This window comes from Corynebacterium tapiri (genome assembly GCF_006334925.1).
GTDB lineage: Bacteria > Actinomycetota > Actinomycetes > Mycobacteriales > Mycobacteriaceae > Corynebacterium > Corynebacterium tapiri.
In genome coordinates, this window is the sequence record NZ_VDHJ01000003.1 from 229,407 (window position 1) to 286,577 (window position 57,171).

The window sequence follows — 57,171 nt, forward strand, 5'->3', positions numbered from 1 at the left end:
CGACGTCACCACGATGATCTACAACCCCAAGGTGACTATTGCGGGGATCCCGGAGGAAGCGGACCGCTACATGCTGGGGTCGCGCTCGGCACTGGCGTGGATCATCGACCGCTATCAGGTGAAGACAGATAAGAAATCGGGCATCGTCAACGATCCGAACGACTGGGCCGACGAGGTGGGCAATCCGCGCTACATCGTGGATCTAATCGGCAAGGTGACGCGAGTGGCGGTGGAGACCGTCAAAATTATTGACGATCTGGGGTAGGTCCCCTTCGCCCATTAAATGGTGCAGCGATGACAGTCCAGTAACTTCGGACACAACACGACCGGTTCCACTGCCTCACCACAGCGAGGCGCTAGGGCCGGTCTTTAATAAATTCACCTTGGCTTATACCGTTGCCGCCAAAAGACGAACGAGGGCGGCCGAGTGTTCACTTCAGTTTCGCTTCGCTCCAGTAGCCAAATCGTCAATTTTTCCGACGAGGACGTGAAGGCCTCGACACCATCGCTCCCACTGCATCGGCTGACGATCGCTTGCGGGGCGTGACACAGCAACGCTTGCCCCTGATATCGGTGACACATCAGGTCTAAGTGGAGGATCGTCGAAAAATTCGACGAAAAAGGATTGCATGCTCCTCTTTGCTGACTTGAAGGGCGAGCGCAGTGAAAACTGGACCACCTTCTCCATCGCCGCCTCCGGGTCCGCTTTTGAGGCTGACACCTTGCCAGATCAAGTACAGAACACCATTCTGTACTGCAGCGAGACCGAAGGCGAAACTCCCACCGGGCTGATCGTCGACAAGCCCAATGCCGAGCCCGAGCAGCCGACCACCCCGGCACAGCCCACCGAGCCAGCACCGCAGCAGCCAACTCAACCCAAGCCAGCCAACACTACCGCGCCGTCGCTGTCTTCCCAGCTGAGCTCCGTATTGAGCGTCTCCTCGCGCAGTTAATAGATTCCGTCTGAAGTTACGCCTCGTGCCTGTGTGCACGGGGTGTTACTCGTCTCAGGGGTAAACATGTGCCCACCACCCCGTGCCCTAAAGTGGCCCCCATGCCGTTTGTCCTCGCCGCCTACCTCATGTGGGGCTTCTTCCCCGCGTTCTTCCCGCTGCTTAAGCCTGCCGGTCCGGGTGAGATCCTGGCGCACCGCATTGTGTGGTGCGCCGTGTTCATGGTCATAGCACTCCTGGTCACCCGCGGTTTTGCGGAGCTGCGCAGGGCAACCGCAAAGCAATGGCTGTGGGTAGCAGCGGCCGGTGTATTGGTCTCGGGTAACTGGGGCATCTACGTGCTAGCGGTCAACACCGGGCACGTGGCCGAGGCCGCCCTGGGGTACTTCATCAATCCGTTGGTCTCCATCGCGTTGGGCATGCTCTTCCTCGGTGAGCGCCTTCGTATCCTGCAAAAACTCGCCGTGGTCATCGCCATTGTGGGCGTGCTCTGGTTGACGTTCCTCACCGGGCAGCCGCCGTTCCTGGCCGTGGGGCTGGCGCTGACGTTTGGGTTTTATGGCTTGATCAAAAAGCGCATCCACCTTTCTGCCGCCGGATCACTCACGGCAGAAACTCTGGTGGTGGCCCCGATTGCACTGATCTACCTTCTGGTCAACGGATCGCAGGGTAACTCAACGCTCCTAAGCGAGGGCCCCTCGCACACGCTTCTGCTGATCATCTCCGGCATCGTCACCGCCGCTCCCCTGTTCTTCTTCGGAGCCGGTGCCAAGCGTCTGCCGCTGTCTGCCATCGGCATGCTGCAGTACATCACCCCGACGATGCAGATGCTCTGGGCCGTGTTTGTGGTCCATGAGACGCAGACTCCGGCGCGCTGGATCGGCTTCGTCATCATCTGGGTCGCGGTGGCGGTCTACTTGGGGGATTTGCTGACTGCGCGCCGTCGCGTCAAGCCCTAGGCGGGCGTACCCCGAACGCTCCCCACACGGCATCTGGCGGCAGAACTTCCACGGCCAGCACGCGGGGATCATCAAGAAGCGGCTTCAAAGCCTCAGGCGTGTCATACGCAATTACCGCGTCCAGGCCGTCGGTGTACTGCTGGAATACCTCGGCACGCGTGGCGCCTTCGACCGGCTCGGGGATCGGGCGCGGGGCGTTGGCCTGACTGACCACAGCGTTCACGCGACGCAGCTCAGAGGTGATCTCTCCGACCTCCTGGGGAGTCAGCGTAGAGCTGAACGTGACCATGGAGTAGGCCGGCTGATCCTGCGGGGCCTCTGCAAGGGTCTGATTGGCCTCGTCGCGGTAAGCGCTCAAGGTTTGCCCACCCTCGGGTCCCAGGACGTCGCCGTTGGAGCCCACTTGCGCCGGCGGTTCGGAGTTGAGGCTGGCAAAGACCAACAGACCTACCAAGCCCACGGCGGACGCAGTAGCCAGGCCTACGCGGGTGCGATCCACCCCGTCCAAGCTCACTGGCGCACCTTGTCCAAAGCACCTGCCAGGTCATCCGGGTAGGGCGCGGTGATCTCCATCCACGAGCCACTCGAAGGATGGTGGAAGCCCAGGCGCACCGCGTGCAGCCATTGGCGGATCAGGCCCAAGCGCTTGGCCAGGTTGGGGTCGCAGCCGTACATCGGGTCACCGGCACACGGATGCCCGATGGAGGACATGTGCACGCGGATCTGGTGGGTGCGCCCGGTCTCCAGCTTGATGTCCAAAAGGCTGACCTCGCGGAAGGCCTCGATGACCTCGTAGTGCGTGATCGCGTGCTTGCCGCCCTCGGTCACGGCGAAGCGCCACCCGGCCGAGGGGTGCCGGCCAATGGGGGCATCCACGGTGCCCTTGATCGGATCGGGCAGGCCTTGGACCAGGGCGTGGTAGTTCTTGCTCACGGTGCGATCGCGAAATGCCTGCTTCAGCGAGCTGTACCCGCGCTCCGAGGCGGCCACCACCATCACGCCGGAGGTGCCCACGTCCAGGCGCTGCACGATGCCCTTGCGCTCCGGAGGGCCGGAAGTGGAGATGCGAAAGCCCGCGGCGGTTAGGCCACCAACCACGGTCGGCCCATCCCAGCCGATGGTGGGGTGCGCGGCCACGCCTACCGGTTTGTTCACGGCGATGAGGTCGTCGTCGCTGTAGAGGATGTCCATGCCCTCGACCAGCTCCTCCTTGGGCGTCAGAGGTTCCTCGGGCGCGGGCAGGGTGACCTCCAGCCAGGAGCCCGCGCTCAGGCGGTCGGATTTGGAGGTGGTGGCGGCGTCGATAAGCACATCCCCCGCGGCCACGAGATCAGCCGCGACGGCACGAGAGAGGCCGAAGAGACGGCTCACCGCGGCGTCGACACGCATTCCCTCGAGTCCCTCGGGGACGGGCAGTTGGCGAGTCTCACGCGCCATGGCGACGCTCCTCTGTGACGATGGCGATGATGAACAGCACCACGCCTACGTTAATGGCGGCGTCGGCGAGGTTGAAGATGGCGAAGTTGCCCACAGAGATGAAGTCAACGACGTGACCGAACCAGAACCCGGGCTCGCGGAAGAGGCGGTCGATCAGGTTGCCCAGCGCGCCCCCGCCGATAAACGCCAGGCCAACCCCGGAGAAGCGGTCGCGCATGAACCAGGACGCGATGCAGGCGGCGATGACAAACCCCAGCTGGATCGTGGTAAACAGCCACGTGTTGTTCTGCCCCAAACCGAAGGCGGCACCGGGATTGAAGATCAACAGGAAGCGGAACCAGTCCCCGATCACAGGGCGCGCCACGCCTTCCACCAGTGTGGAGAGCATGTACTGCTTGGTGGCCTGATCGATGGCGGCAACCGCGAGCATGATGCCCAACATCAGGCCCATGTTGCGGCCTCGTGCTGGCGGACGGTCTGCGGTGCTAGGTGTTACGGCTGAAGACACGCCCACCATTGTCACCCATGACTGCTGAAGTCCGCGAACCTGGCACGCGGTAGCGTGGGACCGTGAAGTTTTCTCGCCTTTCTGTCGCCACCGTCGCCGCGCTCGCCTCACTAAGCCTGGCGGCCTGCACGTCCGAGGCTCCCGCCGGCCGCACCCCTACTGAGCAAGGCATCGGCGCCCCCGTGGATGCCCCGCGCATCACCCTGGTCACCCAAGGCGGAGAAGAGCGCACGCAGCTGCGCTACTCCGATGTGGACGCTGCCGAGCAGCAGGTCACGCTCGATGTCAGCGAGGGATTTGAGCAGCGCGTGGAGCATGCTGCCTCCGTTGATCCGGTACCGCCGGAGAACTTCGTGGGATCGGGCGAGCACATCACCCTGCCACTAACTGGCTCTACGGACGCTGCCTCCGAGGCTTCCGAGGGCCAGCAGGAGGCCACGCGTGCTCCGGAGTTTAGGGTTGGCGATCTCGAGCGCACCTCGCTGAAGAGCGCATCGGGCTTTCGCATGGGTTGGCGTGGCGACGATCAAGGCCGCGTATCCACCGTGATGTTCTCCGCCCCTCCGGAGGCCACCGATCAAGCTCGCGCAAGCGTGGAAAAGGCTCTGCTGTCCACCATGGGCGTACTCCCCGTCTTCCCCGAAGAAGAGGTGGGCGTTGGTGCCACCTGGGGCGTGGACGTGCGCGTCCCGGGAGACGCCAACCTGCTGCAGAGCAGCACCTACGTGATGCGGGAACTTAACGGCAATCGCGCCGTACTCGACGTGTCCATCGAGCGGCGCCCGTCGTTGGGCGCACTCAATGTCACCGGTGTCGAGGGTGAGGCAGGCGAAGAGCTCAAGGTCGCCTCGACGCAGAGCTGGAGCAAGGGAACGATCGTCGTGGATTTGTCCCAGGCTCTCCCGGTGAACGCAGACATAAAGACCACCACACGGGTGGTCTATGCAGGTTCTCAGCCGCAGCAAGTAGTGCAGGACTCCTCGCTGGCGGTCAAGCTTAATTAAGCAGCCGGCGCCGGAGCTGCCGGTGCAGCGGGGTCTGCCGGAGCAGGAGCCGGGGCAGGCGCTGCGGGATCAGCAGGCGCACCCGGAGCAGCCGGTGCGGGAGCAGCAGGAGCAGCCGGCGCAACCCCGCCACCGATGGCCGCGGAGTCCTGGCACATCTGCGGAACCTGCTCCGGAGCCACCGTGCTGGTGATCAGGGTGCAAGCCCAGGACTGGGACAACTTCCACTGGCCGTTCTCGTGAATGAACTCCACGTTCTCGGCGGTGTTGGGAGCACGATCCGGCAGCGTGAAGGTCACGGTAGCCAGCGCGGAATTCGGTGCGTAGCCGGGCAGGACGGGGTCGACCACCTGGAAGCTGGCACCGGACTGCGCCTGAGCAGCAGCCAAGGTGTCAAAGAGCTCCGGCGGGACGGTCTCGCCGCCCTGCACGGTGGCCACGCGCTGCTCCATCGGAGCACCAGAGTTGGTGGCCACGCCCATCACCTGGTTCAGCTCGGCGGCAGTGGGCAGGCTCGGAGCGGCCTCAGACGCAGAGCTCGGCGCGGTGGCCTGGGCCCCGGAGGAAGACTCGGCGGCCTTGTCGTCGGAACCGCAGGCGGCCAGGCTCAGGCTCAAACCCGCTGCGAGTACGGCACTCATCGTGCGAAACTTCACTCTCACATCTCCTTGCTAATCCCGCCGTGACATCGGCGTGGGCAACATAGTGCGCCAGCACTCCACGCGGGGCTGAACAGGTGGTCTTTTCGCCATATCGTACCGCCTGGGCTGTCTATTACCTGTAGTACAGGCGGGCGTGTGGCACGCTGGGATGCCATGTTGTCAATTCTCACTACCGGTGGCACCATCGCCTGCACCCAGGATGAGGCCGGTGCCCTCGTGCCCACGATCACCGGCGCCGAGCTCGCCAGGGCCGCCGGGCTTTCCGACGTCGACGTCAACGACGTGGTGCGCCTAGACTCCTCCTCCATCACCCTTGCCGAGCTCGACGATGTCATCGCGCGCGTCCACAACGAGCTGGAACGCACCGACGTGGAGGCGGTAGTGCTGACGCATGGCACCGACTCCATGGAAGAGACCGCGCTCGCCTTGGACCTCATGCACACCTGGGACAAGCCCGTGGTGATCACCGGCGCCCAGCGCTCCTTCGACCACCCCGAAACCGACGGGCCGAAGAACTTAGCCGGTGCTGCCGCGGCCGGCCGCACTCTAACCCCGGGCGTGTATGTCCACTTCGGATCGCGCACCCTGCCCGCTCGCGGACTGCGCAAGGCCCACACCCATGATTTGGATGCCTTTGTTTCAGAGCCGCATGGCGCACGCCCGGCCCCGTGTGAGCGTGTGCTTCTCGACGGGTTCCACGTACCCATCGTGGCAATGTATCCAGGAGCCCCCGCAAGCGTAGTGGCGGCTGTAGCCGCCACCGGGGTGGACGGACTGGTGGTTGCCGCCATGGGTTCAGGCAACGTTTCCGAGCAGGCCGGCCAGGAGATCGGGAAGCTGCTGGAGCAAGACATTCCCGTGGTGATAGCCACCCGTGTGGGCCGGGGCCCAACCGAGTTGGCCTACGGCGGACCAGGCGGTGGCTCCACCCTGGCAGACCAGGGCGCTCTCGCCTCCGGCCCGCTCTCGGCAGCGCAGGCGCGCATCGCGCTCATCGTGGCGCTGGCCGCCGGCCGAGATCCGCGCGAACTACTGCTCTAAGTTCTCGGCGATCCACTCATCCCACGCCAACGAGGTCACGGGGTCGCCGGGGTGCAGCTGCGGATCGTCCACCGACAGGGTCTTGCTGAACCCGGGTCCAGTGGCGCGCGTCTCAAAGCGCACCGACACCACCCCGTGCCCGGTCCCCTGTACCCAACCGTGCCCGAACTCCTCGTGCTCCACATCCTGGGTGGCGCGGAAGCGCACCTGCGTTTCGGCTGGTTGAGGTGCAGCGACAGAGACCGTGACCCCATCGGATACCCCGACCTCGTAATCCGTCTCGCGCGGCGGAACTACCAGTTGGTCCAGCTCCGGAAACAGGATGTCCTGCCGCGTTGCTTCCAGCCCCGAGTAGCTCACGCCCACCAGCCGGATCGGTCCCACCTCATCTGGGTACCGAGTCACCCGCTTGGCCACGGCCGTCAACGTTTCCAGGTCATCGGTGGCATAGGCCAGAGTCGCCGAGCGCGACTCGATGTGAAAGTCCGCCATGCGCAGCTTCACCGTCACGGTCCGAGCGCCACGCCCATCGCGTACCAGGCGCCGATGAGCATCCTTCGCCGAGCGCACCACGGCCGCATCAACCTCCTGCGAGGTGGTTAGGTCTTGGGGATACGTGTGTTCAGCCGAGGTCTGTTTTGCTTCGGCCCGGGGAGCGACCGGTCGCTCGTCCACGCCCTTGGCCAGCGCCCACAGGGCCCGACCCACCGTGTTGCCCAGGGTGATGTCGACCTCCCGGAGCGTCAGCCCGGCCAGGTCGCCGATGGTGTGCACGCCCACGTCCTGCAGCTTCTTCTCGGTCACGGGCCCCACGCCCCACAGCTTGCCGACCTTCATCGGGTGCAGCACCTCCAGCTGCCGCTCCGCCGGCAGGATGAACACCCCGTCTGGTTTGGCCTCTCCAGAGCCGATCTTGGCGTACTGCTTGCCCGATCCCGCCCCGATCGAGGCCGGCAAGCCGGTCTCTTTTCGCAGCTCCGCGCGCAGGTTGTTCGCCCACTGCCTGACCTCCTCGGCGCTCGCTCCCTGCAGCTCGGAGGGTTCCATGAAGGCTTCGTCGATAGAGAGTTGTTCGAAGACGTCGACACGCGAGGCGATGAGGTCGAATACGCGTCGCGACGCGACGGAGTACACCTCCTTGCGCGGGCTCACCAGCACCACCTTCGGCCCCACCAAACGCGCGGCCCGCGCCGTGGGCATGGCCGACCGCGCGCCATAAGCTCGAGCCTCATAGGACGCGCCCGCCACGACTCCCCTGCCGCTGACCCCAGCAACCAGGACAGGACGCCCCGCCAGCGTGGGACGGGTCAGCTGCTCGACGGACGCGAAGAACGCATCCATGTCGATGTGGAGAACCCAGCGTCGCATAAGTCTTTAGGGCCTGCGCATCCCGATGGCCAGCACCACCAGCGCAATACCGATGACCTCTGCGGCGGACAGCATCTGACGTAGGGCAACCGCCCCGATGATCGCTGCCACGATCGGCAAGATCGCCTGCAGCAGCGCAAAATACGCCGCCCCGGCCTTGCGGAGGACGATCTGGTCCAGGGAGTACGGGATGGCGGCAGACAGCAGGCCCAACCCCAGCACGATCGTGGTGGTCACTAATAAGTTGGAGTCCTGGTGGGGATCGCGCAGCAAGAGTGCCACCGGCAAGGTGAGCACGGCTGCCCACGCGAAGCCCACAGCCACGCTGGTCTGCGAGTTACCCTGGAGCGCGATTCGAGAACCAAGCATGATGTAGGCCGCCCACATCAGCCCCGCGAGCAGCGCGAAGAGCAGCCCACTCAGCGAATCACTGATCACCGCACCCGACATCAGCAGCACCCCCGCCCCAGCACAGACCAGTGCGGCCACATCACGCGCCCCGCGCGAGCCCAAGGCTGCAACGGCTACCGGGCCAGCAAACTCGATGGCCACCGCGGTGCCCATGGGAATACGCGCAATCGCCTCGTAGAACGTCGTGTTCATCGCCAAGGTGACCAGTCCGTACAGCGCTGCGAAGCCCCCGGCGCGCCCCCAGAAGCTGCGTAATGACGGGCGGGTCAGACCCACCAGGATCACTGCCGCACCGGCGATGCGAAACCATGCCACCAGCGACGGCGGGAAGGATGCGAAGAGTATAACGGCCAGCGCGGCTCCTGCGTACAAGCTCACCCCGGATCCGATCATGATCGCCGGAGCTGCATAGCGCGAGGAACCCATGGCTTGAAAGTGTAGTGATTAGGGTGGGTGCCATGAGTTACGACCTCATCGTCTACGACCCGTCCCTCATTCCCGCTGACGCCGCAGAAAGGCGCACCTGGGCGCAGGGTGTGTTTACGCGTGACGACGACCCCGCGTACTCTCCCGGTGAGCAATCCAGCGCCGTCACCGAGTGCGCGTCCTCCCTGCAGACCGTCTTCCCCGCGGACGACGCTGCTGAGTCCGAAATCGAGGACGCCCAGGAGCGCGGCGTACACCCGGCCAAGTACTTCGTGGACTGGGATCACCTGGAGATCACCCTGGCAGACGAGGACGTCCAGGCCGCCCACCAGTGGCTGCAGGACTACTGCGCACGCAACGGTCTGGGAATCCTGGACATCGCCGGCACCGGTGAGTTCACAGAGCCCGAGGCTGACACCCAGCCGCCGGAGAGCCGAGGGATCTCCGCCACATCAACCCCATAAGGGTGAGCGCATTCATAAGGCTAGTAGCCTTTTTGAGGATAAATGTTCGCTACAGAAATGACCTGTCATGGAACAGTCCTCGAACGAAACGGCCGAGCACCTCGAGGGTGAGCAGCCAGAAGGAACCTCTTCTTCCATCTGGACGTGGGTGCTCACCCTCTTTGGCACCGCGGTGGGTGCCGGTCTCCTCTTCCTCCCCATCTCCGCCGGCAGCTTTGGATTCTGGCCGCTGGCGATCATGACCATTCTGATCGGCCCGATCGTGTTCATTTCACACCGCACGTACTCGCGCATCATCACGGTCTCGGGCACGACGGGGATGGACATCCTCGAAGTGGTCACCTACCTCACCGGGCGCAAGCGCGGTCTGGTCGTTGCCCTGCTGTACTGGTTGGCCAACTACCCCACCCTGGTCATCTACTGCATCTCGGTGACCAACACGGTGGACAGCTTTATCACTAACCAGCTGCACGGACCGGATCTGTCCCGCCCGGTCGTCGCTGTGTTGTGCGTAGGCACGGTGACCGCGGCCGCCGCCTTTGGCCTGAAACCGATGCTGGCGTTTGCCAACATGCTGGTCTACCCGCTGATCGTCTCCCTGCTGGCCTTTTCGCTATTTCTCATTCCGAAATGGGATCCGGGTAGCTTCACCAGCTACCCCGCCGAGCACTCGCTGCCCGTGGCGTTGATCTTGATGCTGCCCGTGCTCGTGTTTTCCTTCAGCCACATGGGTGCAATCTCGCAGCTAGCTATCGACGTGCAGCGCTCCCACCCCGAAAACATGGAGAAGCGCGTCAGCCGCACTGATGCCATCGCCGTCACGCTGTTGGTCGCGTTCACCATGTTCTTTGTCTGGTCGTGTGCCCTGGCTATGGGTGCCGACGGCCTGACGCAGGCCAAGAACGAGAACCTTCCGGTCCTGAGCTACTTTGCCAACACCACCGGCTCCGGATTCCTGACATACCTGGCCCCGCTGGTGACGATGTGCGCGATCGCTACCTCATTCTTTGGCATCATGCTGGGTACCGAGGAAGCCACGACTTACCCGTTTAGGGTCGTATTCCCCGAGACCATGGAGAAGATCAATCCGCGCGTGATCAGCTTGAGCTTTGCTGCCTTCGTGTTTGTCACGGGAACGCTGATTACCATCATGAACCCGCCAATTATGGGCCTGATCAGCTTCATCGGAGGCGTCATCTTCGCTCTCTTGGTCAACATGCTGCCCCTGGCGCTGTTTATGAAGGTCAAGCGCCTGCGACCATACGCCAAGCGGCCGGAAACCATCGTGGCCTTCATCATCGGTGTGATTCTGGTGGCCACGACGGTTACCACTACCCTGCTGGGAATTAGCGCTTAGCCACCTGGACCTTCACACCCGCGACCACGTCGTGGGCAGTACCGGTCAGCTCGTCAGTGGTGACCTGGAAGTCGGTGGCCAGCGTCTCCGCCGCGATGTGATCGGCGTGGCGCTGAGCCCACTCCAGCTTGTCGGCCGGAACCGACAGCACCGCACTGATGCGGTCAGACACCTCGAAGTCAGAGGCCTTGCGGGCGTCCTGGATGCCGCGGATGACATCGGCGGCCCAACCTTCTGCCTCGAGCTCCTCCGTGACGGTCATGTCCAGAACGACCAGGCCGTCCAGGCCGTCGATACGCGCCGTGGAGGCCGGATCCGCAGCCACGAGACGCTCGGTGAACTCACCCTCGCGCAGCTCGATGCCGTCGGCTACCACGGTGTCGCCCACACGCTCGTAAGCACCGGACTTCACCGCCTTGATCACGCGCTGGACGTCCTTGCCCAGGCGCGGGCCGGCGACCTTAGCGTTAACGACGACCTCGAAGGTGCCCACGGAGTCCACGTCATCGGTGAGCTTGAGCTCCTTGACGTTGACCTCGTCGCGAATGATCTCGGCGAACTCGGAGAGTCGGTCCGACTGCTCCAGCGCCACCGTCAGCGACGGCAGCGGCAGACGGTTACGCAGCTTGTGGGACTTGCGTACCGACGACGCCGCCGAGCACACTCCGCGCACCGCATCCATGGCCTCGACCAAGGCGGCATCCGCCGGGATCTCCTGCGGGTTCGGGAAGTCAGTCAGGTGAACCGAACGGCCACCGGTCAAACCACGCCAGATCACCTCGGAGACGTACGGCAGCAGCGGAGCCACGGTGCGAGTAAGCACCTCGAGGACGGTGTACAGCGTGTTGAAGGCCTCGGGGTGTGCCTCCTGGCCCTCCCAGAAGCGATCGCGAGAACGACGCACGTACCAGTTGGTCAGAGCATCGGCGAACAGACGCACGCGCTCAGTGGCCACGGCGATGTCCGTGTTGTCCAGCGCCTCCTGCACGTCGCTGACCAGCTCCTGCAGCTTGGCCAGGATGTAGCGATCCAGCACGTGGGTGCTGTCGAAGGAGAACTCGGCCTCCTTGTGCGAGTACAGCTGCAGGAAGGTGTAAGCATTCCAGATCGGCAGGATAGCCTGGCGAACACCCTCGCGGATGCCCTGCTCGGTGACGATGAGATTGCCACCGCGCAGGATGGGCGAGGACATCAGGAACCAGCGCATGGCGTCCGAACCGTCGCGGTCAAAGACCTCGTTGACGTTCGGGTAGTTGCCCTTGGACTTGGACATCTTCTGCCCATCATCACCCAGGACGATGCCATGAGCGACCACCTTGGAGAATGCCGGGCGGTCGAACAGTGCCACGCTGAGCACGTGCAGCAGGTAGAACCAACCACGGGTCTGGCCGATGTACTCCACGATGAAGTCGGCCGGGGCGTGGGACTCGAACCAGTCCTTGTTCTCAAACGGGTAGTGGAACTGCGCGAACGGCATGGAACCGGAGTCGAACCACACATCGAGCACGTCCGGGACACGGCGCATGGTGGACTTGCCGGTCGGATCATCCGGGTTGGGGCGGGTCAGCTCGTCGATATGCGGGCGGTGCAGCGACTCCGGCCGCACACCAAAGTCGGCCTCGAGCTCGTCCAGGGAGCCGTAGACGTCGACACGCGGGTACTCGTCGTTGTCAGAGACCCAGACCGGGATCGGCGAGCCCCAGTAACGGGTACGCGAGATATTCCAGTCGCGAGCGCCCTCGAGCCAGCGGCCGAACTGACCGTCGCGCACGTGCTCGGGCATCCACTCGATCTGCTCGTGGTTGAGCTCGACCATGCGATCGCGGATGGCGGTGACGTCAACGAACCAGCTGGGCAGCGCCATGTAGATCAGTGGCTCCCCCGAACGCCAGGAGTGCGGGTAGGAGTGCTCGATCGTCTGGTGGCGCAGCACGCGCCCGGTTTCCTTGAGGTCGCGGATGATGTCCTTGTTCGCGTCGAAAACCAGCTGGCCCTGGTAGTCCGGAACCAGCGAGGTGAACTTGCCATCCATGTCGACCGGGATGATCAGCTCGATCCCATAGGCATTGGTGGTGTTCATATCGTCCTCACCGAAGGCCGGGGCCTGGTGGACGATGCCGGTGCCGTCCTCAGTGGTGACGTAGTCAGCCAGCAGGATCTGGAAGGCATTGGCGTGATCCGCGAAGTAGTCGAAGACCGGCTGGTAGGTCAGCCCCTCGAGCTGAGCACCGGTAAAGCGAGCAACCTCTTCGTGCTTCTTGCCCAGCTCCTTGGTGTAGGCGCCGGCCAGAGGTGCCGCCAGGATCACCAGCGAGCCGGCGAACTCGGAGGCCGAGGAGTCCTCGCCCACACGCAGCAAGACGTATTCCACCTCGGGGTGCACGGCCAGTGCCAGGTTAGATGGCAGGGTCCAGGGGGTCGTCGTCCAGGCCAGAGCGCTAGCCTGCGCCAGCTCGGGGTGCTCGGACAAGGTCTTTTGGCCAGCCGAACCATCCTTGGCGCCGGTGATGGGCAGGGTCACCGTCAAGGTGGGATCCTGGCGCATCTTGTAGGAATCGTCGAGACGCGTCTCCTGGTTGGACAGCGGGGTGTGCTCGGCCCAGGAGTATGGAAGGACGCGGAAGCCCTGGTAGATCAGGCCCTTGTCATAGAGCTGCTTAAAGGCCCAGATGACAGACTCCATGTAGGACAGGTCCATCGTCTTGTAACCACCGTCGAAGTCCACCCAACGTGCCTGGCGGGTGACGTACTCCTTCCACTCTTCGGTGTAGCGCAGAACGGAGGAGGCGCAGTACTCGTTGAACTTCTCCAGACCCATGTCCTCGATCTGGCCCTTATCGGTGATGCCAAGCTGCTTCTCCGCCTCCAGCTCGGCGGGCAGGCCGTGAGTGTCCCAGCCAAAGACGCGGGGGACGTGGTAGCCGCGCATCGTCTTGTAGCGCGGGATGATGTCCTTGACGTAACCAGTCAGCAGGTGGCCGTAGTGCGGTAGGCCGTTAGCGAAGGGCGGGCCATCGTAGAAAACGTAATCTTCCGCGTCGGCGCGGTTATCCAGCGAGGCCTGGAACGTGTTGTTTTCTTTCCAGTAGTCCAGGACGCGCTTTTCCATCTCCGGGAAGCGGTTCGAACCCCCAGTCAGGTCAGCCTTGGGGTACACGCCGCCAACTTGGGTGGGATCACTCACGGGTGCATCTCTCCTTGTGAAATCGCTACTGATCACAGGGACGCTGACCAGCTGTTATGCGCTAGCCCGCGCGGTACCACCCTGTTTGAGATTCGCTTCCGGTACTGATCCGGGCGCGATCCTCCACTTCATTGTGATTCACAGGAGATGTCGGTCCTACCCGTCTGGTTCTACTGGGCTGCGAAGATTCGCGTGCTGTTCTTCCAGATGGCTCCCCGGTGATTGCCGGATCAAAGCTCTTATTTGGCGACTTTACACGGTGGGGTGGGCGGGCGGGAAGGAGGCGGGGTGGGTTGTTCTTTGGTGGCTTTTCCTTCGGCTCGACACCTGGAGCGATTAAGCAGAGCGCGACCTGGGGTTTTAGTGGCAAAGTGCCTTCCAGGTGTCGAGCCGAAAGAATTTGTGCTGAATGATGGCGGGCGGGACCGCATCGTTGGTCGACCGGAAGATTGTGCCGGTGCTTCCGGTCGACAAGAGGGCCAAATCGAAAGAGCGCGACCAGGGCTTTTGGCGGACAGAACCCCGCCCCTGGTCGACCGGAAGATTGTGCTGGTACTTCCGGTCGACCACCAATCCTTCGGCTCGACACCTGGAGCTCTTTCGCGGATCGCGACCTGGGGTTTTAGTGGCGGAGTGCCTTCCAGGTGTCGAGCCCAAGGGAATCGGCCTCTCCGTGAGCCCACACCATGCCGCTTGCCGACGACCGGAAGCAACCACCCAGCCTTCCGGTCGTCACCAAAACCGCCTCCCCAAAAACACGCCACCTCACCGCCCGCCAGGCATGACAAAACCCCGGCCCTGCCGTCCAGATTTCCTGAACTGACAGGCCGGGGGCCTAGTAACGGCCCTTAACCAGGGCCGTGCGTACTACTTGCGCTCGGTTCCGGCCGGAGCAGAGGAGCCACGGGACTCCAGCTCCTCCAGCTGGGACTGCAGCAGGGTCTTCAGGCGGGTGCGGTACTCGCGCTCGAAGGTACGCAGCTCGGCGATGCGGCCCTCGAGAGCGGTCTGCTGCTTCTTCACCGTGTTCATGATGTCGGTGTGCTTGCGCTCAGCGTCAGCCTGCAGAGCAGCAGCCTTCTCCTCGGCCTGCTTGATCTGGGCCTCAGCGCGGGAGTTGGCGTCCGTGGTGGTCTGCTGAGCCTTGGCCTGGGCGTCAGCCACCAGCTTGTCAGCCTGGGTCTGTGCCTGCTCGAGCTGAGCCTTGGAGCGAGCGTCTGCGTCAGCAACCTGCTTCTCCGCGGTGTTGCGAGCGTCCTGCAGCATGGAGCGGGACTCGGTCTGAGCCTCGGAGGTGAGGCGGTCAGCCATCTCCTGGGCCATGGCCAGCACGCGAGCAGCCTGCATGTGGGTCTCCGGGGTGGCAACGCCGGACTCTGCAGCACCAGCAGCGGCGAAGCCGGAAGCGCTGGTAGCGGAGACCTTCTCGGAGGTGGATGCCTTGGACTCGGTGGCAGCCTGGGAAGCCTCTGCGCGAGCGGACTTCACATCGGCCTCGGCCTTGCGCTGTGCCTCAGCAGCCTCGTTGCGGGCGCGCTCGGCCTCGGCACGAGCCTGCTTGGCCTCAGCCTGAGCCTTCTCCACGTCCTTCTGAGCCTGAGCCAGCTTGGCCTCGTACTCGCGGCGAACCTCTGCCTCAACCGTGCGGCGAATCTGGGCCTCGTCCACCGAGGAAGCAGATCCAGCCACCGGGGCTGCGGCTGCACCAGAAACGTTGGAGGCCTCGTTGCGCAGCTGCTCGTTCTCGTCCTGCAGCTGGGCGAGAGTGTCCTCAACCAGGTCGAGGAACTGATCGACCTCGTCCTCGTTGTAGCCGCGCTTGCCGATCGGCGGCTTACTGAAAGCAACGTTGTGCACGTCAGCTGGTGTCAGCGGCATAGTTTCCCCTTCAAGTCGGTGGCACCCAGATTGTGGGTTATAGGCAACTTATACCGTAATCGCCATCAAGCGCACGGAAAGTTACACGGAGTGTTTTCTTTCACTTGGATACTACAACGTCACCCGCACCACGGACACAGTCCGGGGGCAGCGATCTGTTACAGCACCTTATCAATTTATACAGTTTTTATTACTTATTTTCCAGGTCGCACGAGGATCGCACGGGATATTTGCTTTCCTACACCAGGAATATCGACCGCACGACGATCTGCAGCACGGTGAGGATGAGGAAAAGCACGATCACGCTGACGTCGATTCCCACGCCCCCGGTACGCAGCGGCGGGATCAGTCGACGCAGTGCCTTGACGGGCGGATCGGTCAGCAGGAAAACCGGCTCAGCGACCATCGCGAACCAACGCGGCGGCCGGAACTGACGCGAGAAGGATTCGATCATCTCCGTGATCAGACGCGCGATGAGAACCAGCGTGTACAGCCGGAGAAATACGAGCAGAATTGCTCCAATTGTTGCCAACATCTGCGCCTAACGCACCAGACCAGCAGCGCGCTGCAGCTCGTCGAGGGAAACATCAGCACCCTCGGGAACCACGGCGAACACCTTACGATCCGAGGTGATGTCCTTGGACAGGTTGTGCATCGAACCGCGGGAGGCAAAGCACAGGCCGGCAGCGAAGTCGATGATGCGCTTGGCCACATCGCGCTCTGCGTTCGTCAGCTCAAAGGTCACCGCGTCGCCCTGGCGGAACGGCTCGCCCACCTCGGTGGCCTCGGCGTAGCTGCGCGGTTCGACGGCCACAATCACGGGGACATAGTCGCTTGTCGACGCTCCCCCGCGGCCACGATGCGAAGCACCAGCAGAAGCTCCCAGACGGGACGAGCTCGATGCCGAAGAGTAGGTCTCGTGGCTGGAGCGGTAGGAGCTCTCCCCGGCCAGCGGGCGTGAGTCACGCTCGCGCGGCTCGTAGTCGCGGGAGTAATCGCGCGACGGCGCGTAGCGCGGCTCGTCGTAGTAGGCGTCGTCGTGCTCCTCATCGACCGGGTCAAGGCCGAAGAATTCGCGGGCACCTTTGATGAAAGACATGTTTTCCCCTGTATGCGTTCTAGGTGTCTAAGAGGGATATATCGCTGAAGCTAGGCTACTGTGCGCTTTCCCAGGATGTCCGTTCCGACACGCACCACGTCCGTTCCCGCAGCTACGGCCTCTTCCAAATCGCCTGACATGCCAGCAGATAGGCGCAGGTTGCGGCCAATGCGCTGCGCCAGGGCGTCGACAAGCGAGCGCGCGCGAGTGAACACTTCGCCGGCATCGGAGTCGATGGGAGGGACCACCATGACCCCAGCAAGGAGGAGGTGCTCGGCGCTTTCGATGACGTCAGCGACCTCGTCCAGGCCCTCTGCGGTGACTCCACCGCGCTCGGTATCGCCATCGGCGGACAGTTGGATAAAGCACGAGAGCGTTTCGGTGCGCTCGCCACGCTCGATGGCTAGGGCCACGCCACGTTCAAGCGCGTTGGCCAACTTGATGGAGTCCACCGAATGGCACGAATGAGCCCAGCGCGCGACGGCATTGGCCTTCTTCGTCTGCACCTGCCCGATCATGTGAAAGCGCATGTTCGGGAGTTCGGCGGCCTTCTGGCGGGCCTCCTGCTCGCGGTTCTCCCCCACGTCGCTCACGCCCAGCTCGGCCAAAAGAGCCACATCGCTGGCGGGGTGGAACTTGGTCACGGGCAAAAGCTCAACGCTGCCCGGTTCGCGCCCGGCGGATTGTTCGGCAGCGCGGAGGCGTTCCTGCACCCGCTGGTAGGACGAGCGCAGCTCCTCGAGGCGATCCATTAGTGCTCCTTTCCGGTGAGCCAGACGAGACCGCACTGGCGGCCCGTGGTCTTGTCTCGGCGATAGGAGAAGAACGACGTGTCCTCGATGGTGCAGCGCGGATCGGACTCAATCGCCTGGACGCCGAGCCCCAAAAGTTGGCGGACCAGCCCGGCGCGGACGTCTACACCCGGGGTTCCCTGAACCGTGGTGCAGCGCGAACCGGGAAGGTGCGCCTCCATGTCCTGTGCCATCTCCGCCGGGACCTCGTAGCGCCGTCCGGAAGCCGCCGGGCCCAACAGTGCCTGAATCTGCGCCGGCTGGGCTCCGAGCTCACACATCTTCTCCACTGTCTTAACCACGATCCCGTTGCGCGCCCCACGGCGCCCGGCGTGCACCGCGGCCACGACACCATTGTGGTGATCCGCCAGGAGCACGGGAACACAATCGGCCACGAGAACGCCGAGGGCGAGCTGGGGCACGGTGGTTACCAGGGCGTCCGTGGCCTCCACCGGGGCGCTCTGCGGCTCGGTCACCACCGTGACGTTGTTGGTATGCAGCTGCTCCATCCAGACCAGGCGGTCTGGGTCAAGCCCCACTACCTTGGCCAGGCGCGCACGATTGGCCTGCACGTCGTCCGGGTTGTCGCCGACGTGGTCACCGAGGTTGAAGGAGTCATACGGAGACGACGAGACCCCGCCCGCACGGGAGGTAAACACCATGCGGACGGGGCGGTCGTAAACAGAGGGTTCTGCGTGATCGGTGGGCATGCGCCCGAGATTAACGCATGAACGACGGCACATCGAGATCGTCACCGTCATCGCGACGATCATCGCGGATCTCCGTGCGCTCAACCGGCTCGGAGTAGCGGGCGCCATCGGTGAACAGGCCCTCAGAGCGGCCGCGCGACGAGCTGGGCTCAAAGCGCTGGTGGCGCGGAGTGCGCTCGTAGGAGGCTTCCTCCTGCTCGCGGGAGCGCTCGTCGAACAGCGAGCCACGCGCGGTCTCGGCGACCGGGGCGGCCTGCGACTGCGGCTGCGGCTGAGCGGAAGCCTGGGCTGCCTTCTGCTGACCAGACTCGATGTGGTTGGCGGCAGCGTTGAAGCCGGTCGCGATGATGGTGACGCGGACCTCGTCGCCCAGGTTGTCGTCGATGATGGTGCCGAAGATGAGGTTGACGTCCTCGTCTGCCTTCTCCTCCACGATGGTGGCAGCGGCGTGAACTTCCTGCAGCCCCAGGTCGGAACCGCCTGCGACGGAGAGCAGGATGCCGGTGGCACCTTCCATGGTGGTCTCCAGCAGCGGGGAGTTGATGGCCTGGAGGGTGGCGTCCATGACGCGGTCGTCGCCACGCGAGGAGCCCACGCCCATGAGCGCGGAGCCAGCGTCGGCCATGACGGAGCGCACGTCGGCAAAGTCGACGTTGATCATGCCCGGGATGGTGATCAGGTTGGTAATGCCCTGGACACCGTTGAACAGGATTTCGTCGGCGGCGCGGAAGGCGTCCATCATCGTCAGGTCCTGGTCGCCCAGCTGCAGCAGGCGATCGTTCGGGATCACGATGACGGTGTCGCACACCTCGCGCAGGGCCTCGATGCCCTCCATGGCCTGGCGGGTACGGCGCTTGCCCTCGAAGGAGAACGGGCGGGTGACCACACCGATGGTCAGCGCACCCATCTTCTTGGCGATTCCCGCCACGACCGGAGCGGCACCGGTGCCGGTTCCGCCGCCCTCGCCTGCGGTCACAAACACCATGTCGGAGCCCTTGAGGGTCTCCTCAATCTCCGACTTGTGGTCCTCAGCCGAGGTGCGACCAACCTCCGGGTTTGCGCCGGCGCCAAGACCACGGGTGGCCTCCCGGCCAATGTCGAGCTTGGTGTCGGCATCGGAGAACAGCAGCGCCTGGGAGTCGGTGTTGATGGCTACAAACTCCACACCCTTGAGGTTCTCCTCAATCATGCGGTTAACGGCGTTAACTCCGCCGCCGCCGACGCCGACAACCTTGATCACGGCGAGGTAGTTGTTCTGGGAGGTCATGAGGGTATTCGCTCGCCTTTCAAGGGTAGGGAAACAGTCACATAATGCTTAAAGCATCTTCGGTTTGCTGTGTCCATCATGGCGAAAAGTGTGTGAGAATTCCGGAACATTTTCCGCGTGTCGGCACCCTCAACCTCTACTTTAAACTTTTCTGACGTGGGGTTTTGCTGCCCCAACCATCTAATTCGGGCTGGTTAGCGAACCACCGGCATGACCGGATTGCTCACGTCCCACGTGGAGCCTTCCCGCTTTAACACGGTTTCAGTGGCCACCGCCTTGTTGCCGTTGTCCTCGGCTGCTCCCCACACGACGGTTCGCCCGTCCTTCATGTGCAAGACGAAGTTGTAGGGCCCATCGGCGGCGATGTGATCCACCTGCTCAGCGACGTGCGGGGGCAACGCGGCGACCACCTCGACGGCGTGGGTAAAGGTCTCCTGGTCGTCCTTGGCCGCGATGCGCACGGCAGTCGGCGGCGGGGTGCCATCAGTAAATGTTTGACCGCGTTCGTCGATTAGCACCGCCTCACCAGAGCGATCCGCCCACGCGACAACGCGCTTCTCCTCCACCTCGACCACCAGCGTCGACGGCAGCGAGCGCTTCGTCGTCGCGGACTGGATACGTGGGAGGGAGGCTACTCCGGCGGCGGCGTGGGCGGCATCGATGCGCAGCAGGTTCTGCCCCTCTTGGATGCCTGTGGCCTCGACGATCACCGGGGTTTCTACCTGCTGGTTTCCCCGCACCTCAATGGAGCGAATGGCAAAAAGTGGCGTCGCCAGCAACACCGCAGCGAGCAGAGCTACAACGAGCACGACACCCAGCACGCCCAACAGAATGCGCAGCCGCGAGCGCTTGCGCGAAGCTCGCCCCTTCCCTGCTGGCGAAGACCCTGCACCCGGAGTCTGCGAATCGTTGGTTGCAGCAGGAATCGAGCTCATAAAACGTAGGCTCCTAGCTCACGCGGGCGGGGGTTAACGCCTAGATGCTACACCGCCAGCCGGAGCGCTCTGAGAATCTCGCGCGTGACGACGCTTCTTAAACACCCCATAGATCCACTGCGCCAGCAGGAACGCGACCAGAGAAATTCCAAAGAGCGGGGCAACGAGGGAGTACACCACTATCGCCACCACAATGATCACCTGAGCGGAACGAGGAATCTTGGTCCACTTTGCCGGCCGGGGAGCTCGCGAGCGCATGAACCACATCAGGTAACCGTGAACGATAACCACCATGATTCCCACCGTGGCCAAGGCAAGCAGCAGCTGGTTGGGCCATCCAAACAGGATTCCCATGTGGGCATTAATTAGCCACTCTGCCAGCTTCGCAGGGAATGGCCACTCGCTGAAGCTGACCGAATCCACCACGTGGGCATGCCCGTTGTGCATGGCGATGGCCAAAGAGTCCTTACCCATCCGGAATTCCTGTCGCGCCTCTTGGACCAGCCAAACCGTCTGCTCGGATGCGGGAGGTCGAATTTCGAGGCGGCCAGTGAGCCCCTCGGCACGTGCGAGATCGATGGCGGCCTGCCCGTCATGGCCGTCGACCGGGAAGGGGCCGGTGGCGCTGCTGGACACTCCCGAGGGATTAGGCGCAATCCAGTCCAGCTTCTTGCGAAGGTTCGCCACGTTGGAGCCGGCGACGCGCGACCAGGTCAATCCCGTGGCGGTGAAGAACAGCATGACCAGGGTGAGCCACAAACCGAGCTGCGTGTGCAGCTTACGACGTCGCGCGCGCAGAGAAAGTGCAGAAGCCGTAGATGCGTTGCGCCCACGGCGATCTCGAGTGCGCTGCCACCAGAGGAAGATGCCAACGAGGGTCAGTGCACCGAGCCAGGATGCGGCCAGCTCGGAGTACCAGCGGCCGGCCGGGCCGAGCCATAGACGCTTGTGCCCCTCCGAGATCCAGGATCGCAGAGGCAGGGCCGCTGCGGAGCCGTACTGGACGCTGGAGCCCTGGACGTGGGCGTCGACCGGATCAACGAACACTACGCGGGTGTAGCTGGAAGAGATCAAGGAATCATCCTTGAACAGCACGCGGGTTGCCAGCCCAGGCTTCTCTTCCACTTGGACTTTGGCCACCGGCAGGTCTGGGTAGACGGTATGCGCCGCCTTGACCTGGTCCTCAACAGGCAGGGCGGTGGAGTCGGGGTGCTCGGGGGTGTGGATCAGATCGTGGTAAACGATCTTTTCGGCGGTCGGTGCGGCAGCGTAACCGATGCCGGTGATGCATGCGATGAGGATCAGCGGAGCAACAATCACGCCGCCAAGGGCATGCAGTCGGTGCAAGAGCACCCGTGGTTCTGAAAATGACATGCCTTATCAGTCGGCCACGATGATTTTTCAGTTCCTTGAAATTCGATAGCAATTGGCAGTGAATCCCTGGGAATGTTCGCACCCCAGGGACGCGTCTATCCCTGCCGCAGGCGCTCGAGCACCTCAGGTGCCAGCATCGTGACCGTCCCCGCGCCCATGGTGAGCACAACGTCGCCAGGTCGGACCAGCGAGGCGATGGTCTCCGGGGCAGCGGAGAAGTCCGGCTCGTAGCGAATCTCGGTGTTGCCCTGATCCATGTGCTCGATGATGATGCGGGAGCTCACGCCCTCGACGGGTTCCTCCCGGGCCCCAAAGATGTCCAAGACCACCACCGCATCTGCCAAGGACAAGGCCTGACCAAACTCCCGCGCGAAGGTCATCGTGCGCGAGTAAAGATGCGGCTGGAAGCAAGCCACGACCCGAGCTCCCTTACCCTCTGCCTCGACCTTTTCGCGCGCAGCGGTCAGCACCGCCGTGACCTCGGTGGGGTGGTGGGCGTAGTCGTCGTACACCCGGGCGCCGCTAAAACGTCCCTCCTCCACCGCTCCGTGGTACTCAAAACGCCGACGTACTCCCCCAAATCCCGCCAATCCCTCGGCGAGCTCAGCGAGGGATCCACCGGTCAGCCTGCCCGCGAGCAGAGCTGCCGCTGAGTTCAGTGCCATGTGAGTGCCCGGGATCTGCAGTGTGTACCTCACCGTGGTCGGCTCATCACCAGGAACGTTCACGTCCACGACCAGCTCGGTTCCGGCTGGGCCGATCTCTCCCTGGCGAACAACCGCCGCTGCCGGGACCGTGGGATGTGCCTTGACGGCCGCTTCGGTTCCGTAACCCAGCACGCTGATCCCACGCTGGACGCTGCGCTCGCCCAGTTCTGCAGCAGCGGTGTCGTCCAGACAGACGATGAGGTGGCCGCCAGGTTGGAGACGATCGGCAAAGTCATCGAAAACCTGGAAGTAAGCCTCCTCCGTACGGAAGAAGTCCAGGTGATCAGGTTCCACGTTGGTCACTACCGCCACGTTGGGCTTGTAGCGCAGCAGCGAGGCATCCGACTCGTCTGCCTCTGCCACAAACGCCGCCCCGGTTCCGTGGTGGGCGTTGGTCCCAGCCTTGTTGAGCTGGCCGCCGATAGCGAAGGACGGGTCCAACCCCGCGTGCTGCATCGCCGTCACCGTCATGGAGGTGGTCGAGGTCTTGCCGTGCGTGCCGGCCAGCAGCACCTGGGTGTATCCCTCCATCAACTCTCCCAGCAGGTCCGATCGTCGAATCACCGGGATTCCTAGGGCGGCGGCCTCGAGTAGCTCCGGGTTGTCCTTGGGGATTGCCGCGAAGGAGGTGACCACCACGGTGGGTTGCTCGCCCGTCAAGTGCAGGTTCTCTGCCTTGTGGCCAACAGCAACCACAGCTCCGGAGACTTCCAAGGCGCGCACGGGACGGGAGTCCTTGACGTCCGAACCAGATACAACGCTGCCGCGGCTCAGCAGAATGCGGGCAAGCCCGGACATTCCCGCTCCGCCAATGCCGATGAGGTGAACCCGGGACAGATCGATTGCAGAAGTAGTGCTCATAGGTGTGCTGACGCGTCCTTAATGTAGGTCGGTGGCGGCGATGGAGTTAGCGACGAAGATCGGTGACGATGCGCTCGGCAATGCGCTCGGCAGCATCTCCAGCGGGCGACGAAGCCAAGGCATCTTTCATGGCGGCCAGTCCTCCCTCGGCACTCTGCAGGGAGTGGATCTGGGCGACCAGGCGTTGGCCGCTTAGATCCGCGTCGTCGATCTGAACTGCGCCGCCGGCGCGCACAACGGGCTGAGAGTTGCGCCCCTGCTCGCCATTGCCATGGGGCAGCGGGATATAGATCGCCGGAACCCCGCATGCGGTGACCTCGGCTACGGTCATGGCACCCGAGCGGCACACCACGAGATCGGCAACGGCCAATGCTGCCTCCATGTCGTCGATGTACGGCACTGCGCGATAATGCTCCAGGGCAGAGGGCTCTGCGTTCTTGCGACCGTAGGCATGCAGGATTTGCCAGCCGTCGTTGATGAGGTCCTGCGCTGCCTCCGCCACGGCAGCATTGATGCTCGCCGCACCTTGGGAGCCACCGGTAACCAGAATCGTAGGACGCTGGGGATCCAGGCCCCACTGCGTCAACGCGCGCTGCCGCGCCGTGCCGTCCTTATCGGCCCCCAGGCTCGGGCGCACGGGAATGCCCACGACGTCGCCGGCCATGCCGGATCCCTCGACGGCATTCAGCCCCACGCCACCCAGGCGAACGCCAAGCTTGTTGGCCATACCTGCCAGAGCGTTAGTCTCCAGCACATAGAACGGGATGCCCGCAGCCTTCGCTGCCAGGTATGCCGAGGCGGACACATAACCACCCGTGCCGAATACGGCATCTGCCCCCGTTTGCTTGATCACGCGACGCGACTGCTGAACTGAGCGCACGAGCTTGCCCGGCACAGCCAACAGCTTCCAGGGCTTCTTGCGCGGAATGGGCACGGGATCGATCAGGTGAAGCTGAACCCCGCGCGCCGGGATGATCGTGGTCTCCAGCCCCTTGGTGGTACCCAGGGCTTCCACCTGGACTCCATGGCGCGAAGCCAAAGCTTCGCCCACCGCGAGGGCGGGTTCGATGTGTCCGGCGGTGCCGCCACCGGCGAGCAGGACAGTCAAAGGGGAAGTTGCCATGAGTACTTAGCGCCTCCTGTAAAAAGTGTCCGGGCTACCCGGTTCTGACGGTCGGATCCGCTGGGAGGAACGAGTGTGACCAGAGCGACGGCTGGGTCGCTGGCCCACAATTCCTGATCCTGTAGATGATACGTCCTCTCCCCCAGGCCGCAGGGAGGACGAACGTCGTGCAGTCACGGGCACGGCTCGCGGTTTCGCGTTCCCGCCTAGTCCGCGCCCGCGTTCGCCCTTGGCTCCCCCATCTTCGTTGGGCTCGCCGATGAAGAACAGTCGGTCAAACATCGGGCGGCCGTAGCTCTGCATCGCCGAGACTGCCTCTGGCTCGTGGCGCGCCACTGAGGCGAGCAGACCCATCGAGCCGATGGTGATCACCGCAGAGGTACCACCAGCGGAGATCATCGGCAGCTGGATACCAGTCACCGGCAAAGCGCCTACCACGTAACCGATGTTGACAAACGCCTGGGACACCACGCCCATCGTGAGTGCCGCGGCCATCAGTCCCTGGAACTGGTTGCTCGCCCGCACCGCGGTGCGCAGGCCAAAAAAGCCGAGCAATGCGAACAGGATGATCACCAGCGCTCCGCCCCACAGGCCGAGCTCCTCGCCGATGACGGCGAAGACAAAGTCGTTCTTGGCCTCGGGAAGGTAGAACCACTTTGCGCGGGACTGTCCCAGCCCCACGCCGCCTAGGGAACCGTCGGCAAGCGAGAGATACCCCTGATACGTCTGAAACGCCTCGTTCTGGGTGTTCTCGAAGTTGCCGGTCAGCGCGTCAAAGTAGGTGTGGAAGCGCTGCGAGCGGAATCCCCCGCTGAGGAAGAGGCCGATCATTCCCAGCAGCGCGACGACGGCGAAGGAAGCCACGATGCCCCACTTGATGCCGGCGAAAATCAGGGTGAACGCAACGACGGCGGCAAACGAGAGCGCCATTCCCACGTCGCCCTGAGCGATGATCAGCAGGAAGAACGCGCCCGCGACCAGCACGTACTGAACGAACGGGCTCTTGATGGTGGTCAGGTCATGGCGATGACCAGCGAGGTGGTTAGCACCCCACACTGCGATGGCTACCTTGGCGATCTCACTCGGCTGCAGCTGCACCGGTCCGATCGGGATCCAGGATTGGGAACCCACCTCCTCGCGACCGGTACCGATTCCCGGAATGAGCACCGCAATCAGAAGAATCAGCGTGAGGCCCAACAGCCAAGGCGCCAGCGAACGCACAACCCGCATGGGCACCTTGAGCGCCACCCAGAACAGCATCAGGCCGATAGCGACCATGAGGCATTGGCGCAGAGCGGTCGACCACACTGTCGCCCCCTCGGCCACCGACCACGTCATGGAGGTGGAAAACGCCATGACCACACCGATGCCGGTGAGAAACAGCACGAGGATGCGGATCATCAGGTAATCCAGGCCCGGCAAACTGAGGAGCGTGTCCTGCGCCGAGCCAACGACCTGGCTCATCCTCGACGGCTTTTCTGAACGCGGCGGGTGGGTGGTGCTCATGATGAATCAGGCTCCTTGCCCGGGTAAGTCCGTAATGCGATTGTCCTCGCACATTTGCGCGGCACGCGCGAACACGTCTCCCCGCTGGGCCATGCCCGTGTACATGTCGAGGCTGGCTGCAGCAGGTGCGAGCAGAACGGTGGAGGCTTCGCTTATCGACGCCGCCTCGCATGCCAGATGCATCGCCCGCAGCGGATCGGTGGAAGTCACATGTGTGACTCGCACGTGCGGCGCATGGGTGCGCAGGGCCTCGACGATCTCTGCCCCGTCGACTCCGATCACGGAGGCGGAACGCATCCGGTGCCCGTGGTTTTTCACCACGTCCTCGATGCTCGCCCCCTTGAGCTGACCACCTGCGATCCAGGCGACCCCGTCGTTCGGATCGATGGCTGCCAGAGCCGCCTCGGCCGCGTGCGGGTTGGTGGCCTTTGAGTTATCGATCCACGTCTGCTGGCCACGAGCAACGATTGCCCCACGGTGTCCGGCAACACTGAAATCTGCCAACGCCTGCGCGATGGTCTCGGGGCTGACCCCCTGAGAGCGCGCGGCTGCTGTCGCGGCCAAAGCATCATAGATGCCAGCAGGACCGGCTGGCTCAATTCCCTGTGTGGGGGCGATCTCGACCGGTTCGCCGCCCGTGGCATCGACGATCTTTCCGTCGACCACGCCGACCTGTCCCGCGGCAGGCGCGTTCATGGTGAATCCCACCAGGTTGTCCTGGGTGGCCAAGGCGCGCACGTGCGAGTCATCCACACCGGCAATCGGATGATCGGCGTTAAGCACGCGGGCCTTGGCCTGGCCATAGGCCTCAAAGGAGCCGTGCCAGTCCAGGTGATCTTCGGCCACATTCAGCAACACGCCTGCTGAGGGGTGTAGCTGGCACGACCAATGCAGCTGGAAACTGGAGAGCTCGGCGACCAGGACGTCAATACGCTCCGTGCTGGTCAGCGCATCACAGACCGCGGTGCCGATGTTGCCCACGGCCTGGGCCGTGTGGCCAGTCTTGCGACCGTGTGCCTGCATGATCTCCGCCAACATTGCGGTAGTGGTGGTTTTGCCGTTGGTTCCGGTCACCGCCAACCAGGTGCGCTTGGGTCCGCAAAGCTGCGCTTGATCCACGCGCCAGGCGAGCTCGACGTCACCGATGATCTCGATGCCCGCATCGCTAGCCAACCCGAACAGGGCGGAATCGGGACGCCATCCTGGAGAAGTCACGATGAGGTCCGGCCAGCCAGCTGCCACCAATCCGGCAGCCTTGTTCACTGATGCGGTGTCCACACCGGTTTCGGCGGCGACAGCGCTCAGGGTGGCCTCGTTGTCGTCGACAAGCGTGACCTCAACACCGAGTTTGCGCAGTAGACGAGCGACGGAGGCACCAGAGACCCCGGCACCGGTTACCAGGACCTGGGAGTAGCCCAGCGAGGTTTCAAACTCAGTCATTTATCCCACTCCTAGGGCGTCAGCGACGCTGAGCCATTCGGCATAGAAGACAGAAACACCAACGATGGCGCCCATCAGGGCGATGAGCCAGAAGCGAATGACCACGGTGGTCTCCGGCCAGCCACCGTTTTCAAAGTGGTGGTGGAACGGCGCCATGCGGAACACGCGCTTACCGGTGGTTTTGAACGACGCCACCTGGATGACGACGGAGGCCGCCTCGATGACGAACAATCCACCGACGATGACCATGAGCAGCTCCGTACGGGTGGTCACCGAGAGGCCGGCAACCAGGCCGCCGAGCGCCAGAGAACCGGTATCTCCCATAAAGATTTTGGCCGGGGAGGCGTTCCACCAGAGGAAGCCGAGGCATGCTCCCAGGCCCGCGGCGGCTAGCACCGCCAGGTCCAGGGGGTCGCGCACGGCGTAGCAGCCCGGCTCGATCTCGTTGGCGCAGGCGTTACGGAACTGCCAGAAGGTAATCAGACCGTAGGCCCCCATGGTCAGCGCTGTGGAACCGGCGGCGAGGCCATCCAGGCCATCGGTGAGATTGACGGCGTTGGACCAGGCGGCGATCAGCAGGTAGATGAACACCAAAAAGATGATCGTGCCGATGATCGCCCCGCCCACAGCGAGATTGATGGTGTTCAGGTCACGGATAAACGAGAGCTGCCGGGAGCCCGGGGTCAGCCCCTGCTCATCCGGGAACTGCAGGATGAGCAGGCCGAAGGCAACGGCGATGAGCAGCTGACAGATCAGCTTGGCCTTCTTGTTCAGCCCCAGGTTTCGGCCCATGTAGAGCTTGATGAAGTCATCGGCAAACCCGGTCGCGCCCAACGCGAGAGTAAGCCCCAGCACGAGCCATCCCGACGCGCTAAAACCAGCACCCCCGGTGGCCATGGCGTAGAAGCCGGAGACGAGGTAGGCGATGGTGATGCCGGCCAGGATGGCAATACCGCCCATGGTGGGGGTGCCGCGCTTGCGCAGATGCGACCTTGGTCCGTCCTCGCGGATCTCCTGTCCAAGTCCCTCTGCCGAAAAGTACCTAATGAGCAAGGGGGTGAAGAAGATCGAGACGAGGAACGCTACGGTTCCTGCGATGATGATCTGAGTCACTTGAGCTTCGTATCCTGTCCGTCAACCGTGATTGGTGGTGTACTAACCGTAATCCGCATGGCACTAGGCCGTGTGATCAGCCTCCGGCGAGTCCGTTAGCGCCTGGGCAACCCGCCACAACCGCGCCGAGTTCGAGGCCTTGACCAGGACTACATCTGAACCATCCGGAAGGTCGGCAGGCCGCTGGCGCACGATCTCGTTCACCGCCTCTGCCGCCTGGGCTGCATCGGGGGCGCGGTAGACCACTACTCCCCTGGCTTCGGCAGCATCGGCCGTGGCGCTGATCAGTTCATCCCCGCCGACGGCGACGGCGTGAGTGACGTTGAATCGCGCCAGCTCCTCGCCGAGATCCCGGTGGGCCTGGATCCCGTCGTTGCCGAGCTCACCCATCGGGCCGAGCACCGCGATCGCCCGGGAGCCCGGGTTAGCGGAGGCGGTGTAAGCCAGGGCCGCCACCGCAGCCCGCATAGATTCGGGGTTGGCGTTGTAGGAATCGTTGATCACGGTGAGTCCGTCCGCACGGGTGCGCACATCCATCCGGTGCTCGCTCGCCGCGCGGTGGGTGGACAGGCAGCGGGCCACGTCGTTAGCGGACATGCCAGACTCGATGCCTGCCGCGGCAGCCGCCAGGGCATTAGAAACTTGGTGCTGGCCAAATACGCCGAGCTGTACAGGCACGGGGTCAAAACCGGGGCCATGCAATGTGAACGAGGCGCGCGCTACGTTGTCCAGCTCGATGTCCGTGGCGTAGTAATCAGCCTGGCGCATCGGCGGGGTGGCAGCCGAGTAGTAGACCACCTTGGCGTCGGTGCGCTTGTCCATGGCAGCGACAAACACGTCGTCCGCGTTAAGGATGGCAATGCCGCCTTCTGTGGCCGCAGGCAGCGCCTCGACGAGCTCGCCTTTGGCCTGGGCAATGTTCTCCCGCGAACCGAATTCACCCAGATGCGCGGAGCCGACATTGAGCACCACGCCTATCCGCGGGCGCGCGATCGAGGCCAAGTGCGCGATGTGGCCGACTCCGCGCGCGGACATCTCGGCTACCAGATACTCGGTGGTGTCATCGCAGCGCAGCACGGTATACGGATGGCCGATCTCGTTGTTGAACGACCCCGGTGGGGCAACAGTCGGGCCGTCGCAGCTAAGCACCGCGTTGAGCAGGTCCTTTGTAGACGTCTTGCCGGCTGAGCCGGTCACACCCACGATGGTCAATTTTCCCGCCTCGGTAAGCCTGCGAGAAATCTCCGTGGCCAGGGCCGTCAGGGCATCGACCACGGCGGCAAAAACATCAGCATCAGCTGAACTCTTCGGTTGAACCAGAATGGAAGGGGCCTCCACCTCGCGCGCGGCGAGGACGGCGACGGCGCCCTTTTCGCAGGCCGCCTGCGCAAAGCGGTGCCCATCGACCCGTTCGCCAGGCAACGCCACAAACAGGCCGCCCTTGGTCACCTTGCGGGAATCAAACTCCACAAATCCGGTTACGGTGGCCTCGGGCTGCGCACCTGCCTGCAGAGTTCCTCCGACGACCTCCGCGATCTCTGCGAGTGTCATGCTGATCATGGCGTTACCTACGTTTCTGTCTTTCGCGACTATTCGTTGGTGCTTGTGGCGGATTCGCTGCGGTTGAGCAGAGCCCTACGTACCTCTACGCGGTCATCGAACTCTAGGACCTTGTCTCCCACGATCTGGCCCACCTCATGCCCTTTACCTACCACGATGACGGCGTCACCGGGCTGTGCCCACTCGACGACCTTGTCGATGGCCTCTCGGCGCGAACCAATGTTGAGGATCTCGGCGTCAGTCCCGGCCTCGCGGGCTCCGGCGACCACTGCGTCGCGAATGAGGTCGGGATCTTCGGTTCGGGGGTTGTCGTCGGTGACCACGACGAAGTCGGCACCGCGGGCAGCCTCGGCGCCCATCAGGGGCCGCTTGGAGGAATCTCGGTCGCCTCCGCTTCCCACGACGACGCCAATGCGCCCGTCGACCTGGGAGTGCAGGGTAGCCAATACGGCAGCTACCGCGGCTGGCTTGTGGGCATAGTCGACGACTGCGAGGAAGTCCTGGCCTTCGTCGATACGCTCCATGCGTCCGGGAACGCGCACCTGGGAGATGCCGCGGGCGGCGGCGTGAACGTCGACGCCTACTTGAGCGGCCAACGCCAGGGCCAGCGTTGCATTGGCGACGTTGAAGTCACCCGGCAGCGGAAGCTCGAACTCGAGGCGCTCAGAATTGATCGCCACAGCAATGCGCTGTGCGCCGGTGGCCTCCTGCTCCAGCGCCACCCCTGTGACGTCAGCGTCCGCGTCTGCTCCCGTAGCCACGGTTACGGCCTCACCGGCTCGCTGCGCCATGCGCTTGCCCCAGTCGTCGTCAATGCATACGACAGCCCGGCGAGCGCGCAGCGGAGAATCGGGGGCAAAAAAGGCGGCCTTCGCCTCGAAGTAGTCCTCCATTGTCGGATGGAAGTCCAGGTGGTCCTGGGAGAGGTTGGTAAAGCCTGCGACGTCGAAACGCGCCCCCTGCACACGGCCCAGCTCAAGCGCGTGAGACGAGACCTCCATGACTACGTGCGACACGCCTTGGTCTGCCATAGTCCGGAAAAGTTCCTGCAGCTTGGGGGCCTCGGGAGTGGTCAACGAGGTGGGGACCGCCTGACCATTGATGCGCGTTCCGGTCGTACCGATGATGGCCACTGTGTGCCCCGCCTCGCGCAGAGCCTCCTCAAGCAGGTACGTGGTGGTGGTCTTGCCGGACGTGCCCGTGACGCCGAGCAGCGTGAACTCCTCGGACGGGTGGCCGTAAATCTCGGCGGCGATTAATCCAAGCACGCGGCGGACGTCCTCGACGACCAGCACGGGGCGGCGCTCGTCGGTAGTCTCCAGGATTCCTGCGCCCTCCTCATCCGTGAGGATTGCCGATGCCGGGCAGTCGAAGGCGAACCGGGCGCCGTGCACGCGCGTTCCGGGCAGCGCGGCGAAAAGGCCGCCGGCCTGCAGGGCGGAGGAATCCAGACTGACCGAGGTGATGTCCAGCGACTCTGCCACCGAGCCGGCGCGAATGGTGCGCGCGCCTGCGATCTCCGCGAGACGCGAGAGGGTGACCGGAGTGTGGGTGCTCATTGAGGAATGTCTCCTTAGAAGTTCCCTAGCAAGAATTTTTCGGGTTCAATTTTATTGCTGAAGTACCAGAGTCGTTGGAGGCGGCGAGGTCGGGACGTTGTCGCGATCCAGCAGCCAGCTGGCGATGTCCTTGAACAGCGGCGCGGCAGACTGGCCTCCGCCTCCGCCGGCCTCCACGCCTCGCTCCGGGTCGTCGAGCATGATGGCCACCGCGAAGCGAGGATCATCAGCCGGGGCAATGCCGGCGAAGGTAATCCAGTAGTCGCTCATGGAGTACGCGCCCGTGTTCGGGTCGACCTTCTGCGCGGTACCGGTCTTGCCGCTGGCCTGGTAGCCCTCGGGGGACTGTCCAGGTGCGGTACCACTCTGCGAGCCACCGGCCGGATCCTTCTGCAGCGTTGCGCGGAACATGTCCGTCACTGTGCGCGCAGCCTCCGGGCTGATCACCTGCGTGTGCTCGGGCTCCGGTAGATCGCGGACGTTGCCGTCCGCGTCGGTGATCTGGTGAATGATGCGCGGCTCGATGCGCTCTCCACCGTTGGCGATCGCCTGGTACACGCTGGCCATCTGCAGCGTCGTCCAGCTCATACCCTGACCAATCGGGAGGTTGGCAAAGGTACCGCCACCCCAATCCTGCAGGTCCATGAGCAGTCCAGGCGATTCCGCCGGCAGCTCCACGCCAGTGGACTGCCCGATTCCAAACCTCTTCAGGTAGTCGGCGTACTTCTCCTCCCCCAGCCGCTGGGCGAGCATCAGCGTGCCCACGTTGGAGGACTTGCCGAAGATGCCGGTCGTGGTGAAGTTCGTACCACTGTGCTGCCACGCGTCGTTGACCGTTACTCCGGCCATGTTGATGGACCCGGGGACGTAGTGGACCTCGTCCGGCGTGGTCAACCCCTCGTTGATGGTGGCGGCTGCGGTAATGATCTTGGCAACAGAGCCCGGTTCGTAGGGGAAGCTTATCGACGAGTTTTCAAACCGCTTACCGTTCTTCAGCTGCTCGTCGATGTTCTTATTCGGGTTAATCGTGTCCGTGTTGGCCATGGCGAGAACCTCACCGGTCTGCACGTCCAACACAACGGCCTCCGCGTGCTTGGCTCCGGAGTTGTGCTTCGCCTGCTCGATTTGCTGCTGCACGTAGGTCTGCAGGTCCAGATCGATCGTGAGCGTGGCATCTGCGCCATCAATGGCCGGAACGACGTCCCGCAAGGTACCCGGAATTACCTGGCCGGTGGTGGCGACGTCCTCCGTGGAGCGCCCGTTTTGGCCCGCCAGGAAATCGTCGCCACTAGCCTCAAATCCGAACTGGCCCTCTCCATCCACGGAGACCTTGCCCAGAATATTCTCGCCGATGGCTCCGTTGGGGTACTGGCGAATGTCCTGGTGATCCGCGGCGACACCATGGAAACGCTGGGCGATCTCCGATGCCACGTCCGGGTCAACGTTGCGCACGAGCACCTCGTACGTGGAATCCGCCCGCAGCTTCTTCTCCAGGTCCGAGGACTTCACCTTCTCGGAGTTCTCGACGGCACCACTGATCATCTTGGGGATCTCGTTGGCCATCTCCTTCAGCTTCTCGTCCATACGACGAGTTGCTTCCTCGCGGATCTGGTCCTGGGTCATGCTTGCAGCCTTGCCCTCGGTAACCAAATCCAGCTCACCCTGCTGAGTTAGCTCTTTGCGCAGAACGTTTGGTGAGACTGTCAGGGACCGCGCCTGCATGGTGTACGCCAGCTCGCGGCCCTGGTGATCAACGATGGACCCGCGACGAGCGGGCTCCACGTAGACCCGAGCGCGCTGCTCTTCGGCCTGCGCCGACAACGCTGGCCCCCAGGCCAGCTGGACCCACGCCAAGCGAGCGATGAGCAATGTGGCGATTGCAAAGAGGATTAGGCCAATGAGGTGGACGCGTTCACGCATGATGGTTCGCTGCGTGGGACGCTTCCCTGCGGCATTGAACGCCGCGGCGTGCTCTCGGCTAGGTGGAGTAAAGGGCGCCTCGCGACGAGTGTGGCCGCGTCGGTTATTCGAGCCTCGGTTACTCACTGCCCGTTTACCACCTGTCTACCTGCGTAATGTGTGTTCATCGCCCCCGTTGTTGACCGCTATTCGCCTAAACGGAGCGAATCCCGCTCTTAGCGGCTATACGGTGCAACCGCCGGCACGTCGGCCGCTGGGAGCTGCTCGCCCTGCGGTACAGCCTCGAGATTGTTCGGGAGGTTCTTCATATCCTTCGGATCACTCGAAGCAGTACCCGGGCGTACCTTTTCGCCGTTGAGGTCGATGATAGGAGTCGTGGCGGCATCTGCCGGACGGCTCTCCGAGACGTCGCCGTTTTCTGCCACGTTGAGTACACCGGGCTTGTCCGGAATGGCCATGCCCATCTCCTGTGCCCGACGAGCGATCTCCGCCGAGGACGACTCGTTCTGCAGATCGCGATTGAGCGTCTCCAGCTGGTTACTGAGCTGGGACTCCTGCGCGGTCAGCTGGGAAATCGCAAACGTCTGCTGGGTGGACAAACCGCTGAGCCACATCGCCAGAACGATGCCTCCCACCAGGAACGACAGGCTTACAGTGGCCACCTTGAACAGCGGACCGACCGCCTTGACCTCGCGAACGCGACGTCCACGCACAGAGACGACCTGACGTGACCCCAGTCGACGGCCTCGAATCGGCTGAACCTGCCTGGTGGGCTGGGACGGGTATGCCCGACGCGGAGTCTCAACCGGAGCGCCGGTAGAGCGCGTGGCGGTAGAAAAGTCCTGACTCACCCCACGCGAGCGCGGCGCCGAGACCTGAGTGGTGCGGCGTGAACGGGTAACGGTGGTAGCCATATCGCTTATCCTTCCGACCTTGCCAGTCGCTCTAGGGCTCGAACGCGTACGGACGCTGCTCGAGGATTGATGTCTATTTCTTGCTGGTCAGCCTTCTCGGCCCCTCGCGTCACCGTGGTGAACTTCGCTGAAGTACCGGGCAAGTCCATGGGCAGTCCCGCCGGGGTTTTCGACGTGCTCAGCTCCGTAAAGACCTTCTTGACCAGCTTGTCTTCCAGCGACTGGTAGCTCATATACACCGCGCGGCCTCCCACACGGAGCCGGTCAGTGACCGCCCAGAGGCTCTTTTCGACGCTCTCCAGCTCGGAATTCACTTCCACCCGCAACGCCTGGAAGGTCCGCTTTGCAGGGTGGCCGCCGGTTCGGCGGGTGGCGGCGGGGATCACAGCGTAGAGCAGCTCGACCAAGCGCGCGGAGGTCGAGAATGATTCCTTTTCGCGCTCCTTAATCACAGCCGAAGCGATCTTGCCGGCGAAGCGCTCGTCCCCATAGGTCTTGAGGACCCGCGCCAGATCCCCATGCGAATAGGTATTCAGGATGTCAGCGGCGGTGATCCCACTACTAGGGTCCATCCGCATATCCAGAGGAGCGTCCGTGCGGTAAGCAAAGCCGCGCTCTTCCTCATCGAGCTGCATGGAGGAAACACCGAGGTCGTACAGGGCACCGGCGATGCCATGCTCTCGTGCGAGGTCGAAGATAGTGCCTTCGTTCTCGTCAATGGCAAAAGAGAGATCGTCGAAACGCGTGTGTACCCCTACGAACCTTTCGCCGAACGGAGCGAGGCGCTCACGTGCGGCGGCCAACGACTTCTGGTCGCGGTCCAGCCCGATGAGGTGCAGATTGCCAAAAGTACGCAGCAGATGTTCGGAGTGGCCGCCCGCACCAAGCGTGCCGTCGATGAGGACGGCGGTGTCTCCGGCAGCTTCAATCGCTGGGGCCAACAGCTCAGTGACCCGGTCTCGCATGACAGGAACGTGGCCATGGTTGGAGGCAAGCAGTGCCTTTTCTGCGTCTGCTTGGTTCATGATTCGCGTCCCCCTCCCGTGCCGCGTCCTGGATTGTTGGGGTGCGCATAGGGCCCTGTCCGGGGCGGGATCTGATGTCGGGGAAGTACACCAGAGCATCCGCCCCGGGCAGAGTCCGTACACGCACTCCGCTGTACTGCCGGGTTTTAGAGCAACCCGGCAAGAATGTCGTTATCGTCCGCCGCGGAGAACGCGGCTTCGGTCTGTTGCTGATATTCAGCCCAGGATTCGGCATCCCAAATTTCGAGAAAGTCCACCGAACCAATGACCACACACTCTTTGCTCAACCCCGCGTATTCACGGTGAGAAGCAGAGAGGGTGATGCGCCCATTGCCATCCGGTCGCTGCTCATCGGCGCTGGCCGCAAGGTTGCGGATGAACGCACGAGCTTCCGGACTGGTGCGGGAGACGGCGGCGGCCTTGCGGGCTCGCGCGGCGAACTCCTCCCTGGGGTACACGGCCAGCGAATGGTCCTGTCCCTTGGTGATCATCAGTCCACCAGCCAGTTCCTCACGAAACTTCGCCGGCAACGTCAGACGCCCCTTGTCGTCGAGCTTTGGAGTGTAGGTACCGAGAAACATCCCGGGCCCTCCCCTCCGTAACCCCTCAGACTGTGCTGTCACGCATCGTGTTGTGCACGGTCAGTGCACGATGATTCTGTTCTCTGTGACTCGCGCGGGCCACGAAGATTCGCTCCCTTGCTTGCCACTGCGCCCCACTTTAACCCACTACGCCCCACATGCACCACCCCAAACACGGCCTGAAAAGTTTTCGCCCCCTAAACCGCAGGTCATAGCCCCTATTTTCAGTGGGGCGTCATCCCGGAGAATTCTGACATTATGTCACTATATTCACTTGAATCACTCTAGAAACTTATAAAAGTCTTTCCCCTCCTGCAGCTCACACCCCAGCCGATATCTTCTCCCACACGCGACCTGGAAATATGGTGGGCTAAGTTCTGCACATCACCCCTTCAGCCCGCCAAGAACCCTCGAGTGGGGCAAAGTGGGAGACCGAGGTGGGGCAAAGTGGGTCAAACGCTCTAGAGCAACCAGAGACAAACAAAAAGCCCCGCACCACAAGGTGCGGGGCAAGATGCGGGCAGCGGAAACACGTCAGGCGCCGTCAAAGCGGCGGCGGAAGTTCTCCTCCATCCGCGCGCCAATCCCGGAGTCCTTGCTCTGATTCGGGTGCTTGCTTCCCCCGGCCGCAATTCGGACATCGGCATGTTCCTGCGTACGGGATGAGCGCAACGCCCACACTCCGGCAGCGAACATCACCAGGAAACCAAGAACACTGAGCGCAATGAACCACAGACTGGATTGAGCCAGGGCGACTCCCCCAATAAGCAGGAGCAAACCCACCACCCCAATAGCTACCGCCTTGAGGCCTACCCCAGCACCGCCCGAGCCGACCGATGACACCGACGAGCCAAACTTCGGATCGTCAGCCATGAGAGACTGCTCAATCTCCCTCAGGGCCCGTTGCTCTTGCTCAGATAGCGCCACGCGATCCTCCCGCATTCCTTGAAACAGGCCTCTTGCCGGGCCAGTTAGCATACGTCGATTCCTACATAAGATGTAACGGTGATCTTAGCTGCTTTGTTCCCGGGCTTATGAGAGTTTCCTTTCCAACTAGGCAGCAAGGAGCTCATCATCTCCCAACAGCGTAGAATCATAGAAGGCACGGGCTAGGTCAATGAGCTCTCGCACACGGCCAGGATCCGGGTCCGGTTCAATGCCGCTGAGAACCCGAGAGCGTAGACGGGAATAACCGCTCAGCTCTACGGCCCACCTTTGTGCATCACCACCCATCAGCTGCAAGCGGGCCCAAGCACTAGTCGGCAATCGCTTCCGCCGCTTTATCGCAGGATCTGCACTTGTTCTCGCACCCGCAGTACGCAGGGCGGCTTGATACGCATTCTCCAGGGCCAGCCCCCACTCCCCCGCTTCAGCGCACCTTTCTGCCTGGTCCAGCAGAAGAGATGCTGACGATAGAAAGCGAGCGGACTTAGCCTCGGTTGCAGTGGTGGTAGCCGAGATGATGTCTCCCATGAGATTCTCCTAGCGCAATTTTTGGTTCATGAAGTAATGCCCAAAAGATAGAAGAGACACTGGACATCCGTTCGAAAACAGTTCGAACATGCGTTCTACCGACGGAGATTGTGGTTCTATTGACCTGTGCCGAATTCCCTCATGCACCTAAGACCTGACGAGTTTTTGCTCTTGACTCCTGAGCTGGTGAAGATCCACCTGGCCGCGATGGATTACCCACCTGGAATTTTTGACTCCCGGCTTCGAGCGTGGCGCTCCGATCGACTTAAGCCTGGATTTCACGCGGTCGTCGCGACGCACGACTCCGAGGTCCTTGGCGTCGCCTATGGATTTCTCGGTGACCCCGCCTACTGGTGGGATCGGCAGCTTCGACATGCCCTCCGTGGATTGCCCTCAGCATCACAGCCGAAGATTGACCTGAACGAGGGATACTTCGAAGTCGCAGAAATCCACGTTCACCCCGATTATCAGGGAGCAGGAATCGGGCGCCGCCTCATCACTGCGCTACTCGACGGCGCCCCTGCTCACCTAGCGCTCCTGTCCACGCCAGAGGTTGCCGGGGAGCACAACGCCGCCTTTGGGTTGTACCGCTCTTTGGGCTTTTTCGACGTCCTCCGACACCACTATTACGAATCGGATCCTCGAGCCTTCGCCATACTCGGGGCTTGGCTGCCGCTTGCCTCGTCGTCCGGCTTGTAAAGTGTGAATCCGATGCGCGAGTTGCTTCGCGCCTTGCAGTTTCCTCTCCGACGTAGAAAAGGTTTTGCCCCCTATGAGTGACGCGCCCACTTCACCAGACGTCCCGTCACATGTGGCAGACCTTCCAGACGTAGCACGGCGAGTTCTCGCCGATTTTCTTGCTCAGCAGCGCCCTGAGATCGAGGCCATTGGCGCCCCGGTGACCTACGCGTTTGAACAGCTAGAAACCTTCGTCCTCGGTGGAGGCAAGCGCGTGCGCCCCCTTTACGGGTGGGCGGGATTTGTCGGAGCTGGTGGACTGCACAATAACGCCGAGGATCCCGCTGCCGTGGTGCGCGCAGTCAGCGCCCTGGAGTTAGTCCAGGCCTGTGCGTTGATTCATGACGACATCATCGACCAATCTGACACCCGGCGCGGAAAGCCAACCGTCCACCGCACAGTAGAGCGGCACCACCGCGACCGGAATTTCCTGGGAAGCCCTGGTCACTTTGGAGAAGCTGCTGCGATTCTCATTGGCGATCTCGCGCTCGCTTGGGCAGACGACATGATCTCTGACTCAGGGCTGAGTGATGCTGCCCTTCGCCGCATTCGTCAGCCGTGGCGGGCCATGCGCACCGAGGTCATTGGCGGGCAGCTGCTCGACGTCAGCCTCGAGGCCAGCGGGTCCGAGGACGAAACGTTGTCCCGCAACGTCAACCTGTACAAGACCGCGGCGTACACCATCGCGCGCCCGTTGCACATCGGAGGCGCAATCGCAGGATGTAGCCCCGAGCTAATCCAGTCCTATCTCGGCTTTGGCAAGGACATCGGAGTCGCTTTCCAGCTGCGCGATGATCTGCTTGGCGTCTTTGGCAATCCGTCGGTCACCGGTAAACCGGCGGTAGATGACCTGCGCGAGGGAAAGCGCACGGAATTGTTGTCCGTCGCGCTAGCGCAGCTATCCCAGGCTGATCCGGCACTGGCAGAAGAGCTACGCGCAGGGGTGGGTCGCACCACCGACCCGGAGGAGTTAGCACGCCTGGCTGAGCTCATTACGATCTCCGGCGCACCCAAGATCATGGAGGCTCGCATCAGTGACCTCACCTCGCGTGGCTTGGAACATCTCAAGGCCGCGCATGTGCCCAGCGAGGTCTACGAGTTGCTCCATGATCTCGCACTCAAGTCGACCCAACGCGTTGCCTAGCGCAACTGGGAGTACCGAACACATGAGTACCCGAGTAAGCACCATCGCAGCCAAGCGAGCGGCTCGTCGTTTTCGGCCAGAGGACTACCTCGACCGCCTCCCCTCTCCCGCGGCCATCGGGGTAGTTTCTGCGGTCATCCTGGCAATCGGTTCCCATGGTGCCGGAGCCACGCGCAATCGCGGGGGGCTTCTCGAGGCCCTAAACCTGTCATTCCTGGCCTTCGGCCATGGAGCAGCGGTGATGAACGCGCTGGTCTCGGCGGGCCTCATTGGGATGGTTCTGGCGTGGGTGGTTATCGGGCGCCGGGTGATCGTCGACAAGCAATACAGCACGCCGCTGCGTCTCCAGCACATCCAACGCGCCCTCGTGCTGTGGTGCGTGCCGCTGCTGGCAGCGGCCCCGATCCTGTCGCGCGATGTGTACTCCTACCTCATGCAGGGAGCTATGGTGCGCGACGGATTCGATCCGTACAGCGAGGGCGCAGCCGTTAACCCGGGCCCGTTCCTGCTGGAGGTTTCGCACGACTGGCGTAACACCACCACGCCCTACGGCCCGCTCCATCTGTGGATCGGTGAAGGGGTAACCAAGCTTGTCGGTGAGAACGTCAGTGCCGGGGTGATCGCGTACAAGCTCATCTCGGTCCTCGGGTTCTTCGCCATCGCATGGGCGGTGCCCAAGATTGCCGCCCGCCTGGGAGGCGATCCGGCCTTGGCGCTGTGGCTCGGTGTGGCTAACCCGGTCATGGTTTTTCACATGGTCGGCGGCATGCACAACGAGTCCATCATGGTGGGGCTGGTGTCCGTCGGTCTGCTGGCCGCGGTGTATCACCGCTATGTCAGCGCGGTCGCGCTGATTGCCGTGGCAGTTTCTCTCAAGGCCACCGCCGCCATCGCTTTGCCATTCGTGGTGTGGATGGTCACGTATCGCTACGCCCCGCACATGCGCCCCTTCGGCCGCCGCGCGTTGGCCTTCGTAGTGTCGGGTGCGCTGGCCCTGATCGAAACGGTTGCCGTGGTGTGGTTGGTGACGTGGGCTTCGGGGTCGTCATGGGGCTGGCTTTCCGAGATCACCGGAAACTCCAAGGTGATTAACCCCTTGGCGGCGCCCACGCTGCTGACGGAACTGATCACCCCGTTTATTCAGCTTTTCGACCCCACCTTCGAATACAACGTGGTTCTCCAAGCCCTGCGACCGATCTTCTCGGTCCTGATGCTGCTCGGTCTCGTTGCCTGCTGGTGGTTCTTCCGAGGGGGCGGCAAGCATGCTCTGGCGGGTACGGCGGCTGCGTACCAGACGGCCTTCGTGCTCAGTTCAGTCACGCTGCCGTGGTACTACGCATCCGTGATCTCTCTGCTGGGCACCTTTCGCCCGCCGCTGTGGCTGTGCAAGCTCGGTGTGGGTGCGTCCATCGTTGTGGCGCTCGCTTTTAGCGGCAGCGGAAATCATCAGCTCTACAACGTCCCCTGGATGGCGGGCGTGATTATCGCGGCCTGGCTGCTGACGGTTTACGTCTTCCCCCTCGACGCAGAGAACCGTCCGGGCCTCGCCGGACAACGCCGGGAGGACTAAAAGGCCATCGCCTGGGCGCGGCGGATGACTTCGCGCGCGCCGTGGCCGTGCAGCGCATCGACCGGTCGTCCGGGCAGGCTGTCGTCGGGTGTGAAGAAGTACGTGAGGATCTCCTCATCGTCGTATCCCCCGTCGACCAGGACGCTGATTGCGCTGGCGACGAACTTGTTCAGCTCGAGGCCGTCGTCGAGAAGCGCCTCCGGAACGACCTTTCTGCCGTCTACCTTCAGCGCGACCAGCTTGTGCTCCTTGAGCAGGTCGCCCACCTTGGTTACCGGAACGCCCAGGCGTTCGCCCACCGCAGCCAGCGGCAGGAGCGTTTCTTCGGCGAGAACATTCATCAACTCATCGTGCTTAGTCACGCACCCCATCGTAGGCGGTCGCCGAAAGTGCGCCATACTGGCATATATGACGCAACTATCCGTGGGAGATGTCCTCGAGGGCCGCTACCGTATCGATCACCCGATCGCCCGGGGTGGCATGGCCACGGTCTACCGCTGCGTCGATATGCGCTTAGGGCGCGCCGTGGCTGCGAAAGTGATGCACGAGCGCTTCACCGACGACGCCTCCTCGCGGATTCGTTTCCGACGTGAGGCTCGCGCAATGGCGCAGCTGTCGCACCCGAATCTGGTTAGCGTCTACGACTTCTCGTCCGACGACTCGGGCTTGTTCCTCATCATGGAGCTGATCACAGGCGGAACACTGCGCGAGCTTTTGGCCGAGCGCGGTCCCATGCCTCCACACGCCGCCACGGCTGTGATGAGGGCGGTTCTGACCGGCTTGAGCGTTGCGCACACCAAGGACATGGTGCATCGCGACATCAAGCCCGACAACATCCTTATCGACAGCGATCATCGTGTGAAGGTCGCAGACTTTGGCCTGGTGCGAGCTTCCGCTGCAGCAACCCATTCCACCAACGAGATCGTGGGAACGGTTGCCTACCTCTCCCCTGAGCAGGTCGATGGTTCCGCAATCACTCCCGCTTCCGATGTGTACTCGGCGGGCATCGTTCTTTTCGAGCTCCTGACCGGCCAGACCCCTTTCCGTGGGGATACTCCCCTGGCCCATGCCTATGCGCGCATCCAGCGAGACGTGCCCTCGCCGAGTTCGCTTATCGACGGTGTTCCCAACCTGTTTAATGAGTTAGTCTCCACCGCCACCGCCCGCGATCCTCGCGATCGCTTCGCGGATGCCGGCGAATTCCTTGCCGCGCTCGACGACGTCGCCGCCGAGCTGGCTCTTCCAGCCTTTACCGTTCCGGCTCCTCGTAACGCTGCCGCCCACCGCGCAGCGGCCGTGCCCACGGATATGACCAGCATCATCGAGACCACCCACCTGCCCGCCCAGAACAAGGCCGAGAGCCCGGAGCCCTCTCCCCGCCCAGATTCCGAACCAGCAACATACGTCATCGCGGATCGCGAGCCGGAAACTCTGCTTCATCAACCTGCCGCCGTTCCCCCGGTCAATCCCGTTCCGGCACCCGCCCCTGCACCGGCACCCGCCCCTGCTCCGGTGCCTGCCCCGAGCAGGACGCCCGAGCGTGCTCAGCCGCCCCTCGACCCTCATGAGAGGACACCGCTGACCAATCGCTCTCCGATCTCCTTAGCCGTCGGGTTGATAGCCATCGCGTTGCTGGTTGCTGCGGTAGCGATCGGCGGCTGGTGGTTCGGCTCGGGCCAATACGGAGTCATACCGCCGTACCTCTGGGCGCCCGCCGGTTAGGCCGCCCAGAAGGACTGGCCGAACACAACCACCATCGCAATCAGCATGACCGCCACAAAGCCGTACACGATGGCCTTTCCTCCCCGGGTTGCCACGTTCGGCTGGTAGTTGGCACCCAGCTCGTCGGAAACCATGACCCGAGAATCGTTCGGGTCGTAATACAACAAGCCATAGAGCATGCGCGGCTCGCCTTCTTGGCGCGGATACGCGCGGTCCGCATTCTTGTGAGCCTGCGCCATGCCCACAAAGATCGATGCGCAGGCCGCGAAGATGCCCAGCAGGATAAGCCACCCGGGTATGTTCCACCCCAAGGTAGCGGCAGGAACCGCCAGGCCCAGGACCAGGCTGAGCAGGAACCCCGAGCTGAGAAGCGCGTTGGCCTGCCCCTTCAGCGCGACCTTGTGCCGCAGCTTAGCCCGGGTGTTGGCCTCGCCTACCTCAGAGCCGACGGCGCGGATCAGCCCAGCTGAACCGGCGAAGACCACAGTCAGAATTCCCGGCCCCAGGAGGATCTGCACCAGCCAGTTGGTCAACGTCTTGGTACTCCACGCATCCGCGTTGCCCGCGGCATCAAAGTGCGTGGGAATGGGATCGGGAACGGCCCCGAACGTGGCAAATCCCCCGGCAACCAGCACACCCAGCAGAAGGGCGTGGCCAACAAGGGAAACGTGCCAGGGGATTCGCGCGAGCATAGCGCTAGTTACGCAGCATCTCAGCAACCAGGAAAGCCAGCTCCAACGACTGCTGAGTGTTCAGTCGCGGGTCGCACGCCGACTCGTAGCGGCCGGGCAGATCCACGTCGGTGATGTCCATGGCGCCACCCAGACACTCGGTGACATCCTCACCCGTGAGCTCGATGTGCACGCCACCCGGGTGGCTGCCCAGGGCACGGTGAACCTCGAAGAAGCCCTGCACCTCGTCAATGACCTTGTCAAAGTGTCGGGTCTTGTAACCGTTCGAGGAGGTGAAGGTGTTGCCGTGCATCGGATCCGACTGCCAGATCACCTTGTGGCCCTCGGCCTCCACGGCCTCGACCACTGCTGGCAACACGGTACGAACCTTGTCGTGACCCATGCGGGCCACCATGGTCAGGCGGCCGGGCTCGCGCTCGGGGTCGAGCTTGGCGGCGTAGGCAACGGCCTCTTCCGGGGTAATCGACGGGCCGATCTTGATGCCGATGGGGTTGGCGATCAGCGCCGCGAAGTTCACGTGGAAGTCCTCGAGTCCTCGAGTGCGCTCGCCGATCCACAGCTGGTGGGCGGACAGGTCGTAGAGGCGGGTCTGGCCGTCCTCGTCCTCATGCAGGCGCAGCATGGCCCGCTCGTAGTCCACCAGGAGTGCCTCGTGCGACGCGTAGACGTTGGCGGCGCGCAGGGACTCATCGTGCACGCCACACGCTTCCATGAAGCGCAGGCCCGACTCGATCTCATTGGCCAGCGCCTGGTAACGCGCCCCGGCCGGAGAAGCGGTAATGAACTCTTGGTTCCACTCATGCAGCTTGTACAGGTCAGCGGTGCCAGACGACGTCAGCGCACGCACCAGGTTCATGGCGGCGGACGAGTTGGCGTAGGCACGCACCATGCGGGCCGGGTCGTGCTCGCGAGACTCCGGGTTCGGGTCCACACCATTAACGATGTCGCCACGGTAGTTCGGCAGACCGTTCCCGTCCAGGTTGGAGGAACGCGGCTTGGCGTACTGGCCGGCAATACGCGCCAGCTTGACCACCGGGGTGGAAGCTCCGTAGGTCAGCACCACGGCCATCTGTAGCAGGGTGCGGATGTTGGCACGGATGTGCGGCTCGGTATTGGACTCGAACGTCTCCGCGCAATCTCCACCCTGCAGCAAAAAGGCGCGACCTTCTGCCACCTCGGCGAGCTGCTTCTTCAGCTCGGTAACTTCCGGGGCAACCACGATCGGCGGGACGGTCTCCAGAATGCGCCGCACATTACTGGCCTGGCCTGCATCCCAGGTCGGCTGCTGCTTGGCGTCCCGGGCCACGACGTCCTGAAATCGTCGATTCAGCTCCCCCGGCAATGGCGGAAGGTCAGGAAGGGCGGCTTTAGGGATATCTATTGTCCAACTCACACTATCTTTTGTAGCACGAGGGGCTTAGACACTAGAGGCCGCGGACCCGGTTATCCCTTCCAAGTGGCATCACCTGAGTGATGGCGCGGAACTTAGCCAGGTTGTGTCGAGCGTCGACAAGCGCATCATGAACCCCGCGCGGTGTCGCCGGAAGATGGGGCTTACCCGCCAGGATCCACAACTGCTTCAACTCGTTGGTGTAGCGCGGCAAGCGGGAGGGCAGGCCGGTCATATCACCGAAGAGCTGCGCAAATACAACGTGGTCATAGGCTCCGACCCACGCCCACAGATCGATTGGCCCCGAACCCTGACTTAAAAAGTCCACGACCTCATCACGAATGACCGAACGTGACTTCCACTCCGAACTGTGCGGACTGGGCAGCTGGTTGAGCACGTGCTCGTGAACCCAAGGGCCTGCCTTGGTTGAATCAAAATCCGTAGAGACGGCGTAGTACTCTCGCCCATCCTCGGCCACAATGCCGATCGAGACCAGCTCGATCGTGCGTCCATCCTCGATGAACTCTGTGTCGTAGAAATACCGCACGGGACCCTTTCCGGACGCCAACGCCAAACGCTGGTTTTCAGCGTAGCGCCTTGGATAAAACGGCAATCGTGGAGGGTTAAACTTTGCTCTTTGTGAGCACCCGTCCAAGCCTGTTTCCCGTGTCCCTCCCGACGTGGCTGCACCAACGCCGATTCACACCCCTCCCGGTGTGTCTGGCGCTGGCGATCGTGGGGTATTGGCTTATCGACGTCCCCGGTAACCTGGCACCCGCCTATCACCTGGACACCGACGTGTACCGCCATGGGGCGCAGGCCTTTGTCGACGGGGCGGACCTGTACTCGCTCAACTTTGAGCTGCCGACGGCCACTCTGCCTTTTACCTATCCCCCGTTTGCTGCCCTGTTGTTTGTGCCTATGACCTGGATGTCGCTCGGGATAGCCGGGTTAGTGCTGAGTGTGTCATCGCTAGCGTGCCTGTGGTGGGTATTGCGTTTGTGCTGCCAGCTTGCCGGGGTTTCCCGCCCGGGAATACTCGCTGCCTGGTTATTGCCGGTTTTTACGGCCTGCGAGCCGGTCGTGGACACGATCTCCTTTGGGCAAATCAACCTGATTTTGCTGGCCTTGGTGGCTACCGATGTGCTGTGGATCAGCGGACGCCGGCACTGGATGCGCGGAGTGTGCAGCGGCCTTGCCGCGGCGATCAAGCTCACCCCGGCAGTCTTTGTGCTCAGCTTCGTAGTTGAACGCGACCGGTGTGCTCTTGCCCGCTTGGTCCTGGCTGCCCTGGGTGCAACTGCGCTGGCGGCACTGGTTGCACCGCAGATCTCGCTGGATTACTTCCTGCACACACTCACGGAGACCTCGCGAATCGGCAGCCAAGAATATGCCACCAACCAGTCCATCTCGGGTGTTTTGGCCAGGCTCGGCCAACCAGCTACAGGATTGGCATGGTTAACGATTGCTGGAGCATCCGGGGTGCTGGCTTTACTTGCCGCCTGGCGCGTCCGGCACTACCCGCTGGCCTCGCTAGCCTGCATCTCGTGCATTGCCTTGCTGTGTTCGCCGATTTCTTGGTCCCATCACTGGGTCTGGGGCGTGGTCCTCGTTATGGCCTGCATCGTTGCCAATCAGCGTGTGACCCAACTCGGTGGCCTCGCATTGTGGCTGTTGTTCTTAATTGCACCGCACCGGTTTGTCCCACGTGGCGCAGGCGCAGAGCTGGGGTGGTCCTTCTGGCAGCACCTGGTGGGCAACGCTTACGTGCTGGCCGCCATCGCGTTTTTGGTGGTTGCGGCAGTAGTCCCCCGGGCCTTCTACGCGCGAGTGGGGCGTGATTCAGCCCGCCGCTAGGTGCGCAGTGCCTGCTGTACGTCGTTATCACGCTGCGCCTGCGTGGCGCTGACCTTGTTGCCCCAGCGGTTCCGCCGCGGGCGGCGCATCAGCTTCACACCCGTGAGGTTGTAAATGGCTGGTGGCATGACCAACCAACCAACCACCGGAACCTTGGACAATGCCCACAGAACCATTCCGCCGAGCAGAGCAACGAGTACGCACATGCTTACCCAGAAGTTTGTGGAGGCAACCCAATGCCCCGGCGAGGAATCGACCGGAACCTGTAGGCGGTACTGGGTGAAGTTATAGAACACCGTCAGAGCAATGGGGTGCCCCAAATAGATGGGAAGCGTATGGCGCCCCAGCACCCGCAGGCCCGGCGAGATGAGCGGGATCTTAGAGATCAACACCGCGATGGTGATGCCGGCCGGCAGCATGAGAAAATGCAAGGCTAGGCGAACGTAGAGCTCGATCTCGGGATTGGTGAGCTGGTCAAGTCCGTAGAGCGGCCAACCAACAGTAAATTGGTGCTCGGCACTTGATACCGCCCACCAGTGCCGCAGCCCCACCCCGGCGGCGTAAAGCGCCCCCGATGCCAAAAGAAACACGGGGTGCAGGCAGCGGTCGGCAAACCGTCGTGTCTCATCGCGAAAGAAGGCACCGGCCAGGAACACCGGCAGGTAGAGCACGAACTTGCCCGCCACGTGGTACTCCAGGTGGAACGGAAGCAGGAACACCGGGGTCAGCGAGATCGCCATGACGGCCCAACGGTTTAGCTTGCGCAGCGCCCACAAGCACAACGTAAAAAGCATGAGGGCGTGGAGAAACCACGCCATGTTGATGCCAAAAAGCAAAGAATGTCCAACCGCTTTGGCAGACATGAATTCCCCATCGCGAGCAGCGATATTCTCCATCCCCTTGGTGTAATGCTCGATAGGGACCCACACCAGGTAAGGGATCAAGAAAAACCAGAGGCGTCGGGCAAACAGCTCTCGCAGGTCAAAGCGAAAAACCTTGGCCCCGAAGAATCCAGAGATGAAAAAGAACAAGGGCATACGCAGCGGATCGAGCCAGGCGTTAATCTCAGCTGCGTTGGTGAGCGCCCCCTCGGGGACCGCAATGGTGACGTGGAGGATGACCACGCCGATGATGGAGATCCCCTTGGCTACGTCTGGCCAGGCCATGCGTGTGCGAGGCCTAGAGGACATAGCGTAGTTTACTCCTTGTTGTACGCCTATGTAGGCAGCGACGCCTCCACGGACCCAGTGGAAATGGAAAACAGATAAAGGTTAGGACTCAAGCTTTCCGCCCGGCTCAGTGCCTGCCGGGTAACCGTTTCCGGCAGCAAGCGACTGCTTAACCTCGGTGGCGTACATGTCTACGTACTTCTGCCCAGAAAGCTCAGCGAGCGTGCGCATGAAGTAGTCGGTGAACGGGCGGATGGCCTCGCGGGAATGGGGATCAAAGCCGTTGTCCCGAGCCCACTGATGGGGATCAATCCCCTCCCCGATGCGGATGCGCACCTTGGCCGGGCGCGGAATCCACGAGCCGATCGGATTAGCTTCCCGGGTGCCAATCATGGCCACCGGGATGACCTTTTCACCGGTAGCCATTGCGATGCGGGCCATGCCAGTACGTCCGCGGTACATCCGACCGTCGGGGGAACGTGTGCCTTCCGGGTAGATGCCAAAGAGCTCTCCCTCATCGAGCACGCTGCGCGCGGCAGCGAGCATCGCTTCACCCGCGTCGGCGGCCTTTCGATCCACCGGGATTTGCCCGACAGCGGTAAAGAAGAACTTTTGGAAGCGACCGACCAGCCCAGGAGTGGTGAAGTATTCACTCTTGGCGGGAAAGCGCAGTTGACGCTCCAGCATGAGCGGCAGGTAGAACGAATCCATCACGGCCTGATGGTTCGAGGCCAAGATAGCTGCCCCCTCAGTGGGGACGTTGTCTGCTCCCTCGATCTCCGGGCGGTTAAGCACCCGCAGTCCCGGTCCAAGAATCCCTTTGAACAGGGAGTACCAGTTGTTCTTCATGGTGTCCTCAGTGTCAGTCCGTGAGCTCGGATCGCGCTAAATCGGCCACGCCAATCATACCTGCCTGGCCTCCCAGCTCAGCGGTACGCAGCGCCGGGAGCGGCCGGTAGTTAGATCCCACCATCGATTCACGCATGGTGCGCTCTGCATCCGACAGAAAGAGGTCAGCATCCCCAGAAACTCCCCCGCCGATCACGATGAGCTCTGGGTCAAGGATGTCTCCGACAAACGACAGGCCACGCCCCATCCAGCAGGCAAAATCCTCGATGACTGCTACCCCCAGGCCGTCGCCCTCGCGCGCAGCACGCACAACATCAGGCCCGGTAACGTCCAACCCTGTGGCCAAGTCTTGTGCCAGGTCTGTGTGGGCATACCGTGGTGCCAACTCTCGAGCGGTGTCGACCAGAGCGGTTCCGGAGGCATAACGCTCCAAGCATCCCCGCTTGCCACACGAGCATGCTCGGCCACCCGTTCCTGGGACCACGGTCAAATGCCCGAACTCCGGCGCTGTGCCAAATGCGCCACGGTAGATTTTTCCATCGATCATGAGCGTGGCACCGATTCCGGTTCCGACAGCAAAGAACACCCAAATTCCTGCGCCTTGCGCGGCACCGAACTTGTACTCTCCCCAGGCCGCCGAGTTGGCGTCATGTTCCAGGCGAACCGGAATTTCCAGTCGCTGCTCCAAGGTGCGTCGCAATGGGGCATCGCGCCACGGCAAGTGCGGGGCAAAGCGCACGGTCTCGCACAATGGGTCCAAAAAGCCAGCTACCGCTAGACCCACCGCGCTAATGGGGTACTCGCGCTTGAGCGAGTTCACCATGTCCACGATGTGCCCCTCTGCAGTGTCCGCGCACCGAGGCGTTCGTACGGATCGAGTAGCCAGCAGTTGACCAGCCGCGTCAATGACACCGGCTCGCAAGTTAGTACCACCGATATCAAAACCGATAGTGAAGTGATCTCCTGTCGGATCACTCGATGAGCTGTGTGCCATGACTACCTCGAGGCCTTGTGGGTAAGTGCGAAAAGTGACGGAGGGAAATCCTACCGTTTGAGGATCGATCGAAGTTGCTGGCCCTTCTGCTCCCACGTCCAGTGTTGCTCAACATGTTCGCGGCCGGCTTGCCCCATGGTGGCTCGCAACGGGGCGTCGAGAAGCACCGTCGTGATGGCGCGCGCCAACCCTGCAACGTCATGTCCATCAACGACCACTGCGCTCTGCGAAGTCACAGTTTCTGGTGCACCGCCGGAGCTTCCTGCGATAACAGGGACCCCGCATGCCTGGGCCTCGAGGTAAACGATGCCTAGCCCCTCAACGTCCAGTCCCCCAACGCGTGTACGCGCAGGCATGGCAAAGAGGTCGGCAGTCGCCAAAACGTCGCGCATAGCACCTCTCTCCAGCGCACCGAGAAAGTGCACTGCTTCGGTGACCGCTTTTCGGCGCGCCAGTCCCCGCAGCCGAGTGAGGTACGCCCCTTCCCCGACGAGCACAAGCTGAGCGTCTGGAACACTCTCCCGGATAGTGGGCAGTGCCTCAATAAGCGCGTCCTGTCCCTTGCGGGGAACGAGCCGGGAGACGCACACAATGACGGGCTTATCTCCAAACCCAAAGCGGTCGCGCGTGCTCTTCCGACCTTGCTCGCTACCCGGGGAGAAAAAGTCCGTGTCCACCCCAGCGGGGAGGCTGCAATACTGCGGGTGCGGCCCCATAACCGGTTGGAGCCGCTGGCGGGTGTATTCGGAAATATATGTAACTACGTCTACCGACCGCCCGATCTTGCGCAGAGTTTGGCGAGCACCCGGCAACATCGCCCAGCCCACCTCGTGCCCATGCGTCGAAGCGACGATGGTCCGCGCTCCTGCATGACGCGCACGTGGGGCGAGCAGCCCTAAGGGCGCTGCCGCGGCGAACCACACCGTCTCCACGTCGAACTCCTTGATGATGGACACCAAAGCGTCCCCAGCAGACCTCGTGGGCAGCATGACCCGGCGGGGCCAACGTATGACCCGATAATCCAGAGACTCGTCGTACATCGCCGCCGCCACCGGATCCTGAGTCGAGGCGAAAACGATGAGGCTCTCGGGGTCAAGCTGCGCTGCAAAATCACGCACATACGACTGAATTCCCCCAATCGTTGGAGGAAAGTCGTTGGTCACCAAGAGAGTGCGTCCCATGGACTCAAGAGTATCTGTTGGCTTATCGACGCACTAAAAAACCCCGCATCACTCGGATACGGGGTTACGCGTTCAGCTGTTCAGATTAGAAGCGAACTGCGGAGTGGATCGGCATGTAGTCGATCGGGCGCTCGGACACGGTGGTGCCGGAGTTCAGGGAATCGATGATGGTGCCGTTGCCGGTGTAGATGCCCACGTGGGAAGCACCGGAGTAGTAAACGATGATGTCACCGGGCTGCAGTGCATCCAGGGAAACCTGCTGGCCAGCGGAAGCCTGGGCCTGGGAGGTACGCGGGATGGACTTACCAGCCTGGGAGTAGGCCCAGGAGGTCAGGCCGGAGCAGTCGAAAGAGCTCGGGCCAGCGGAACCCCAGCCGTAGGGGGAGCCGATTGCGGAGCGAGCTGCGTCAACGACAGCCTGTCCCTCAGAAGAGGAAGAGGACGGAAGGGCGAACTGCTGGGTGTCCGCGACCGGGGTGATGGCCGGGGCAGCGGCTGCCTCCTGGTTGAGCGAGGGCACGAAGTTCTCGATGTTCGGTACATCCGCGATGCCCGGGATGTTCTCTACGCCCTGCACGTCCACACGGAAGTCGGTGTTAGGAACGACGACCTCAGCTGCGGAAGCCTGCGCGGGAGCGAGGACGCCCACGCCAGCAACAGCTGCGGTTGCAGCAACTGCGCGACGGGTAGCTACGGTGCGGGCGTTCTTACGGTGCTTAGCCACGAATTTCTCCAAATCTTTCGCTGGGCCTAAACCGCTGAAATAGTCAGGGCAATGTAGGTCTATTGCCCTGACTGTGGTGATTCAGCGATTCACCAGCACCTACGGAAGAACCCTGAGGGATACCCATGCGTGGCGGTGCCGGTACGGCGATTGTTCAGTTTCGGATTGCGGTACCTGGTGGCTCACCGCAATGTCTCGAATAGGTTACGAAACCAGGTCAAGCCATGTCCAATGACACGGCCGTTATCGGTCCGTTATTTTCCCGTAACCGAAAATGTGCTTTAGCGCATGCCCCTAGACGACCCCTAAGGGACAGTTCTCACGCAGCCAGGAATCACCCCGATACCCTGGGCAAACAATCACCTGCACTCCCCCGCTAACTCTCTCAGCGTCCACTGGATACCGAAGCGAGATCCGAAATCTGCATCGTGTGTGACCTTGGACACACCTGGATCGCTGGGCAATTATGTGTCAACCCCTGGACACAAAAGCCAGGGATCGAACAGTCACGGTGCGCGCTTGAAGGATCGGAGACTGGTCGCTGAGAATATGGAAAATCCCGCCCAGGCCATTAGGCCGGAGCGGGACTATTCCTTGAGCGCAGTGCTGAGGCTACTGAATGTGGCCGTCCTTGCGGTCGCGCTCGATGTTGGCGCGGTTAAGGTTGCGGAACATCTCAGCCTCTTCACGGTGGTTGTCGTGAGTGATGCGGTTCTTGCGATCTGCAATTGCGCGGTCATCTCCGGAGAACCATCCGCCGTGAGCCTCGTTGTCCGCCAGGCCAAGCTCGTTGAGCTGCTTGGGCACGCGAGCGCCTGCGTACTCGAGCGGGATGGCGTGGCCGTGCTCGTCGACGCCACCCAGCGGCTGATGGACCTCGATGAACTCACCGGTCGGCATCATCTTGATGGTGCCGGTCTCGATGCCGTGCTCCAGCACCTCGCGGTCGCTGCGCTGCAGACCCAGGCAGATGCGGTAGGTGATGAAGTACGCGATCGGAGGCAGAACAACCAGGCCGATGCGGCCAACCCAGGTCATCGCGTTCAGCGAGATCTGGAAGAAGTGAGCGACGTGGTCGTTACCACCGGAGATGGTCACCAGCACGAAGAACGTGATGGCCATAGCGCCGATGGCGGAGCGGGCCGGGACATCGCGCGGACGCTGCAGGAGGTTGTGGTGAGCGTCGTCACCCGTGGCCCACTTCTCGATGAAGGGGTACGCCATGAGCAGACCAACCATGAGGCCAGCAACCAGCATGACCCAGAAGGCGCCCGGAATGGTGTAGTTGCCCAGGTAGAGCTCCCACGCCGGCATGACACGAGCCAGGCCGTCCGTCCACAGCATGTAGATATCCGGCTGGGAACCAGCGGAAACCTGCGACGGGTTGTAGGGGCCAAGCATCCAGATGGCGTTGATGGACAGCAGGCCGGCCATGCCGGACAGGACACCGAAAGTCATCAGACCCAGGCCGATGGCCTTGGTGGCAAAGACCGGCATGATGCGAACGCCGACAACGTTGTTCTCGGTACGACCCGGTCCCGGGAACTGCGTGTGCTTCTGGTACCAGACCAGGAGCAGGTGGGCCGCGATCAGAGCCAGGATGATGCCCGGCAGGACGAGGACGTGGAGGATGTAGAAGCGGTCCAGCATCAGGTCGGACGGGAAGTCACCGCCGAAGATGGCCCAGTGCAACCAGGTGCCCACGATTGGCAGGGACAGGATGATGGCGGACATGATGCGCAGACCAACGCCGGAGAGCAGGTCGTCCGGCAGGGAGTAACCGAGGAAGCCCTCGATCATGCCCAGCAGAATCAGGGTGCAACCGATGATCCAGTTAGCCTCACGCGGGCGACGGAACGCACCGGTGAAGAAGATACGCAGCATGTGCGCAACCATGGACATCATGAACATCAGGGCTGCCCAGTGGTGCATCTGACGGATGAAGAGTCCGCCTCGCACGTCGAAGGACAGATCCAGTGCGGTTGCGTAGGCACGTGACATCTCGACACCGTTGAGCGGCAGGTATGCGCCGTCGTAGATCACCTTGGTGATCGAGGGGTCGAAGAAGAGCGCCAGGTAGATACCGGTCAGCACGAGGATGATGAAGCTGTACAGCGCCATCTCACCGAGCATGAACGACCAGTGGGTCGGGAATACCTTGTTCAACTGCGGGCGGAGTACGCCTGCGATGGTGTAGCGCGAATCAACGTTGTTGCCGATGTGCGCCATGCGGTTTTCAGTCTTTGTGCTCATTAGGACTTACGCTCCCAGAATGCCGGGCCGAGTGGCTCAATGAAGTTGCCAGCTGCGACGAAGTAGCCCTCCTCGTCCACCGTCAGCGGAAGCTGCGGAAGCGCACGGGCGGCCGGGCCGAAGACCGGCTTTGCGTACTGCAGGGCGTCGAACTGCGACTGGTGGCACGGGCAGAGAATGCGCTGCGTCTGTGCCTCGTACAGGGACGTCGGGCAACCGATGTGCGTACAAATCTTGGAGTACGCGTAGTAGTCGCCGTAGTGGAAGTCCTCCTGACCCTGGCGCTCGATCACGCGCTCAGCATCGCTGGAGCGCAGACGAATAAGCATGACAGGGTTACGCGGACCGTGAATCGAGTGCATGTGCTCTTCGTACACATCCGCCTCGGGGTTGAACTTGTCGCCGTCGTTGACGTGCTCCTCGGCGAGCGGGAACACAGTCTCCATACCGCCGGCGGCGAGGTCCTCGGGACGAACACGCACCAGGCGGGACAGACCCTGGGTGGTGTAGTGCGAGCCTGTCGGGCTCTCGTGGTAATCGGCGGTCGTTCCGATGTCGCGTGCGAGGTAGAGCTTCACGCCCTTCTCGTGCAGGGTCCAACCGGAGGTCCACAGGGTGCCGTCGCCGTGGTAGTCCAACTCGTGGGCACGCCACGGGTTCTTCACGGCACCGCCCAGCGGTGCAACAACCACGAGGCCGAACAGAACACCGGCGGCGCCGAGCAGGCCCTTGATGGTGGTGCGGCGGCCCAGGGTCGAGGTGGACCAAGCGTCGTTAAGCAGAGCAGTGACGGTGCGACGATCGATCTCGTCGGAGGGGCCGTCGTGACGACGCTGCACCGAGATCTCCTCGGGCACGAACTTCTTCACGTACTGCAGGACGGCGATGCCCAGGGACAACACCGTAACCATGGACAGCAGGCCGAGCATCGGGGTGAACAGGGTGTGCCACAGGTGGCCATCCTCCCCCAATGCCTTGTAGCGCCACGGCCAGAAGAGGTAGACCGCGAGGAAAGCAATGCCAGAAAGAACGGAGATCGTCAGCCAGGTGGCCACTCCGCGTGCGGCGCGCCTTTCAGCCGGATCGTTCTCTAGCGGGAAACGCTCCTTGCGGAATGCGACGGTAACGCCGTCGAGCTCGGTGCCCAGCTGGGCAAGCTCGGATTGGCTCATCGACGCGAGTTCCTTATCCGTGTAGTTCTTGTTCACGTCGTTGCTCATGAGCGCGATCCAATCCACATAGCGACTGCGATGAGAGCGGTCAGACCGATCAGCCACATGGCCAGGCCCTCAGAAACCGGTCCCAATCCGCCAAGTGCCCAACCACCCGGGTTCGGGGTCTCCTTAGCGGACTTGATGTAAGCGATGATGTCCTTCTTCTCGTCAGCGGAGAGCTGGCGATCGGAGAACTTCGGCATGTTCTGCGGGCCGGTGAGCATAGCCTGGTAGATCTCCTGCTCGTTGGCCGGATCCAAACCAGGTGCGTACTTGCCGGAGGACAGAGCGCCGCCGCGTCCGGTGAAGTTGTGGCAGGAAGCGCAGTTGAGGCGGAAGAGCTCGGAACCGCGAGCGATATCCTCGGCCTTCATCTCACCGTCGTAGTTGGCGCCGCGCAGCGACTCCATGGCGATGGTGCCATCCTCGTTCCAGACGATGTCCGGGCCGCCACCCTGCGATGCCACGTAAGCAGCGAGCGCGAGGCTCTGCTGCTCGGTGTAACGCGGGGTCTTGCGCTCAGCCTGCGCGTCGTTGGACATCATCGGCATGCGGCCGGAATGGACCTGGAAGTAGGTCGAGCCTGCACCGATACCAATGAGAGAAGGTCCGCGGTCCTTAACGCCCTGCAGGTTTGCACCGTGGCAGGTGATACAAGCGACGTCGTAGATGTCCTTGCCCTGATCGATCATCGCCTGATCGTCCAGCTGAGCCGTAGCAACCTGAGCGTCCGGGGTGAGAGCAGTGGCCAGGACGCCAGCGCCCGTCAGACCGACGGTGAGCGCAGCGGCACCGGCAACCGTCTTGCGGACTTTGCGGCGACGGCGGGACTGCTTCGCGGAAACCGGGGTCGATGCCCCAGCCGCGGAGTTGGAAGTAGTTTCCATGAGATTCCCTTTGTCTTATATCTGAATAAAGCTGTCAGCTACACCGCGGAGACCATGTGCGGTCCCCTACCGTGCTACTGGATCAGGTAGATGACCGTGAAGACGCCAATCCAGATGACGTCCACGAAGTGCCAGTAGTAGGACACGGCCATAGCGGCGGTTGCCTGTGCCGGCGTGAAGCGAGCAAGTCCCACGCGAAGCAGCACCACGACGAAGGCCAGCAGGCCACCGATCACGTGCAGCATGTGGAAGCCGGTGATGATGTAGAACACCGAGCCGAACACGCTGGACTGGATGGTTACGTGGTGGTGGATCATCTCGTAGTACTCGAAGGCCACCATGCCCAGGAACACGACGCCCAGCGCAATAGTCACTGCGTACCACTTGCGCAGGCCGAAAACGTCACCCCTCTCTGCTGCGAAGACGCCGAACTGAGAGGTCACGGAGGAAGCAAGCAGGATGGCGGTGATGATCGCGCCATACACCACGTTGAGATGGCTGGTCATCTCATCCCAGTTGCCCGCCTGTCCGTTCGCACGCGACGTGAAGTACATCGCGAACAGTCCGGCGAAGAACATCAACTCCTGCGACAAAAACACAATCGTGCCGACACTGACCACATTGGGGCGGTTCAGTGCGGGAACACGCTGCGGTGTCGCCATACCTTGGTTAGAAACTGCGCTCGTCACGCATAACAGTATGGACTGTCAGCGCCTGAAAATCACCTTGTTCACCCCCGTGACCGAGCTGGCACTGGCCACCTACCTGCACCTTTCGATTGATTCGGACGTGGCCAAAAATTTTTGGAACCTACGGGAACTAATGACACACGCTTTACGACGCCCAAATTCCTGCAGGTCACAACACTGATCCCGAAAACCCCGCCGAGAGAGCAAGGTTTTCAGGTTTTGCTGGGGAATTTCGTTTGAAATTTCACGTCGACACGCCCTCAATCGCGAGAGACAGATATCACACGAAAACCCCCACACGAACACCAACTGACCAACTTTCGGATGACCCCCACGGTCTGCCCCCATCAACTGTCCCTAGATCTGGCTATCCAGGCAGGTTCGTTAGCGCTCCCAAAGCAGGAAAACCCCGCTTCCCCAACCTGAGGTCGGGAAAGCGGGGCGGAAAGCGTCGGGAGCCGGCGCAGCTATCGCGTCAAGCGACTAGT

54 protein-coding genes (2 of these 54 running past the window's edge) are annotated in these 57,171 nt (G+C 62.6%); 12 read left to right on the forward strand and 42 right to left on the reverse strand.

Features of this window, described 5'->3' with window-relative positions; all coding sequences use genetic code 11:
- The 3 genes from FHE74_RS03225 to rarD all read left to right on the forward strand — a co-directional run.
- Window positions 1–265: the end of a DEAD/DEAH box helicase gene (locus FHE74_RS03225; protein WP_139465057.1), read on the forward strand. The gene continues 4,667 nt to the left of window position 1, outside the view; only the last 265 of its 4,932 coding nucleotides appear in the window; the start codon falls outside the window, past its left edge; its stop codon occupies window positions 263–265.
- Window positions 266–629: 364 nt separating this feature from the next.
- Window positions 630–953: a hypothetical protein gene (locus FHE74_RS03230; protein ID WP_139465058.1), complete on the forward strand. Its 324-nt coding sequence runs from the start codon at window positions 630–632 to the stop codon at window positions 951–953.
- A gap of 101 nt (window positions 954–1,054) precedes the next feature.
- Entirely contained in the window at window positions 1,055–1,912 is an 858-nt protein-coding gene (rarD, locus tag FHE74_RS03235) for an EamA family transporter RarD (protein WP_139465059.1), read from the forward strand.
- On the opposite strand, the gene FHE74_RS03240 is transcribed toward rarD, so the two are convergent.
- Genes FHE74_RS03240 through lspA form a run of 3 tightly spaced genes read right to left on the reverse strand, consistent with a single transcriptional unit; the run spans window position 1,902 to window position 3,791 of the window.
- A complete protein-coding gene (locus tag FHE74_RS03240) occupies window positions 1,902–2,426 on the reverse strand; it encodes a hypothetical protein (protein ID WP_139465060.1) in 525 nt (174 codons plus the stop codon). The genes rarD and FHE74_RS03240 overlap by 11 nt on opposite strands.
- Window positions 2,423–3,349: an RluA family pseudouridine synthase gene (locus FHE74_RS03245; RefSeq protein ID WP_139465061.1), complete on the reverse strand. Its 927-nt coding sequence runs from the start codon at window positions 3,347–3,349 to the stop codon at window positions 2,423–2,425. The genes FHE74_RS03240 and FHE74_RS03245 overlap by 4 nt, the downstream gene beginning before the upstream one ends.
- Window positions 3,339–3,791 carry a signal peptidase II gene (gene lspA, locus FHE74_RS03250; protein WP_139465139.1) on the reverse strand — a complete coding sequence of 151 codons (453 nt, stop codon included), beginning with the start codon at window positions 3,789–3,791 and terminating at the stop codon, window positions 3,339–3,341. The genes FHE74_RS03245 and lspA overlap by 11 nt, the downstream gene beginning before the upstream one ends.
- 128 nt (window positions 3,792–3,919) lie before the next feature.
- On the opposite strand from lspA, the gene FHE74_RS03255 reads away from it, so the two are divergent.
- A complete protein-coding gene (locus FHE74_RS03255) occupies window positions 3,920–4,861 on the forward strand; it encodes a hypothetical protein (RefSeq protein ID WP_139465062.1) in 942 nt (313 codons plus the stop codon).
- Here FHE74_RS03255 and FHE74_RS03260 read toward each other — a convergent pair.
- The gene (locus tag FHE74_RS03260) at window positions 4,858–5,502 is read right to left on the reverse strand and encodes a WKL family lipoprotein (protein ID WP_139465140.1); all 645 of its coding nucleotides are present in this window, start codon (window positions 5,500–5,502) and stop codon (window positions 4,858–4,860) included. The genes FHE74_RS03255 and FHE74_RS03260 overlap by 4 nt on opposite strands.
- 174 nt (window positions 5,503–5,676) lie before the next feature.
- On the opposite strand from FHE74_RS03260, the gene FHE74_RS03265 reads away from it, so the two are divergent.
- On the forward strand, window positions 5,677–6,564 hold the full coding sequence (locus FHE74_RS03265) for an asparaginase (RefSeq protein ID WP_139465063.1): 888 nt from the start codon (window positions 5,677–5,679) through the stop codon (window positions 6,562–6,564).
- On the opposite strand, the gene FHE74_RS03270 is transcribed toward FHE74_RS03265, so the two are convergent.
- Both FHE74_RS03270 and FHE74_RS03275 read right to left on the reverse strand, forming a co-directional pair.
- A complete protein-coding gene (locus FHE74_RS03270; protein WP_139465064.1) occupies window positions 6,553–7,932 on the reverse strand; it encodes a DNA polymerase IV in 1,380 nt (459 codons plus the stop codon). The two genes, FHE74_RS03265 and FHE74_RS03270, sit on opposite strands and share 12 nt — an antisense overlap.
- Window positions 7,933–7,938: 6 nt before the next feature.
- Entirely contained in the window at window positions 7,939–8,769 is an 831-nt protein-coding gene (locus FHE74_RS03275) for an EamA family transporter (RefSeq protein WP_246049168.1), read from the reverse strand.
- A gap of 32 nt (window positions 8,770–8,801) precedes the next feature.
- On the opposite strand from FHE74_RS03275, the gene FHE74_RS03280 reads away from it, so the two are divergent.
- Both FHE74_RS03280 and FHE74_RS03285 read left to right on the forward strand, forming a co-directional pair.
- On the forward strand, window positions 8,802–9,233 hold the full coding sequence (locus tag FHE74_RS03280) for a hypothetical protein (protein ID WP_139465065.1): 432 nt from the start codon (window positions 8,802–8,804) through the stop codon (window positions 9,231–9,233).
- Window positions 9,234–9,300: 67 nt separating this feature from the next.
- Entirely contained in the window at window positions 9,301–10,590 is a 1,290-nt protein-coding gene (locus FHE74_RS03285) for an amino acid permease (protein ID WP_139465066.1), read from the forward strand.
- On the opposite strand, the gene ileS is transcribed toward FHE74_RS03285, so the two are convergent.
- The 22 genes from ileS to FHE74_RS03395 form a co-directional block, all read right to left on the reverse strand.
- On the reverse strand, window positions 10,580–13,774 hold the full coding sequence (gene ileS, locus FHE74_RS03290) for an isoleucine--tRNA ligase (protein ID WP_246049169.1): 3,195 nt from the start codon (window positions 13,772–13,774) through the stop codon (window positions 10,580–10,582). The genes FHE74_RS03285 and ileS overlap by 11 nt on opposite strands.
- A gap of 867 nt (window positions 13,775–14,641) precedes the next feature.
- Window positions 14,642–15,652, reverse strand: a complete 1,011-nt coding sequence (locus tag FHE74_RS03295) for a DivIVA domain-containing protein (RefSeq protein ID WP_139465067.1) — start codon at window positions 15,650–15,652, stop codon at window positions 14,642–14,644.
- A 238-nt stretch (window positions 15,653–15,890) separates the two neighbouring features.
- Window positions 15,891–16,184 (reverse strand): YggT family protein, encoded by a 294-nt coding sequence (locus tag FHE74_RS03300; protein ID WP_139465143.1) that lies wholly within the window; start codon window positions 16,182–16,184, stop codon window positions 15,891–15,893.
- A gap of 9 nt (window positions 16,185–16,193) precedes the next feature.
- Window positions 16,194–16,751, reverse strand: coding sequence for a cell division protein SepF (locus FHE74_RS03305; protein ID WP_139465068.1), 558 nt, complete (start codon window positions 16,749–16,751; stop codon window positions 16,194–16,196).
- Between the two features lie 50 nt (window positions 16,752–16,801).
- A complete protein-coding gene (locus FHE74_RS03310; RefSeq protein ID WP_139465069.1) occupies window positions 16,802–17,503 on the reverse strand; it encodes a YggS family pyridoxal phosphate-dependent enzyme in 702 nt (233 codons plus the stop codon).
- A complete protein-coding gene (gene pgeF / locus FHE74_RS03315) occupies window positions 17,503–18,252 on the reverse strand; it encodes a peptidoglycan editing factor PgeF (protein WP_246049170.1) in 750 nt (249 codons plus the stop codon). The genes FHE74_RS03310 and pgeF overlap by 1 nt, the downstream gene beginning before the upstream one ends.
- A 10-nt stretch (window positions 18,253–18,262) precedes the next feature.
- Entirely contained in the window at window positions 18,263–19,519 is a 1,257-nt protein-coding gene (gene ftsZ / locus FHE74_RS03320; RefSeq protein ID WP_139465070.1) for a cell division protein FtsZ, read from the reverse strand.
- Window positions 19,520–19,713: 194 nt separating this feature from the next.
- On the reverse strand, window positions 19,714–20,454 hold the full coding sequence (locus FHE74_RS03325; protein WP_139465071.1) for a cell division protein FtsQ/DivIB: 741 nt from the start codon (window positions 20,452–20,454) through the stop codon (window positions 19,714–19,716).
- Window positions 20,455–20,487: 33 nt separating this feature from the next.
- Window positions 20,488–21,828: a PepSY-associated TM helix domain-containing protein gene (locus tag FHE74_RS03330; RefSeq protein WP_139465072.1), complete on the reverse strand. Its 1,341-nt coding sequence runs from the start codon at window positions 21,826–21,828 to the stop codon at window positions 20,488–20,490.
- 95 nt (window positions 21,829–21,923) lie between these two features.
- Complete coding sequence (gene murC / locus FHE74_RS03335; RefSeq protein ID WP_139465073.1) at window positions 21,924–23,396, reverse strand: UDP-N-acetylmuramate--L-alanine ligase; 1,473 nt, start codon at window positions 23,394–23,396, stop codon at window positions 21,924–21,926.
- A 46-nt stretch (window positions 23,397–23,442) separates the two neighbouring features.
- Window positions 23,443–24,519 carry an undecaprenyldiphospho-muramoylpentapeptide beta-N-acetylglucosaminyltransferase gene (gene murG, locus FHE74_RS03340; protein ID WP_139465074.1) on the reverse strand — a complete coding sequence of 359 codons (1,077 nt, stop codon included), beginning with the start codon at window positions 24,517–24,519 and terminating at the stop codon, window positions 23,443–23,445.
- A gap of 6 nt (window positions 24,520–24,525) precedes the next feature.
- Window positions 24,526–26,025 carry an FtsW/RodA/SpoVE family cell cycle protein gene (locus tag FHE74_RS03345; RefSeq protein WP_139465075.1) on the reverse strand — a complete coding sequence of 500 codons (1,500 nt, stop codon included), beginning with the start codon at window positions 26,023–26,025 and terminating at the stop codon, window positions 24,526–24,528.
- Window positions 26,026–26,031: 6 nt separating this feature from the next.
- A complete protein-coding gene (gene murD / locus FHE74_RS03350; protein WP_139465076.1) occupies window positions 26,032–27,465 on the reverse strand; it encodes a UDP-N-acetylmuramoyl-L-alanine--D-glutamate ligase in 1,434 nt (477 codons plus the stop codon).
- Complete coding sequence (gene mraY / locus FHE74_RS03355) at window positions 27,466–28,578, reverse strand: phospho-N-acetylmuramoyl-pentapeptide-transferase (RefSeq protein WP_139465077.1); 1,113 nt, start codon at window positions 28,576–28,578, stop codon at window positions 27,466–27,468.
- 63 nt (window positions 28,579–28,641) lie between these two features.
- A complete protein-coding gene (locus tag FHE74_RS03360; RefSeq protein ID WP_139465078.1) occupies window positions 28,642–30,138 on the reverse strand; it encodes a UDP-N-acetylmuramoyl-tripeptide--D-alanyl-D-alanine ligase in 1,497 nt (498 codons plus the stop codon).
- 29 nt (window positions 30,139–30,167) lie between these two features.
- Entirely contained in the window at window positions 30,168–31,697 is a 1,530-nt protein-coding gene (locus tag FHE74_RS03365) for a UDP-N-acetylmuramoyl-L-alanyl-D-glutamate--2,6-diaminopimelate ligase (RefSeq protein ID WP_139465079.1), read from the reverse strand.
- Window positions 31,698–31,748: 51 nt separating this feature from the next.
- Window positions 31,749–33,617, reverse strand: a complete 1,869-nt coding sequence (locus FHE74_RS03370; protein WP_139465145.1) for a peptidoglycan D,D-transpeptidase FtsI family protein — start codon at window positions 33,615–33,617, stop codon at window positions 31,749–31,751.
- 215 nt (window positions 33,618–33,832) lie between these two features.
- Window positions 33,833–34,531 carry a cell division protein FtsL gene (gene ftsL, locus FHE74_RS03375; protein ID WP_139465080.1) on the reverse strand — a complete coding sequence of 233 codons (699 nt, stop codon included), beginning with the start codon at window positions 34,529–34,531 and terminating at the stop codon, window positions 33,833–33,835.
- Window positions 34,532–34,536: 5 nt separating this feature from the next.
- Window positions 34,537–35,556, reverse strand: coding sequence for a 16S rRNA (cytosine(1402)-N(4))-methyltransferase RsmH (gene rsmH, locus FHE74_RS03380; RefSeq protein WP_139465081.1), 1,020 nt, complete (start codon window positions 35,554–35,556; stop codon window positions 34,537–34,539).
- Between the two features lie 146 nt (window positions 35,557–35,702).
- Window positions 35,703–36,137, reverse strand: coding sequence for a division/cell wall cluster transcriptional repressor MraZ (gene mraZ, locus FHE74_RS03385; protein WP_139465082.1), 435 nt, complete (start codon window positions 36,135–36,137; stop codon window positions 35,703–35,705).
- A 534-nt stretch (window positions 36,138–36,671) separates the two neighbouring features.
- On the reverse strand, window positions 36,672–37,064 hold the full coding sequence (locus tag FHE74_RS03390) for a DUF3040 domain-containing protein (protein WP_139465146.1): 393 nt from the start codon (window positions 37,062–37,064) through the stop codon (window positions 36,672–36,674).
- Window positions 37,065–37,190: 126 nt separating this feature from the next.
- Window positions 37,191–37,610 (reverse strand): SAV_6107 family HEPN domain-containing protein, encoded by a 420-nt coding sequence (locus FHE74_RS03395; protein WP_139465083.1) that lies wholly within the window; start codon window positions 37,608–37,610, stop codon window positions 37,191–37,193.
- Window positions 37,611–37,751: 141 nt separating this feature from the next.
- On the opposite strand from FHE74_RS03395, the gene FHE74_RS03400 reads away from it, so the two are divergent.
- From FHE74_RS03400 to FHE74_RS03410, 3 genes are all read left to right on the forward strand, one after another.
- Window positions 37,752–38,309: a GNAT family N-acetyltransferase gene (locus FHE74_RS03400; RefSeq protein WP_139465084.1), complete on the forward strand. Its 558-nt coding sequence runs from the start codon at window positions 37,752–37,754 to the stop codon at window positions 38,307–38,309.
- A 73-nt stretch (window positions 38,310–38,382) separates the two neighbouring features.
- A complete protein-coding gene (locus FHE74_RS03405) occupies window positions 38,383–39,492 on the forward strand; it encodes a polyprenyl synthetase family protein (RefSeq protein ID WP_139465085.1) in 1,110 nt (369 codons plus the stop codon).
- Between the two features lie 22 nt (window positions 39,493–39,514).
- Window positions 39,515–41,062 (forward strand): alpha-(1->6)-mannopyranosyltransferase A, encoded by a 1,548-nt coding sequence (locus FHE74_RS03410; protein ID WP_246049171.1) that lies wholly within the window; start codon window positions 39,515–39,517, stop codon window positions 41,060–41,062.
- Here FHE74_RS03410 and FHE74_RS03415 read toward each other — a convergent pair.
- Window positions 41,059–41,403 (reverse strand): Rv2175c family DNA-binding protein, encoded by a 345-nt coding sequence (locus FHE74_RS03415; RefSeq protein ID WP_425456320.1) that lies wholly within the window; start codon window positions 41,401–41,403, stop codon window positions 41,059–41,061. The two genes, FHE74_RS03410 and FHE74_RS03415, sit on opposite strands and share 4 nt — an antisense overlap.
- Before the next feature lie 67 nt (window positions 41,404–41,470).
- Here FHE74_RS03415 and FHE74_RS03420 point away from each other — a divergent pair, with 67 nt between their 5' ends.
- The gene (locus FHE74_RS03420) at window positions 41,471–42,784 is read left to right on the forward strand and encodes a protein kinase domain-containing protein (protein ID WP_139465087.1); all 1,314 of its coding nucleotides are present in this window, start codon (window positions 41,471–41,473) and stop codon (window positions 42,782–42,784) included.
- On the opposite strand, the gene FHE74_RS03425 is transcribed toward FHE74_RS03420, so the two are convergent.
- The 3 genes from FHE74_RS03425 to FHE74_RS03435 are packed head-to-tail and all read right to left on the reverse strand — an operon-like array spanning window position 42,781 to window position 45,413.
- Window positions 42,781–43,476 carry a DUF1648 domain-containing protein gene (locus FHE74_RS03425; RefSeq protein ID WP_139465088.1) on the reverse strand — a complete coding sequence of 232 codons (696 nt, stop codon included), beginning with the start codon at window positions 43,474–43,476 and terminating at the stop codon, window positions 42,781–42,783. The genes FHE74_RS03420 and FHE74_RS03425 overlap by 4 nt on opposite strands.
- Window positions 43,477–43,480: 4 nt before the next feature.
- Window positions 43,481–44,869 (reverse strand): class II 3-deoxy-7-phosphoheptulonate synthase, encoded by a 1,389-nt coding sequence (locus FHE74_RS03430; RefSeq protein WP_139465089.1) that lies wholly within the window; start codon window positions 44,867–44,869, stop codon window positions 43,481–43,483.
- Between the two features lie 31 nt (window positions 44,870–44,900).
- On the reverse strand, window positions 44,901–45,413 hold the full coding sequence (locus FHE74_RS03435) for a polyadenylate-specific 3'-exoribonuclease AS (protein WP_139465090.1): 513 nt from the start codon (window positions 45,411–45,413) through the stop codon (window positions 44,901–44,903).
- A gap of 119 nt (window positions 45,414–45,532) precedes the next feature.
- On the opposite strand from FHE74_RS03435, the gene FHE74_RS03440 reads away from it, so the two are divergent.
- A complete protein-coding gene (locus FHE74_RS03440) occupies window positions 45,533–46,723 on the forward strand; it encodes a glycosyltransferase 87 family protein (protein WP_139465091.1) in 1,191 nt (396 codons plus the stop codon).
- Here the strand turns inward: FHE74_RS03440 and FHE74_RS03445 are convergent.
- The 10 genes from FHE74_RS03445 to ctaF form a co-directional block, all read right to left on the reverse strand.
- On the reverse strand, window positions 46,720–47,913 hold the full coding sequence (locus FHE74_RS03445; RefSeq protein ID WP_139465092.1) for an acyltransferase family protein: 1,194 nt from the start codon (window positions 47,911–47,913) through the stop codon (window positions 46,720–46,722). The genes FHE74_RS03440 and FHE74_RS03445 overlap by 4 nt on opposite strands.
- Before the next feature lie 81 nt (window positions 47,914–47,994).
- The gene (locus FHE74_RS03450) at window positions 47,995–48,741 is read right to left on the reverse strand and encodes a lysophospholipid acyltransferase family protein (protein WP_139465093.1); all 747 of its coding nucleotides are present in this window, start codon (window positions 48,739–48,741) and stop codon (window positions 47,995–47,997) included.
- A 13-nt stretch (window positions 48,742–48,754) separates the two neighbouring features.
- On the reverse strand, window positions 48,755–49,735 hold the full coding sequence (locus FHE74_RS03455) for an ROK family protein (RefSeq protein ID WP_139465094.1): 981 nt from the start codon (window positions 49,733–49,735) through the stop codon (window positions 48,755–48,757).
- A gap of 50 nt (window positions 49,736–49,785) precedes the next feature.
- A complete protein-coding gene (locus tag FHE74_RS03460) occupies window positions 49,786–50,916 on the reverse strand; it encodes a glycosyltransferase family 4 protein (protein WP_139465095.1) in 1,131 nt (376 codons plus the stop codon).
- An 85-nt stretch (window positions 50,917–51,001) separates the two neighbouring features.
- Entirely contained in the window at window positions 51,002–51,640 is a 639-nt protein-coding gene (locus FHE74_RS03465) for a C40 family peptidase (protein ID WP_139465096.1), read from the reverse strand.
- 612 nt (window positions 51,641–52,252) lie between these two features.
- Window positions 52,253–53,893 carry a cytochrome bc1 complex cytochrome b subunit gene (gene qcrB / locus FHE74_RS03470; RefSeq protein WP_139465097.1) on the reverse strand — a complete coding sequence of 547 codons (1,641 nt, stop codon included), beginning with the start codon at window positions 53,891–53,893 and terminating at the stop codon, window positions 52,253–52,255.
- Window positions 53,893–55,113 (reverse strand): cytochrome bc1 complex Rieske iron-sulfur subunit, encoded by a 1,221-nt coding sequence (gene qcrA, locus FHE74_RS03475; protein ID WP_139465098.1) that lies wholly within the window; start codon window positions 55,111–55,113, stop codon window positions 53,893–53,895. The genes qcrB and qcrA overlap by 1 nt, the downstream gene beginning before the upstream one ends.
- Window positions 55,110–55,994: a cytochrome bc1 complex diheme cytochrome c subunit gene (gene qcrC / locus FHE74_RS03480; RefSeq protein ID WP_139465099.1), complete on the reverse strand. Its 885-nt coding sequence runs from the start codon at window positions 55,992–55,994 to the stop codon at window positions 55,110–55,112. Before qcrC ends, qcrA begins: the two co-directional genes overlap by 4 nt.
- A 74-nt stretch (window positions 55,995–56,068) precedes the next feature.
- A complete protein-coding gene (gene ctaE / locus FHE74_RS03485) occupies window positions 56,069–56,683 on the reverse strand; it encodes an aa3-type cytochrome oxidase subunit III (RefSeq protein WP_180339664.1) in 615 nt (204 codons plus the stop codon).
- A gap of 483 nt (window positions 56,684–57,166) precedes the next feature.
- Window positions 57,167–57,171: the 3' portion of an aa3-type cytochrome oxidase subunit IV gene (gene ctaF / locus FHE74_RS03490; RefSeq protein WP_139465100.1), read on the reverse strand. 427 nt of this gene lie beyond the right edge of the window; the window shows 5 of its 432 coding nt (coding positions 428–432); the start codon falls outside the window, past its right edge; it ends in the stop codon at window positions 57,167–57,169.

Excerpts from the sequence above, each read along its gene's own strand:
- FHE74_RS03230 (WP_139465058.1), top strand. The coding sequence starts at position 630 with ATGCTCCTCTTTGCTGACTTGAAGGGCGAGCGCAGTGAAAACTGGACC.
- rarD (WP_139465059.1), top strand. The coding sequence starts at position 1,055 with ATGCCGTTTGTCCTCGCCGCCTACCTCATGTGGGGCTTCTTCCCCGCG.
- FHE74_RS03245 (WP_139465061.1), bottom strand. The coding sequence starts at position 3,349 with ATGGCGCGTGAGACTCGCCAACTGCCCGTCCCCGAGGGACTCGAGGGA.
- lspA (WP_139465139.1), bottom strand. The coding sequence starts at position 3,791 with ATGTTGGGCATCATGCTCGCGGTTGCCGCCATCGATCAGGCCACCAAG.
- FHE74_RS03260 (WP_139465140.1), bottom strand. The coding sequence starts at position 5,502 with ATGAGTGCCGTACTCGCAGCGGGTTTGAGCCTGAGCCTGGCCGCCTGC.
- FHE74_RS03265 (WP_139465063.1), top strand. The coding sequence starts at position 5,677 with ATGTTGTCAATTCTCACTACCGGTGGCACCATCGCCTGCACCCAGGAT.
- FHE74_RS03270 (WP_139465064.1), bottom strand. The coding sequence starts at position 7,932 with ATGCGACGCTGGGTTCTCCACATCGACATGGATGCGTTCTTCGCGTCC.
- FHE74_RS03275 (WP_246049168.1), bottom strand. The coding sequence starts at position 8,769 with ATGGGTTCCTCGCGCTATGCAGCTCCGGCGATCATGATCGGATCCGGG.
- FHE74_RS03280 (WP_139465065.1), top strand. The coding sequence starts at position 8,802 with ATGAGTTACGACCTCATCGTCTACGACCCGTCCCTCATTCCCGCTGAC.
- FHE74_RS03285 (WP_139465066.1), top strand. The coding sequence starts at position 9,301 with ATGGAACAGTCCTCGAACGAAACGGCCGAGCACCTCGAGGGTGAGCAG.
- FHE74_RS03295 (WP_139465067.1), bottom strand. The coding sequence starts at position 15,652 with ATGCCGCTGACACCAGCTGACGTGCACAACGTTGCTTTCAGTAAGCCG.
- FHE74_RS03305 (WP_139465068.1), bottom strand. The coding sequence starts at position 16,751 with ATGTCTTTCATCAAAGGTGCCCGCGAATTCTTCGGCCTTGACCCGGTC.
- FHE74_RS03310 (WP_139465069.1), bottom strand. The coding sequence starts at position 17,503 with ATGGATCGCCTCGAGGAGCTGCGCTCGTCCTACCAGCGGGTGCAGGAA.
- pgeF (WP_246049170.1), bottom strand. The coding sequence starts at position 18,252 with ATGCCCACCGATCACGCAGAACCCTCTGTTTACGACCGCCCCGTCCGC.
- ftsZ (WP_139465070.1), bottom strand. The coding sequence starts at position 19,519 with ATGACCTCCCAGAACAACTACCTCGCCGTGATCAAGGTTGTCGGCGTC.
- FHE74_RS03325 (WP_139465071.1), bottom strand. The coding sequence starts at position 20,454 with ATGAGCTCGATTCCTGCTGCAACCAACGATTCGCAGACTCCGGGTGCA.
- FHE74_RS03330 (WP_139465072.1), bottom strand. The coding sequence starts at position 21,828 with ATGTCATTTTCAGAACCACGGGTGCTCTTGCACCGACTGCATGCCCTT.
- murC (WP_139465073.1), bottom strand. The coding sequence starts at position 23,396 with ATGAGCACTACTTCTGCAATCGATCTGTCCCGGGTTCACCTCATCGGC.
- murG (WP_139465074.1), bottom strand. The coding sequence starts at position 24,519 with ATGGCAACTTCCCCTTTGACTGTCCTGCTCGCCGGTGGCGGCACCGCC.
- FHE74_RS03345 (WP_139465075.1), bottom strand. The coding sequence starts at position 26,025 with ATGAGCACCACCCACCCGCCGCGTTCAGAAAAGCCGTCGAGGATGAGC.
- murD (WP_139465076.1), bottom strand. The coding sequence starts at position 27,465 with ATGACTGAGTTTGAAACCTCGCTGGGCTACTCCCAGGTCCTGGTAACC.
- FHE74_RS03360 (WP_139465078.1), bottom strand. The coding sequence starts at position 30,138 with ATGATCAGCATGACACTCGCAGAGATCGCGGAGGTCGTCGGAGGAACT.
- FHE74_RS03365 (WP_139465079.1), bottom strand. The coding sequence starts at position 31,697 with ATGAGCACCCACACTCCGGTCACCCTCTCGCGTCTCGCGGAGATCGCA.
- FHE74_RS03370 (WP_139465145.1), bottom strand. The coding sequence starts at position 33,617 with ATGCGTGAACGCGTCCACCTCATTGGCCTAATCCTCTTTGCAATCGCC.
- ftsL (WP_139465080.1), bottom strand. The coding sequence starts at position 34,531 with ATGGCTACCACCGTTACCCGTTCACGCCGCACCACTCAGGTCTCGGCG.
- rsmH (WP_139465081.1), bottom strand. The coding sequence starts at position 35,556 with ATGAACCAAGCAGACGCAGAAAAGGCACTGCTTGCCTCCAACCATGGC.
- mraZ (WP_139465082.1), bottom strand. The coding sequence starts at position 36,137 with ATGTTTCTCGGTACCTACACTCCAAAGCTCGACGACAAGGGGCGTCTG.
- FHE74_RS03395 (WP_139465083.1), bottom strand. The coding sequence starts at position 37,610 with ATGGGAGACATCATCTCGGCTACCACCACTGCAACCGAGGCTAAGTCC.
- FHE74_RS03400 (WP_139465084.1), top strand. The coding sequence starts at position 37,752 with ATGCACCTAAGACCTGACGAGTTTTTGCTCTTGACTCCTGAGCTGGTG.
- FHE74_RS03405 (WP_139465085.1), top strand. The coding sequence starts at position 38,383 with ATGAGTGACGCGCCCACTTCACCAGACGTCCCGTCACATGTGGCAGAC.
- FHE74_RS03410 (WP_246049171.1), top strand. The coding sequence starts at position 39,515 with ATGAGTACCCGAGTAAGCACCATCGCAGCCAAGCGAGCGGCTCGTCGT.
- FHE74_RS03415 (WP_425456320.1), bottom strand. The coding sequence starts at position 41,403 with ATGAATGTTCTCGCCGAAGAAACGCTCCTGCCGCTGGCTGCGGTGGGC.
- FHE74_RS03420 (WP_139465087.1), top strand. The coding sequence starts at position 41,471 with ATGACGCAACTATCCGTGGGAGATGTCCTCGAGGGCCGCTACCGTATC.
- FHE74_RS03425 (WP_139465088.1), bottom strand. The coding sequence starts at position 43,476 with ATGCTCGCGCGAATCCCCTGGCACGTTTCCCTTGTTGGCCACGCCCTT.
- FHE74_RS03445 (WP_139465092.1), bottom strand. The coding sequence starts at position 47,913 with ATGTCCTCTAGGCCTCGCACACGCATGGCCTGGCCAGACGTAGCCAAG.
- FHE74_RS03450 (WP_139465093.1), bottom strand. The coding sequence starts at position 48,741 with ATGAAGAACAACTGGTACTCCCTGTTCAAAGGGATTCTTGGACCGGGA.
- FHE74_RS03455 (WP_139465094.1), bottom strand. The coding sequence starts at position 49,735 with ATGGCACACAGCTCATCGAGTGATCCGACAGGAGATCACTTCACTATC.
- FHE74_RS03460 (WP_139465095.1), bottom strand. The coding sequence starts at position 50,916 with ATGGGACGCACTCTCTTGGTGACCAACGACTTTCCTCCAACGATTGGG.
- qcrB (WP_139465097.1), bottom strand. The coding sequence starts at position 53,893 with ATGAGCACAAAGACTGAAAACCGCATGGCGCACATCGGCAACAACGTT.
- qcrA (WP_139465098.1), bottom strand. The coding sequence starts at position 55,113 with ATGAGCAACGACGTGAACAAGAACTACACGGATAAGGAACTCGCGTCG.
- qcrC (WP_139465099.1), bottom strand. The coding sequence starts at position 55,994 with ATGGAAACTACTTCCAACTCCGCGGCTGGGGCATCGACCCCGGTTTCC.